The 57,671-nt window shown below is 41.8% G+C and carries 52 protein-coding genes, 2 tRNA genes and 1 riboswitch (2 of these 55 cut by a window edge); of the genes, 47 read left to right on the top strand and 7 right to left on the bottom strand.

Features of this window, described 5'->3' with window-relative positions:
• The 6 genes from G633_RS0115145 to G633_RS0115120 all read left to right on the top strand — a co-directional run.
• Positions 1–200, top strand: partial view of an ABC transporter substrate-binding protein gene (locus tag G633_RS0115145; RefSeq protein ID WP_026520439.1) — the end only. Its footprint begins 1,453 nt before the window's first position; the window shows 200 of its 1,653 coding nt (coding positions 1,454–1,653); its start codon lies beyond the left edge, outside the window; its stop codon occupies positions 198–200.
• A gap of 83 nt (positions 201–283) precedes the next feature.
• Positions 284–1,771, top strand: coding sequence for a glycoside hydrolase family 32 protein (locus G633_RS0115140; protein WP_026520438.1), 1,488 nt, complete (start codon positions 284–286; stop codon positions 1,769–1,771).
• Positions 1,768–2,733: a carbohydrate kinase family protein gene (locus G633_RS0115135; protein WP_026520437.1), complete on the top strand. Its 966-nt coding sequence runs from the start codon at positions 1,768–1,770 to the stop codon at positions 2,731–2,733. Before G633_RS0115140 ends, G633_RS0115135 begins: the two co-directional genes overlap by 4 nt.
• A 78-nt stretch (positions 2,734–2,811) precedes the next feature.
• A complete protein-coding gene (locus tag G633_RS0115130; protein ID WP_026520436.1) occupies positions 2,812–3,471 on the top strand; it encodes a hypothetical protein in 660 nt (219 codons plus the stop codon).
• Positions 3,472–3,530: 59 nt separating this feature from the next.
• Complete coding sequence (locus G633_RS18720; protein ID WP_051200290.1) at positions 3,531–5,198, top strand: putative bifunctional diguanylate cyclase/phosphodiesterase; 1,668 nt, start codon at positions 3,531–3,533, stop codon at positions 5,196–5,198.
• Entirely contained in the window at positions 5,195–6,166 is a 972-nt protein-coding gene (locus tag G633_RS0115120) for a tRNA dihydrouridine synthase (RefSeq protein ID WP_026520435.1), read from the top strand. The genes G633_RS18720 and G633_RS0115120 overlap by 4 nt, the downstream gene beginning before the upstream one ends.
• 1 nt (position 6,167) lies before the next feature.
• On the opposite strand, the gene epsC is transcribed toward G633_RS0115120, so the two are convergent.
• On the bottom strand, positions 6,168–7,067 hold the full coding sequence (epsC, locus tag G633_RS0115115; protein ID WP_051200287.1) for a serine O-acetyltransferase EpsC: 900 nt from the start codon (positions 7,065–7,067) through the stop codon (positions 6,168–6,170).
• 249 nt (positions 7,068–7,316) lie between these two features.
• On the opposite strand from epsC, the gene G633_RS19540 reads away from it, so the two are divergent.
• The 14 genes from G633_RS19540 to G633_RS0115045 all read left to right on the top strand — a co-directional run bounded on the left by G633_RS19540 (position 7,317) and on the right by G633_RS0115045 (position 23,829).
• The gene (locus tag G633_RS19540) at positions 7,317–8,699 is read left to right on the top strand and encodes a flagellar hook protein FlgE (RefSeq protein WP_022767491.1); all 1,383 of its coding nucleotides are present in this window, start codon (positions 7,317–7,319) and stop codon (positions 8,697–8,699) included.
• Between the two features lie 236 nt (positions 8,700–8,935).
• A riboswitch (cyclic di-GMP riboswitch) is annotated at positions 8,936–9,026 on the top strand.
• A 229-nt stretch (positions 9,027–9,255) separates the two neighbouring features.
• A complete protein-coding gene (locus G633_RS20185) occupies positions 9,256–9,711 on the top strand; it encodes a hypothetical protein (protein ID WP_196804279.1) in 456 nt (151 codons plus the stop codon).
• Positions 9,704–10,282, top strand: coding sequence for a signal peptidase I (gene lepB, locus G633_RS0115100; protein WP_026520432.1), 579 nt, complete (start codon positions 9,704–9,706; stop codon positions 10,280–10,282). Before G633_RS20185 ends, lepB begins: the two co-directional genes overlap by 8 nt.
• Positions 10,283–10,480: 198 nt before the next feature.
• Complete coding sequence (locus G633_RS0115095) at positions 10,481–15,415, top strand: LPXTG cell wall anchor domain-containing protein (protein ID WP_026520431.1); 4,935 nt, start codon at positions 10,481–10,483, stop codon at positions 15,413–15,415.
• A 90-nt stretch (positions 15,416–15,505) separates the two neighbouring features.
• Positions 15,506–16,939: an isopeptide-forming domain-containing fimbrial protein gene (locus tag G633_RS0115090; RefSeq protein ID WP_026520430.1), complete on the top strand. Its 1,434-nt coding sequence runs from the start codon at positions 15,506–15,508 to the stop codon at positions 16,937–16,939.
• A gap of 131 nt (positions 16,940–17,070) precedes the next feature.
• The gene (locus tag G633_RS0115085; protein ID WP_051200285.1) at positions 17,071–17,916 is read left to right on the top strand and encodes a class C sortase; all 846 of its coding nucleotides are present in this window, start codon (positions 17,071–17,073) and stop codon (positions 17,914–17,916) included.
• A gap of 25 nt (positions 17,917–17,941) precedes the next feature.
• A complete protein-coding gene (locus G633_RS0115080) occupies positions 17,942–19,060 on the top strand; it encodes a Cna B-type domain-containing protein (protein WP_026520428.1) in 1,119 nt (372 codons plus the stop codon).
• Positions 19,057–19,707, top strand: coding sequence for a sortase (locus tag G633_RS19535; RefSeq protein ID WP_022767484.1), 651 nt, complete (start codon positions 19,057–19,059; stop codon positions 19,705–19,707). The genes G633_RS0115080 and G633_RS19535 overlap by 4 nt, the downstream gene beginning before the upstream one ends.
• Before the next feature lie 148 nt (positions 19,708–19,855).
• On the top strand, positions 19,856–20,635 hold the full coding sequence (locus G633_RS0115070) for an adaptor protein MecA (protein ID WP_026520427.1): 780 nt from the start codon (positions 19,856–19,858) through the stop codon (positions 20,633–20,635).
• A gap of 1 nt (position 20,636) precedes the next feature.
• Positions 20,637–21,434: a hypothetical protein gene (locus tag G633_RS18705; protein ID WP_051200284.1), complete on the top strand. Its 798-nt coding sequence runs from the start codon at positions 20,637–20,639 to the stop codon at positions 21,432–21,434.
• Between the two features lie 52 nt (positions 21,435–21,486).
• A complete protein-coding gene (locus G633_RS0115060) occupies positions 21,487–21,819 on the top strand; it encodes a hypothetical protein (RefSeq protein WP_022767481.1) in 333 nt (110 codons plus the stop codon).
• A gap of 1 nt (position 21,820) precedes the next feature.
• Complete coding sequence (locus G633_RS18700; protein WP_051200282.1) at positions 21,821–22,948, top strand: CapA family protein; 1,128 nt, start codon at positions 21,821–21,823, stop codon at positions 22,946–22,948.
• The gene (locus tag G633_RS0115050; RefSeq protein WP_242826701.1) at positions 22,939–23,610 is read left to right on the top strand and encodes an HAD family hydrolase; all 672 of its coding nucleotides are present in this window, start codon (positions 22,939–22,941) and stop codon (positions 23,608–23,610) included. The genes G633_RS18700 and G633_RS0115050 overlap by 10 nt, the downstream gene beginning before the upstream one ends.
• 135 nt (positions 23,611–23,745) lie before the next feature.
• Positions 23,746–23,829 (top strand) — tRNA-Leu (locus G633_RS0115045).
• Between the two features lie 14 nt (positions 23,830–23,843).
• Here G633_RS0115045 and G633_RS0115040 read toward each other — a convergent pair.
• The 3 genes from G633_RS0115040 to G633_RS0115030 all read right to left on the bottom strand — a co-directional run bounded on the left by G633_RS0115040 (position 23,844) and on the right by G633_RS0115030 (position 27,408).
• Positions 23,844–25,346 carry a tyrosine-type recombinase/integrase gene (locus G633_RS0115040; RefSeq protein ID WP_026520426.1) on the bottom strand — a complete coding sequence of 501 codons (1,503 nt, stop codon included), beginning with the start codon at positions 25,344–25,346 and terminating at the stop codon, positions 23,844–23,846.
• 78 nt (positions 25,347–25,424) lie between these two features.
• On the bottom strand, positions 25,425–26,981 hold the full coding sequence (locus G633_RS0115035; protein ID WP_026520425.1) for a hypothetical protein: 1,557 nt from the start codon (positions 26,979–26,981) through the stop codon (positions 25,425–25,427).
• Complete coding sequence (locus tag G633_RS0115030) at positions 26,971–27,408, bottom strand: hypothetical protein (RefSeq protein WP_026520424.1); 438 nt, start codon at positions 27,406–27,408, stop codon at positions 26,971–26,973. Before G633_RS0115030 ends, G633_RS0115035 begins: the two co-directional genes overlap by 11 nt.
• A 66-nt stretch (positions 27,409–27,474) precedes the next feature.
• Between G633_RS0115030 and G633_RS0115025 the strand changes: the two genes are divergently transcribed.
• The 5 genes from G633_RS0115025 to G633_RS0115005 all read left to right on the top strand — a co-directional run bounded on the left by G633_RS0115025 (position 27,475) and on the right by G633_RS0115005 (position 31,976).
• Positions 27,475–28,680: a hypothetical protein gene (locus G633_RS0115025; protein ID WP_026520423.1), complete on the top strand. Its 1,206-nt coding sequence runs from the start codon at positions 27,475–27,477 to the stop codon at positions 28,678–28,680.
• Positions 28,681–28,968: 288 nt separating this feature from the next.
• Entirely contained in the window at positions 28,969–29,178 is a 210-nt protein-coding gene (locus G633_RS0115020; protein WP_026520422.1) for a hypothetical protein, read from the top strand.
• Positions 29,179–29,236: 58 nt separating this feature from the next.
• Positions 29,237–30,175 (top strand): YqaJ viral recombinase family nuclease, encoded by a 939-nt coding sequence (locus G633_RS0115015; RefSeq protein WP_081664819.1) that lies wholly within the window; start codon positions 29,237–29,239, stop codon positions 30,173–30,175.
• A 50-nt stretch (positions 30,176–30,225) separates the two neighbouring features.
• Positions 30,226–31,020, top strand: coding sequence for a recombinase RecT (locus tag G633_RS0115010; RefSeq protein ID WP_026520420.1), 795 nt, complete (start codon positions 30,226–30,228; stop codon positions 31,018–31,020).
• A 65-nt stretch (positions 31,021–31,085) separates the two neighbouring features.
• Positions 31,086–31,976, top strand: coding sequence for a DUF5688 family protein (locus tag G633_RS0115005; RefSeq protein WP_026520419.1), 891 nt, complete (start codon positions 31,086–31,088; stop codon positions 31,974–31,976).
• 23 nt (positions 31,977–31,999) lie between these two features.
• On the opposite strand, the gene G633_RS18695 is transcribed toward G633_RS0115005, so the two are convergent.
• Positions 32,000–32,314, bottom strand: a complete 315-nt coding sequence (locus G633_RS18695) for a helix-turn-helix domain-containing protein (RefSeq protein WP_051200278.1) — start codon at positions 32,312–32,314, stop codon at positions 32,000–32,002.
• Positions 32,315–32,505: 191 nt separating this feature from the next.
• Here G633_RS18695 and G633_RS20005 point away from each other — a divergent pair, with 191 nt between their 5' ends.
• The 11 genes from G633_RS20005 (at position 32,506) to G633_RS0114945 (ending at position 42,208) form a co-directional block, all read left to right on the top strand.
• Complete coding sequence (locus G633_RS20005) at positions 32,506–32,655, top strand: hypothetical protein (RefSeq protein WP_155834977.1); 150 nt, start codon at positions 32,506–32,508, stop codon at positions 32,653–32,655.
• Between the two features lie 126 nt (positions 32,656–32,781).
• Complete coding sequence (locus G633_RS0114990; RefSeq protein ID WP_026520418.1) at positions 32,782–33,072, top strand: hypothetical protein; 291 nt, start codon at positions 32,782–32,784, stop codon at positions 33,070–33,072.
• 129 nt (positions 33,073–33,201) lie between these two features.
• Positions 33,202–33,984: a hypothetical protein gene (locus G633_RS0114985; RefSeq protein ID WP_026520417.1), complete on the top strand. Its 783-nt coding sequence runs from the start codon at positions 33,202–33,204 to the stop codon at positions 33,982–33,984.
• A 125-nt stretch (positions 33,985–34,109) separates the two neighbouring features.
• A complete protein-coding gene (locus G633_RS0114980) occupies positions 34,110–34,604 on the top strand; it encodes a division/cell wall cluster transcriptional repressor MraZ (protein ID WP_026520416.1) in 495 nt (164 codons plus the stop codon).
• Between the two features lie 85 nt (positions 34,605–34,689).
• On the top strand, positions 34,690–35,388 hold the full coding sequence (locus G633_RS0114975; RefSeq protein ID WP_026520415.1) for a hypothetical protein: 699 nt from the start codon (positions 34,690–34,692) through the stop codon (positions 35,386–35,388).
• A gap of 27 nt (positions 35,389–35,415) precedes the next feature.
• Positions 35,416–36,423, top strand: a complete 1,008-nt coding sequence (locus G633_RS0114970) for a hypothetical protein (RefSeq protein ID WP_026520414.1) — start codon at positions 35,416–35,418, stop codon at positions 36,421–36,423.
• A 412-nt stretch (positions 36,424–36,835) separates the two neighbouring features.
• Positions 36,836–37,936: an RNA-splicing ligase RtcB gene (locus G633_RS0114965; RefSeq protein ID WP_035771717.1), complete on the top strand. Its 1,101-nt coding sequence runs from the start codon at positions 36,836–36,838 to the stop codon at positions 37,934–37,936.
• Complete coding sequence (gene prfH, locus G633_RS0114960) at positions 37,933–38,562, top strand: peptide chain release factor H (protein ID WP_026520412.1); 630 nt, start codon at positions 37,933–37,935, stop codon at positions 38,560–38,562. Before G633_RS0114965 ends, prfH begins: the two co-directional genes overlap by 4 nt.
• Complete coding sequence (locus tag G633_RS0114955; protein ID WP_026520411.1) at positions 38,559–39,644, top strand: AAA family ATPase; 1,086 nt, start codon at positions 38,559–38,561, stop codon at positions 39,642–39,644. The genes prfH and G633_RS0114955 overlap by 4 nt, the downstream gene beginning before the upstream one ends.
• On the top strand, positions 39,628–41,490 hold the full coding sequence (locus G633_RS0114950; RefSeq protein ID WP_026520410.1) for a vWA domain-containing protein: 1,863 nt from the start codon (positions 39,628–39,630) through the stop codon (positions 41,488–41,490). The genes G633_RS0114955 and G633_RS0114950 overlap by 17 nt, the downstream gene beginning before the upstream one ends.
• 148 nt (positions 41,491–41,638) lie before the next feature.
• A complete protein-coding gene (locus G633_RS0114945) occupies positions 41,639–42,208 on the top strand; it encodes a recombinase family protein (protein WP_035771664.1) in 570 nt (189 codons plus the stop codon).
• A 279-nt stretch (positions 42,209–42,487) separates the two neighbouring features.
• Here G633_RS0114945 and G633_RS0114940 read toward each other — a convergent pair whose 3' ends face one another.
• Both G633_RS0114940 and G633_RS19825 read right to left on the bottom strand, forming a co-directional pair.
• The gene (locus G633_RS0114940) at positions 42,488–43,006 is read right to left on the bottom strand and encodes a relaxase/mobilization nuclease domain-containing protein (RefSeq protein WP_026520408.1); all 519 of its coding nucleotides are present in this window, start codon (positions 43,004–43,006) and stop codon (positions 42,488–42,490) included.
• Between the two features lie 419 nt (positions 43,007–43,425).
• On the bottom strand, positions 43,426–43,602 hold the full coding sequence (locus G633_RS19825; RefSeq protein ID WP_081664817.1) for a helix-turn-helix domain-containing protein: 177 nt from the start codon (positions 43,600–43,602) through the stop codon (positions 43,426–43,428).
• Positions 43,603–44,211: 609 nt separating this feature from the next.
• On the opposite strand from G633_RS19825, the gene G633_RS0114920 reads away from it, so the two are divergent.
• From G633_RS0114920 to dnaG, 11 genes are all read left to right on the top strand, one after another.
• Positions 44,212–44,952 (top strand): transposase, encoded by a 741-nt coding sequence (locus tag G633_RS0114920; protein WP_026520405.1) that lies wholly within the window; start codon positions 44,212–44,214, stop codon positions 44,950–44,952.
• Positions 44,953–45,127: 175 nt separating this feature from the next.
• Entirely contained in the window at positions 45,128–46,000 is an 873-nt protein-coding gene (locus tag G633_RS0114915) for an AraC family transcriptional regulator (protein WP_022767477.1), read from the top strand.
• A gap of 183 nt (positions 46,001–46,183) precedes the next feature.
• Positions 46,184–47,824 carry a sensor domain-containing diguanylate cyclase gene (locus G633_RS0114910; RefSeq protein ID WP_026520404.1) on the top strand — a complete coding sequence of 547 codons (1,641 nt, stop codon included), beginning with the start codon at positions 46,184–46,186 and terminating at the stop codon, positions 47,822–47,824.
• Between the two features lie 104 nt (positions 47,825–47,928).
• On the top strand, positions 47,929–49,443 hold the full coding sequence (locus G633_RS19530; protein WP_026520403.1) for a GGDEF domain-containing protein: 1,515 nt from the start codon (positions 47,929–47,931) through the stop codon (positions 49,441–49,443).
• Between the two features lie 42 nt (positions 49,444–49,485).
• Positions 49,486–51,381 (top strand): diguanylate cyclase, encoded by a 1,896-nt coding sequence (locus tag G633_RS0114900; protein ID WP_026520402.1) that lies wholly within the window; start codon positions 49,486–49,488, stop codon positions 51,379–51,381.
• Between the two features lie 34 nt (positions 51,382–51,415).
• Positions 51,416–51,498, top strand: a tRNA-Leu gene (locus G633_RS0114895).
• 159 nt (positions 51,499–51,657) lie between these two features.
• Entirely contained in the window at positions 51,658–54,912 is a 3,255-nt protein-coding gene (gene carB / locus G633_RS0114890) for a carbamoyl-phosphate synthase large subunit (RefSeq protein WP_026520401.1), read from the top strand.
• Positions 54,913–54,968: 56 nt separating this feature from the next.
• Entirely contained in the window at positions 54,969–55,382 is a 414-nt protein-coding gene (locus G633_RS0114885; RefSeq protein ID WP_026520400.1) for a hypothetical protein, read from the top strand.
• Positions 55,383–55,406: 24 nt separating this feature from the next.
• Complete coding sequence (locus G633_RS0114880; protein WP_026520399.1) at positions 55,407–55,718, top strand: hypothetical protein; 312 nt, start codon at positions 55,407–55,409, stop codon at positions 55,716–55,718.
• Between the two features lie 128 nt (positions 55,719–55,846).
• Positions 55,847–56,857, top strand: coding sequence for a deoxyguanosinetriphosphate triphosphohydrolase (locus G633_RS0114875; protein ID WP_026520398.1), 1,011 nt, complete (start codon positions 55,847–55,849; stop codon positions 56,855–56,857).
• 19 nt (positions 56,858–56,876) lie between these two features.
• On the top strand, positions 56,877–57,671 hold the 5' portion of the coding sequence (gene dnaG / locus G633_RS0114870) for a DNA primase (protein WP_026520397.1). It continues 984 nt past the right edge of the window; 795 of the gene's 1,779 nt are visible here — the first part of the coding sequence; its start codon is at positions 56,877–56,879; the stop codon falls past the right edge of the window.

Raw genomic sequence — 57,671 nt, 5'->3', positions numbered from 1 at the left:
TCATGACAGCTGATGACACAGAGAAGCTTACAACAATCCAGCAGGATCTTATCAGCTACATCAACACAAGCAGAAGTAACTTCGTTATGAACGGACTTTCTGACAGCGATTGGGATGAGTACCTTAAGCAGGTAGATGCTTACGGACTTGAGAATTACCTCTCAATCTATCAGAAGTACCTCGATGAGTTCTACAAATAAGAATCAGTACCCGGGGAGGAGAAATCTCCTCCCCGATTTTTAGCTCTAAATTAAGTAATTGGTAAAAAGGATTAAGGATTAATATGAGTGGCAAATTAGATAAGGCAAGGGAATATGAAGTTAAGAAAGAGCTGGCTATCCCTGAGGAGCAAAGACCTAAGTTTCATTTGACTCCCAGATGCGGATGGATGAATGATCCCAACGGTTTTAGCAGCTATAAGGGAGAGTACCATCTCTTTTACCAGTATTACCCTTACGATACGGTTTGGGGACCGATGCATTGGGGGCATGCAAAGAGCTCTGATCTTATAACCTGGGAATATCTTCCGGCAGCAATGGCACCGGATGAAGAGTACGACAAGGACGGATGTTTTTCCGGAAGCGCCATCGAGATGGAAGATGGAAGACAGCTCCTTGTTTACACCGGAGTTAACAAGGTACAGGGAGAGAATGGAGAGATCTTAGAGTATCAGACGCAGTGTGTTGCAGTTGGGGATGGAACAGATTACAAGAAATATGAGGGAAATCCTGTTATCACAGCGGATGTACTTCCTGAAGGCGCAGGCAAATTCGACTTCAGAGACCCTAAGGTATGGAGAGAAAACGGCAAGTACTACATGGTAGTCGGAAACAAGACTGTGGACAAGGATGGCCAGATACTTCAGTTTGTCAGCGAGGACGGCTTTAAGTGGACCTATGATAAGCTGGTGATCAAGAACAACCACAGATTCGGCGTTATGTGGGAGTGCCCTGATTACTTTTCACTTGACGGTAAGCAGCTCCTTCTCACAAGCCCGCAGGACATGCTGCCCGAGGAGCTTGAGTTCCACAACGGAAACGGAACCCTATGTGTGATCGGTGCCTTCAACGAAAAAGGCGATTTTTGTGAGGAGAATTGCCAGGCAGTTGATTACGGAATCGATTTCTATGCACCTCAGACAATCCTTACAGATGACGGCAGAAGAGTGATGATCGGATGGATGCAGAACTGGGATACCTGTGGCATAAGGCGCGATGATTTCCCTTGGTTTGGTCAGATGAGTTTCCCGAGGGAGATCAGCCTTAGAGGTGGCAAGCTGATCCAGAAACCCGTCAGAGAGATTGAAAACTATTACGGCAAAAGAATAAGCAGACAAAATGTACTTGTATCTGACAGCGTATCACTCTCAAGTATTGAGGGCAGATGCATAGACATGACAATAAATGTCAGCAGCTTATCGGATGAGCTTTCCTACAAGAAGTTTGAAGTTCGCTTTGCAGATAATGGTAAGGCATACTCAACAGTTGAGTATGATCCCGAGCTTAACATTGTAAAGATAGACAGAAAGCATTCCGGCAGCAGAAGAGCCATCGTGCATCAGAGAAGATGCAGAGTGGCAAATAACAAAGGAAACATAAAGCTCAGACTCATCCTTGACCGTTACTCCATGGAGCTGTTCATAAATGACGGAGAGCAGGTTATGTCAATGGTTGTTCTCACTGACGTAAAGGCCGAAGGCATCAGCTTTAAAGCTGTTGGAGAGCTGAATATGGATGTAGAGATGTACGAGCTTGAAAGGAAAGACAAATGAGTAAATTTGACGTAGTTGCCCTTGGTGAGCTACTTATAGATTTTACCAACAATGCCGAAAGCGAGCAGGGAAATCCCATGTTCGAGGCTAATCCCGGAGGCGCACCCTGTAACGTGCTGTCCATGCTGGAGAATCTTGGAAACAAGACAGCGTTCATCGGTAAAGTCGGCGATGACTTCTTCGGAAGGATGCTGAAAGAGAGAGTTGAGAAGCAGGGAATTGATACGAGAGGTCTTTTCCTGGACAGCGAAGTGCACACAACCCTGGCCTTTGTAAATAAGCTTGCAAACGGTGATCGCGACTTTTCTTTCTACAGAAAGCCCGGCGCAGATATGATGCTGAGCGAAGGTGATGTGGACAGGGTAAAAGAGCTTTTGGAGGAAACAAAAGTTTTCCATTTCGGAACGCTTTCCATGACAGATGAACCGGCAGCTGCAGCAACAAAGCTTGCAATTGCTCATGCAAAGAAAAGCGGAGCTTTGATCTCTTTTGATCCCAATTACAGAGCACCTCTGTGGGAGTCGGAAGAAAAGGCTTTAGAGGCCATGAGATACGGGTTTGAGAACTGCGATATTCTAAAGATATCAGACAATGAAGTTGAGCTCTTTACAGGGATGAGTGATGTCCTTGATGGTGCCCGACAGATTAAAGAGGAATTCGATATACCATTAGTTTTTGCTACACTTGGTCCTGACGGAAGCATGGCCCTGTATAAAGACATGGTGGTTAAGAAAGATGGCTACAGAAATCCTGACACAATTGAGACAACAGGAGCAGGAGATACATTCTGTGCCTGTGCAATCGATTATGTCTGCAAAAACGGTCTTGAGGACTTAAGTGAGGATAAGCTCCTTTCGTGCCTTGATTTTGCAAATGCTGCAGCTTCTATAATCACCACCAGAAGAGGAGCGCTTTCGGTAATGCCAAAGAAAGAGGAAGTTCAAAATTTCCTGTCAAAATAACAGATAGTACAGGCCCGCTTTTTAGCGGGCTTTTTCTGTTGTATAATCAGATTAAGACGAATTTGTCCGGAGGGATAGATGCAGGAAACAACTCAGCTTACATATGGTACAGGAACCGTAACGATAATGGAGAGCTCTCAGAGCAAAATTGAAGTAGCTGCGCCCGAGATCAGGTTTGGCGACTATTACAAAGCTGTAGAGGCTTGCTTTACTGCCAGAGAATTGGAAGAGATCAGTGAGGGAAGCAATGCTGCTTTGGAATTCAGGTATTCCATGACCGATGAACTTGATGACGAAGATGAGGTTCAGCGCTTTGAGGAAGGAATAGAAAAGGCAGAGATGCTGACAGGCTCTTTAAACAGCGGAGTATATTTTGAAGTTGAGGCGGAAAAGAGTGTCAGCGGTGGAGAAAAAAGCGAAATAGATACTCTTTATGATGAAGTGGAGTTTCAGTATGAGATTCCCAGATATCTTGTGGCAGAAAAGCGTGTTTACTATGCCATGACCAATGTCATGGGTGTATGCGAGCTTGAAAAGGATGTGGATGAGGAGGCTGACACACTTTCAATCAGTACACGAGATGTCGGAACAACGCTTATCCTTTATCAGGATGGCAAGGAAAATGGCAGTCGTGAGCACTCGAGATTTGCCATAAAGACTCAGTATCTTTTTTTGCTTGCGATTGTAGCCCTTGTCCTTGTCTGGTGGGCACTTGAGAGGCACAACAGAAGAAGCTGAATTACAAAATAAATCAAAATAAGATAGATTTTATTTCGAAAAAACAGTAAAATTACATTATGGATGCAGATAAAACTTTTGGGGAAAATGCATACTATGTAGATGAAACTGTGGAGCCGGCAACTATTGCCAGACTTCTTAACTTTGGCGTGCAACAGATGGGCCTGGGCATAATCTTTCTTGATGTCAACAGAAAGTGTGTCTATGCCAATCGGCACGCCTTTAGTTTGCTCCATGCGGAGTTCAGTTTAGAGAGCGTATATAAAGCTTTTAAGGACTGGATGAACAGCCTTGGTATTGAGCAGAGCTCAGCTGCCTGGACAAGGCTTTTTGAGAGTCAGGAGAGGGAGCGCCTGTACAGGGTTCGTTACAGATATCTTCTGGATTCTAACAATAAGCCTATCGGTTATATGTACACGATCCAGAACCTGTCGGATATTGTTGAGAACGGAACCGGAGAGCAGTACAGGCTTACACATGATGAGCTGACAACACTCTATAACAGGGAAGGTTTTAAAGAGGCTGCCCAGAACAGGCTCAGAGAAACAGATAAAAGATATATTCTTTTGTATTCAAATATCAAGGATTTCAAGCTCTTTAACCAGCTCTTTGGTCTGGAGAAGGGTAATGATATCCTTATCAATATCGCCGATCTGATGATCCAGCATGTCAAAGAGGATGATATCTACGGAAGGATAAACGGCGATCACTTTGCTATTTGCATGCCGAAGGAAAGGTTCGTTGAGAAGGACTTTAAGAAGCTTGTAAGAGAGGTTACCAGTAAGGTTACCAGCAAGTCATATTCCCTTCACATGCAGATTGGAATCTATGAGATCACAGACCCTACAATGGACATAACCCTTATGTGTGACAGGGCTTATATGGCTTGCAAGTCCATCAAGAAAGATGGCGTATGCGAGATAGCCTGGTACAGCGATGAGATGATGGTCAATGCTCTTTTGGAAAAAGAGATCTTATCAAGCTTTGACTTTGCCATCATCAACAGGCAGTTTGGAATCTATCTGCAACCACAGGTTTATTCTGACGGAAGGATATTCGGAGCAGAAGCTCTTGCCAGGTGGATGCATCCGGATAACGGTCTGATCCAGCCCGGAGTATTCATTGATGTACTTGAGAGGGCTGACCTTATCTACAAGCTTGACAGGTATATATGGGAACTGGCGGCTCTTCAGCTTGCAAAGTGGAAGGACACTGAGAGGGATCGGATCCAGATCTCGGTAAATGTATCACCAAAAGATCTGTATTATCTCGATATCAAGAAGGAATTCACTGAGCTGATAAACCGATACCAGATTGACCCGGCACTTCTAAATATTGAGATTACGGAGACGGCGGTAACTTCTGATGTAACCAAGTGCGCAAAGCTCATACTTGAACTGCAAAAGGCAGGCTTTAAGGTTGAGATTGATGATTTTGGGTCTGGATATTCTTCTCTCAATATGTTAAAAGATATTAATGCCGATGTGCTCAAGATTGATATGGGGTTCCTGAGGAAAACCGAGAATCAGAACAGAGCACGGGTTATACTAAACTATACCATTGACATGGCGCATGAGCTTGGTATGAGTGTCGTCACCGAGGGCGTTGAGACCTTGGAGCAGCTGGAATTCCTGCAGGATATGGGGTGTAGGATGTTCCAGGGATACTATTTCGATAAGCCGATGCCGGTGGAAGAATTTGAGAAGAAATACGAGAGTCCGGAATGAAATTTTACTATGCACCTATGGAGGGGATAACTCTTTATCCCCTCCGCAATATACACAAAGAGATAATGGGCGATGGAGTAGACAAGTACTTCACGCCTTTTTTAACTGCAACAAGCGTACATCACTTTAAGAACAGGGAAAAGAAAGATGTGCTTCCCGACAAGAACTATTCCTTTAGTGACTATGGAAATCAGGTAGTTCCGCAGATAATGGCAGGAAATGCAGGGGACTTTCTATGGGCAGCAGGAGAGATGGAAAAGCTTGGATATGAAGAGGTCAATTTAAACCTTGGTTGTCCTGCTCCAACGGTTGTAAACAGGCATAAGGGAGCAGGTCTTTTGCAGGATATAGAGTACCTGGATGAGATGCTGTATGAGATATTTGAAGGGATAGAAAAAGATTCTTTTCCCAAGGTGTCATTAAAGACCAGGCTTGGATTTAAGGATGAGGCCGAGGCGGAAAATCTCATGAATATTTATGCAAAATATCCGGTAAAAGAGCTGACGATCCACGCAAGGGTAAGAGAAGATTTCTACAGCGGAAGTCCAAGATACGATGCATTTGAAAGAGCTGTTTCAGCTTATAAGTCAAATGGAGGAAAAGCTGATATTTGCTACAATGGAAACGTTTCTACTATTAATATAGAAGAAACGAAAAAACTTACCTTCGATAATGTGATGATTGGAAGAGGTCTTTTGACTGATCCATCCCTTGTAAGGCAGCTAAAAGGCGGAGAAGGACTAAAGCCCGGGGAGCTTAAGGAATATCTTGATAGGCTCTATGCTGCTTATGCTGAATATATCCCCGAAGATAGGAATGTCATCTTCAAGATGCTAGAGCATTGGGCGTTTCTGCATGTACATTTCAAAGACTGCGATAAGTGCCTTAAGACTATAAGAAAAAGCCGCAGCAAGGGTGAGTACCATGCTGCGGTCAATAATATCTTTGCAAGTTGTGAGTTTGTTTAAGTTACCTGTTCTGCATGCTGATCTTGCTGCCTGCGGGAACGGATGATGTGATGAAGGCGTTAGCTCCGATGACAGAGCCTTCTCCGATGACGGTCTCGCCTCCCAGGATTGAAGCTCCTGCGTAAATAGTTACGTTGTTTTCAATTGTGGGATGACGCTTAACTCCTTTGAGCTGCTGGCCACCTCTGGTTGAGAGACCACCGATTGTTACTCCCTGATATATCTTGACGTTGTCACCTATAATTGAAGTCTCACCGATAACGATTCCGGTTCCGTGATCGATCATCAGGTATTTGCCGATGGTTGCGCCGGGATGAATATCTATACCTGTTTTGGAATGAGCATACTCAGTCATCATTCTCGGGATGAGCGGCACTTTCAGAATATAGAGCTCATGGGCAATCCTGTTGATGGTAGATGCTGTGAGCCCGGGATAGGAGAGGATGATCTCACCCTTACTGTACGCTGCCGGATCTCCGTCATAGCAGGCCTGAAGGTCTGTGTCCACGTACTCTCTGATCTTGGGGAGCTGCTTGAAAAACTCATGAGTTATGCATCTTGCTCCGCAGTCGAGAGTACTGTCTGTTGCATTTAAATATTCGGAACTGTGGTGGAAGGCGATGGCAATCTGCTTCTGCAGGTTGTAGATAACGTCTTCGATTACAACGGCGATCCTGTTGTTGTCGTTGTAGCTCTTGTAAACCTTGTCCCTGTAATAGCCTGGGAAAATAATACGAATGAGCTTGATAACAATGTCTTTTACCGCGTCGCGATCGGGCTGATTGTAGACGTCCATCTTGTCGACGTCGCGTCCCTTCTCATAGTCGGAGAGAATAAGATCTACGATGTCTTTTATCTCATTCTTAAGTTCCGGTGAATTTTTATTCTGATTGAAATCCATAGATATTTGATCTCCCATGTTCATGGTCTTTTCACCAATTATACACTTAATATGCAATATGTGTATAAAAATAATATCAAAAAGTTTTGATTTTGCCCTAAAGTTATTGATACGAACGTTCGATAAAAACTATGACGGAATATCTCTGTCTATCTTTTGATATGCAAAAATCTTCGGAAAAGGGATTTCACTTAGGTACACGGATGTACGAATGAAGAGCCTTATAATAGTTTTGGAGGTACGTGTACTATGATGAGATCAATGTGGTCGGCTGTCGCCGGACTTAAAACCCATCAGCTTGAAATGGATGTCATTGGTAACAATATTGCCAATGTTAATACAACTGCATATAAATCACAGGCTACCGGCTTCCAGGATGTTCTTTATCAGACAGTAAAAGAGGGAACAGGAGCAGGCCAGAGAGTTGCAGCTACCAATATAGCTCAGGTCGGTCTTGGATCAAAGCTCGGTTCTGTATATACAAATATTGCAGCACAGGGTTCAGCCATCACAACCAACAATGTAATGGATCTGATGATCACAGGACCATCATTCTTTATCATCAGCCCTGACAGCCAGATCCTCAACTACGGCAGAGACGGTTCATTCTCAATCGATGCTGAGGGTGATCTTGTAACCCAGAACAACGGATACTATGTAATGGGTGTTATGGGAGATGGCGGAGTTGCTGACGGAGCAGCTGTTACAAAGCTCAGACTCATCGACAGAAAGCCAGTTACTGAGACAGATGAGGATGGAAACATCACAACCAAGATGGTTGACTATATGGACGGAGAGGGAACCAAGGCCACATACATGAAGGGCAATCTCGACAGCGAGGATGCTACTCTGGCTGAGGGAAAAGCTCTTTTACTTGAGGTGTACGGAGACGACGGCGGAAAGTATACTCTTAAGTTCAATATCACCGATAGCGGCGATGATGATATAAGCACCTTTAACATGAAGCTTGCATCGGTTGCTGATGAATACGGTAATCCTGTTGGCGGAAAAGACACTAACGAGATAGAGCTTGCTTATGATAAGCACACAGGTATCATCTCTTCAGCAACAAAGGATGGCTCAACAATTACTTATTCAAAGAATGAGAAGGGTAAGGTAGTGCCCAGCGGATCCCTGACCATGAATGTTGAGGGCGTTGGATCCTTTGAACTGGATCTTTCCAATACTACAAACTTTGCCGGTGGTTCAACAAGTCACGCATCTACTATCTATGCATACAAGGGTGATACCAAGGGACTTCAGAAGGGCTTCCCTCGCGGAGAGCTCACAGGTCTTTCCTTCGGAACCGACGGATCGGTTTACGGAACTTACTCAAACGGCCAGACCATCAAGAAGGCTCAGATAGCAGTAGCTGAGTTCTCAAATGCCATGGGCCTTGAGAAGGTTGGAGATAATCTCTACCAGGCATCTCTTAACTCAGGTGCAGCCATGATCCAGGATATCACCAAGGACGGCGGTTACATGAACAGCGGAGTACTGGAGGGAAGTAACATAGATCTTGCAAAAGAGTTCACTGACATGATCACAACACAGCGTGGATTCCAGGCAAACAGCAGAGTTATCACAACTTCTGATGAGATGCTGCAGATACTTAAAGGACTAAAGCGATAAAACGATAAAACGTCAAAAAAGAGGAAACCATAAAAAAGTTAAAATTTTTTGAAATTCTATATCAAAGAGCTGGAGCACATTCCAGCTCTTTGCTTTTGGAAACTGTGAACATTTTGTGAAAAAAATTATTGTCAATATTCAAAATATGTTATATATTGGATTCACGCGATAAGGGGAACGTGATTAAAAGTAATTGTGTGTAGGGTAGTTCTATTTTCTTGAGCTAAGTTTTTTTAGCAGGATAAAGGCAAAGCCATCGTGAGATGGTGACGCAAAGCTAAAGGGTCTTAACACATATAACATGTGACAAGACAGCCAGTTGCTGGTGCTGGAGGAAACGGTGCCATAGAAAATGACCAGGGCTGTTTAGGGGTAAACGGTTGGTCTATTTTTTTGGAATTTTAGTACTAGTAATGTCCTACGTACGATCGGACTATTTTGCGTATGCCTTATTTTTGCGCAATTTTTGCAATTATAGGTATCATGCGGATTAGTTCGGGCATGGTACCTTTTTTGTGCAGAGCACAAAAACAAATAACAGATTTGGAAGGCCAAGATGGCAGAAGTTAATCTTAAGAAACTTAGCAGAGCAGACCTACTTGAGATGATGATCAATTTCTCGGAGGAAGCCGAAGCAGCTAAGAGACACGAACAGGAATACAAGGAAGAACTCGAGCGTGAAAAGCTCGCAATGCAACAGCAGATGGCCGAAGAAAGAGCCGCACTTCTTAAGAACTTCGATGAAGAAAAGGCTGAGATGAGAGCTAAGTTTGCTGAACAAAAAGCTCAGCTGCAAGAGAAGTACGAGAAAGACATTGAAGGACTCAAGGCCAGACTTGAAGGAGAAAAAAATGAACTTCAGCTTCAGGTTGATGATTCATTATCCAAGATAAAGAAAGCCGGAAACCTCGCAGAGGCATCGCTCCTGATCGGAGGAATCCTGGAATCAGCTCAGAAGGCAGCAGATATCTACTTAAAGACGATTAAGGACAAGGCAAAAACGGATGAGTGAAGAACAGAACATTAAGCCTTCTGTTGAAGATCTGAGAAAAGAGCTTAAGAGGGTAAACAGCAAAAAAGAATACCGAAGGGTTCTGCGAAATACTCTGATCGTTGTAATAACGGTGGCAGCACTGTCGGTCCTGATTTCAAGTTTTTTTGTGACAGGACTTAAGGTTACGGGAGATTCCATGACACCGACCCTCCAGACCGGAGAGATAGTCATAGCTCAGAATCAAAGCTCTTTTGAACCGGGAGATCTGATGGCGTTCTACTACAACAACAAGGTTTTGGTTAAAAGAGTTTTAGGCTCCCCGGGAGACTGGATAAACATTGATGAAAACGGAGTAGTATCGGTCAACGGAGTTGAACTTCCCGAGGACTATGTTTCAGACAGGAGCCTTGAGCCAACGGACATCGAGTTTCCGTATCAGGTTCCGGAGAACAGATATTTTGTTTTAGGCGATCACAGAAGTGCATCCATAGATTCGAGATCAAGTGTTGTAGGATGTGTCACCAAAGAACAGCTCATAGGAAAGATATTTTTCAGGGTATATCCCTTTGATGTCTTTGGCGGAATGTAAGACTTCTGAGCTGCATATATTTTTTTGCCCTTTTGTGGGGTGACAACTTAAACGTTTTCGAAGCATCATATCAAATATTTAATTTTGTAAAATACAATTTGTTTCATGATTGAAACCACAGAGTTTATAAAGATTTAACGAGTTTCACACAAAATTCACAGAAAACCACAGGTTTTCAAGTAAACAGGGGTATGGAAGATGCGCAAAATTGATGAGTCTCGCGCGGCAAACTACATAAGAAAACATTCAAATTATAAAAAGTGGTTGGCATTCGTTCTTTGCCTGTCTCTTTTAACAGGAACAATCACACTTTATATTCTGAACAAGCCCGCTACTGCTATGACTGAGGAAGGAGCAGAGTCTGTCGGACTTATTCTGGAGACGGCAGATGCTGAATATGAGCAGCAGCTTATCGAAGAGACTATGAGCGGGGATGGTGAGAATACTGATGTAGTTGATGCTTCAGAGCCTGATGTTGCCACGTCAGAAGTACAGCAGGAGGTGGCTGAGGAAAATACACCTATTACTGAAGAGGCAAATAAGGAAGAAAAAGAAAATACAGAGAATACAGAGAAAACGGCTTCTGATCTTGGACTTGATATTCCGGACAGCGTTAACGTGGCAGATTATGTTACATCCACAGTTATAGAGAGAAGACTGGAGGATGGAACCTGGGAAGTAATTGCAAAGGAAGATGTTGTAAAAGGTGATTATATCAGGATCACATATAATTATGATCTTCCGGATGAAGCTAAGCTTAGTGATGATATCAAGCTGGAAATTCCCAAGGAGCTTGATTTTGTGGATATTGAAAAGACTACCATGCTGGATGGCTCGGGAAATGCTGAGCTTATCGGTGAGGGTGGCATAAAGATCGAGTTTAACGAAGAGGTCAAACAGGAAATCATTGATGAAGCAAAAGAGAGTGGTTTCCAGGCGTCAGCTTTTGACAGTTTTTTTAACCTGTTTGCTCCGCTGAAGGTTTATGCAGCAGACGGACAGATAGCTACTGAGGGAACAGCGAACAGTGGAACAGACACCAGTTCACCGGGTATGACTGTAACCTATGCAGAAATGATCGTAAACGGGGTTACATATAAAAGCACTGATTCAAATATTCAAAAAATTGAAGCCGATGAAAATGACGAGGTGAAATTTAATGCTGACTTCGTTCTTGGAGTAGGGACTATCAGCAGTACAAATAATACATTTAGTTATGACCTTTCACAATACGGTATAATTCCAAGCTGGTCACATCCCAATGGGAAAGTATACAGAGATGGAGTACAGATTGGAACTTTTGAGATTTCCAGAGATGCTGATGGCAGTAACGCAAAGGTTAATTTTACTATTAATCCTGAATTTGCAAAACTAAATGAAACTCTTCCTATGACAGGCGATTTTTCTTTTAACGCTTCTGTGAAGGATAACAAAAAGGAAAGCGAAGACGAGGTAGTGTATAAGCTTTCTGATGATGTAACCTTCAAGGTAAAAGTCATTACAGGAGACAATTCGGATATTTCTGTAGATAAGATCGTTGATGACAATAAAGGCGGATACAACGAGAGTAACGGAACGATTGCATACAGAATAAAAGTCAGTTCCAAAAATGGATCCGGTGGCATCATTACCCTAAATGATGTTATGTCTGTTCAGGGTGATAATGAATTGACAAGTGCCTTGAAAACCACAAACATAAACACGCTTACGGTCACAAAATATTCAAAAGATGGTACGGCAACAAGCAAGAATGGTTCTGTAACCAGGAATGACAATACCTTTACCATGTCCCTGGAGGAGCTTGACCAAGAAGAATATTACATTGTTGAGTATACATATAAACTTCCCGATACACTAAAGAATCAGAGCAAAAAAAAGATACTTGAAAATAAGGCGTCAGTTAAATCTGATGAAACAATAGAGAAGACATCTATTATAACGACTGATATAGAAGGGAATCAGCCTTATATCAGTAAAAAGGCAACTGTAGATGATGACAACCATGAAGTAACATGGACAATTATACTTAATGAAAATAAAAAGAATCTGAAGGGATATACACTAAAGGATATTATCTACACAAAAGCTTCGGATGGCTATAATGATGTATTGACTCCATTTTCAGGAGAGATGACATTTACTTCTCTTACTGATGGAACGAGTTTCAAAAAGAATATAACAGATGGCGTTTATAAGTTTGAGGAGGAGGATTACAACACCTACAAGATAACCTATAAATATAATTATTCTGATTTTGACCTTGTATACGGTAAATTGGTCAATGAGGCATCTATAAGATTAAATCCTGATAAGCCGGACAGTGGTAATACTGTAAAAGCAGAGTCCGACTATCTTGGACAAGATGTGACAGTTATAGATAAAAAGAATAATGGGTTGTCTGTTAATGGCGATGGAACTGTAACTGTTTCTTGGAAAGTGACCTTAAAAGCTCCAATAGTCAGGAATGAAGGTGCTGATAACAAAGAGTATTGGACATTTTATGATGAGATAGCCGACAGCAATGAAGTGATTGAAGAAAGTGAGTTGGAAAGGGTATATAACCTATTTGCTGCCAGGTTTGGAAAAGACAAAGTTGTTCTTACAAAAGGAGATCAATGTACCATCGGAGATTCTGCCACCGGCTACAAGAATTACAGTATAGTTGTCAAGGCAGATCTTAAAGATAATGATTTTGAGGTAGAGTATGACACAAAGGGGTATATCGGCGATGGCCTTTCACAAAAGACATTTGAGAATACTGCTTATGTCTTCTCCAAGAACTATAAAGCAACAGACAAGACCACATACGAGCCTATGCTCATGAAATATGATGGTCAGGGAAATGCTGGTGACTCAGAATATGAGTACTATACCGATACACTTTATCGGAGTGGAATTCTGACATGGAAGATAAAAGTTTCGGTTCCTGCTCTCACTGATTATGAAAACTTAAAGATAACTGAGATTCTCCCAAAAGACGTTGAACTTATAACAGAAACTGTTGTTAAGGGGGAGACGGTTTACGGACTTGAAGTGGCTGACAACGACAGTTTCAATAATGCTGAGAATCTTTCGGATGGAAGTGCATCCCTGGGCTCAGTGTCATTCACTAAAGCTTTTAACAGTGAGGGGAATATTGTCATAAGTTTTGACACACAGAATGCTCTTGGAAAGACCTACTACTTTAGAGTAAGAGCAAAGATTAAGTCTGATTATGACTGGGGTGCCAATAACAATACAGGTTATTTTAACAATACCGTTTATCTTCATGATGAGAAAGATAATAAATTGGGATTTGATACCCAGGGTCAGACAATAACAAAAACTGAGACTGCACTTTCCAAGAAAGGAAATACAGTCGAAGGGAAGATAAATACTCTTGAGTATGAACTTGATGTTAATCCGGGTGCAGCAAATCTTTTTGAAAAAGGTGATGAGATCACGCTTAGGGATTCTATGGAGACCAGATACACTGTGAAGGATGGCGCAAACCATGTCAGTGTCAAGCTGGTTGAAGGTTCTCTTAAGGTATACTACGTTCCTAAGGCTGAGGATGGCACTGATCTGGAGAGAGTTGAACTGGATTCTTCAAAGTATTCATATAAGCTCAGCAGTACAAATCCTGAGCTTCTTACTGAAAATGAATGGAATGGAGATCTATATAGCGTAATCAATAATTTGGAACTTACAATACCTGACAATATGCACATTGTCGTAGCATATGACTACTATTTCTCCGGTCAGAAGAACGCCAATATATACACAACAAATACAGCGACACTGGATGGAATTGCCATTGAAAAGAATACTGTAAGCGTTGATAAAGCACTTTGGCTGCAGGATGCTGAAGGTCATCTCAATGCCAAGGGAATTGAGTTATATAAGGTTGATGCAGATAACTACAATATTTATCTGAGCGGAGCAAGCTTTGCATTGTATAAATATGATGCGGACGCCGATGACTTCAAAGATACCAAGCTTACATTCACAACGGGCACGGGAACAGAGCTTGGAACAGCCATGGATGGTCATGTATCTATTTCGGATTTGGATTATAACACAGCTTATTATCTGGAAGAGATCAAAGAGCCGGAAGGATACATTAAGAGTAATAAAAAACTGTATTTCTGCATCATGAATGATGAAGGAGAACAAACAGCTTACTCAGTTCCAAAAAACTTCGAAGATCTGGGAGGAAAGTATTTATCCGGCGGATCTGATGTTCTCTTTGAGAATGAAAAAGAAGGGACATCAATTACTCTGCATAAGGACTGGGTATATGAAGACAATACTGACAACTCGGTTCAGCCTGACTCTGTAGAAGTTGTCCTTGGAAGACGATATGGTTCATTGGTGAACGATGACTCATCCAGATACTGGAATTTAAATATAGTCAGAAGAGATTCCAGCAACGGTGGCAAGAGTGTTCAGAGTATCGGACTTCCTTCAGTTGAGAATGGTTCAGTCCTTACATTTGAGTTTTCAGTATGGAATGGTCAATGGACAAAGCAAATTCCTGATCTCTATATAAATGGCGATGCAGTTAATTTTTCAGAAAAAATGGTTGTGGCTGATATGATTCAGAGAGTTTCATGGAGTACAACGATAACTGAAAACACTGAGATCAATCTGATATACAGCGTTGGAACCGGTGATGAATCAATGGTAACATATAGCATTTCATCGCCTGACGCGGCAAGTACTACCGGATCCTTAACAGGTAAAGAGGATGACAGTTTTTCTGAAGCAGTAACTCTTACAGGCCCGGATTGGACAAGGACAGTTGATACAATGGTGAACTCTGAGGGTAAGACTGTAGACCTTCCCAAGTATGAGTATGTGAAAAAAGATGATGGTACATATACGAAGTACAAATGGTTGTATTTTGCCAAGGAGGTAAGAAGTTATTACTATGATGACTCATACAGCGACGATCAGGGAGGAATAGCTTCAGGTACTATCACAATCACAAATACAAGGAATCATACAACACCTTATACTCTGCCTAAAACCGGTGGAATAGGTGAAGGACCAATAAAGACAGCAGGAATCGGATTTATTGGATTTGCTTTGGTAGGTGGAATATTTACCTACACAAGAAACAGGAAAAAGAAGGATAAAGTTCCTGTATAAGTAAGGTTTAAATGCAAAGGCATTAAAAAACAGGCGCTCATCTGCACCGGATATAAAAAACATAACAAGATTCAAAGGAGAGGAAACAAAATGAAAGGAATTAAGAAACTAATTATTTCACTTCTTGCGCTGGTAATGGTAATGGGCGCAAGCGTAACAGCTTTTGCAGCTGGAACAGGAAGCATTACTGTTAAGGATGCAAAAAAAGGGCAGGTATACAATGCATATAGGGTATTTGATTTCATTCCTGCAGATGAAGAAAATCCTGCAAAGGGAGGAACATATAAACTATCAGAAAAATGGTCAAATGCAGGATTCACGGACGCTTTCTTTACAGTAGACGATCAGGGATTTGTAGTTGTTTCTGAGGAAAATAATACTGACACTGCTGCAGCAGCATTTGGAAAAAATGTTATAGCTTTTGCAAAAGCAAAAGAAATTGCTGCTGATGCCACAGATACTGCATCAGGTGATGGAAATCTTTTATTAGGAAATCTTGTTTATGGATACTATGTAGTTGATTCGTCACTTGGTGCTGCTGTATCAGTAGATACAAATACACCAGACCAGGAGATAAGTGAAAAGAATGACGTTCCTGATCTTGACAAGAAGGTAGAAGAGGATTCTGATCCCGGTAATATTGATAAAACAGTATTTAGAGATGAAACTAACGGTAATGATGCAGAAATTGGTCAGATCATCAATTATGAAACTGTAGTAAATCTCAAAAAAGGTGGTACAAATTATAAAGTTGTAGATACGATGACAGAAGGACTTACTCTTGATCAGAGTAGTCTTACTTACACATATAGTGTCGAAGGTGCAACCACAGCAGGAACACCAAACTTTGTTAACAACGGTTTCGAAGTAACATTTTCAGATCCTACAGCTGATGTAACAGTTACAATTAAGTATTCAGCAAAGCTGAATAATAAGGCAGTTGTTTCAGCTGCAGTTAACAACAGCGCAGCAGGAGAGAATATAAACACAGCATATCTTGTGTATGGCAAAAATACAGAGACAACTCATAGAACTACAGAAACTAAGACATATCAGCTTTCAATTCTTAAGTATGCTGCAGAGGATAATACAAAGACACCTTTAGCCGATGCTGAGTTTACACTTATCAACAAGAATAATGCTGAGGCTGGTCCTCTTCACTTCACTGTCTCAAGCGATGGCCTTACATACACTGTGACAGAGGATGCAAATGCTACTACGTCTATAGTTACTAAGGCAGACGGTCAGATTGTTGTAAAGGGTCTTGACAATGACTCTTATTATCTTACAGAGACAGTTGCTCCTGAAGGACGTAATTTAATTTCTGATAAAGTGGATAATTATGAGCATACAAAACTTGTTAATGTATCAGATACAGTCCTTGTTGAAGTCCCTAACTCTGCAGGTACACTCCTTCCTTCAACCGGTGGAATCGGTACAACAATCTTCTACATCGTTGGCGGACTTCTCATCGTTGCCGGAGTTGCTTACTTCATCGTTCGCAGAAAGGCAGATGCTGAGTAATTTTTAAGGGTATGAAAAAGTTAAATATATAATTTGAATCTTGTTTCTTATATGAAACTTACTGTGTTTCCGGTCAGGGGCTGCAGCTTTTGACCGGAAATGCAGAATCGATTCAAAGGTAGCAAATGTATATGGCTAAAAAGGTTTTTAAAAAGCAGCTTCCCAACATAATATTCGGACTTATTTTTCTGGTTGGGCTTGGGATATTTCTTTATCCATCTGTGAGTAACTATATCAATTCCAAGCATCAGAGCAGGGCAGTGTCAAATTATGATGAGGCTGTTGCCAATCTGACCAAAGAAGATTACAGTAAGTTTTGGGAAGAGGCCTACAAATTTAATGAGGAGCTTGCGGATGCGCAGGCAAGTACATTTTTAAGGCTTGAGGGTGAGATGAAGGACAAGTATTATGATACCTTTGATCCCACCGGTACAGGAATTATAGGAACAATTGAGATTGAGAATATCGGAGTTAACCTTCCGATATATCATGGAACCGAGGAATCGGTTCTGCAGGTTGGAATAGGACATCTTGAAGGTTCTTCTTTTCCAACGGGAACTACTTCAACCCACACTATTTTGTCGGGGCACAGGGGACTTCCGTCTGCGAAGCTTTTTACTGACCTTGATCAGATGATAGTTGGGGATACATTTTTATTACATATACTGGACAAGACCTTTGCTTATCAGGTGGACAGCATCAATATTGTGCTTCCGGAAGATACAGGGGGACTTGGAATATTTGATGGAAAAGAATATGTCACGCTGGTAACGTGTACGCCTTACGGCGTAAACACCCACAGACTTTTGGTGCGGGCAAAGCGTGTTGATTATAACGAAGAGACGAGACTTTTGGTACCGGCAGATGCGACCAGGTACAATTCAATTTATATGGCGCCGTTTATAGGTGCGCCGATGCTTCTTTTAGCATTTATCATCTTCCTGATAAGAACCAGAAGACCCAGGAAGGAACGTTGAGCTTTTTAATTGAGGAAACCGATTTATGAATAAGTTTATGAACAGGATCAGCAGAATACTGGCTTTTGTTATGGCGATGCTCCTGGTGGTGGGCGGAATGTCTTTTACCTCCTATGCAAGAGAGCCGATAGACAAAGGCAAAAAGGGCAAGCTCACCATAACATACAGATTCAAAGAGGATGGAACAGATTCCTATCAGAACTTTAAGGGGATAGAAGTTTCAATATACAAGATCGCATCTGTTTTGGAGGATGGTTTTTCTTTTGAACTGGACTCTCCATATAATACGCTGACAGATATTGATCTTAGCACCATTACCGATAAAGACACTGCAGCTGATACATGGAGCAAGGTTTTAAGAGCTGTAGAGTCCGAGGCGATCACCAACCACTCTGCTGATGCAATTACCGGTGTGACAGATGAAGACGGAAAAGCTGTTTTTGAAAACCTGGACCTTGGTATATATCTGGTAAAGAGTGCAGTGGTAGAAGAGGATGACTGCACATATGTTTTCTCAAGCTTTTTAGTATCTGTTCCACAGCTTGATGAAGAGACTGACGAATGGATCTACGATGATACATATTATGTTGCAGAGGCTTTTGCCAAGTGTGAGAGATTCCTTGTTGAAAAAGCTAAGTTTTCTCTCTACAAGAGATGGGCTGATGCAGGAGGTGAACAGTACAGACCACAATCTATCACTGTTGTGATAAAGCGTGACGGAGAAGTGTATGATACTGTTACACTCAGCCAGGATACGGGATGGAGCTATTCCTGGGAGGACAAGCCGGGTTATACATGGTCATTTGAGGAGTCCTATACCGGAGATGTTTCATATAATGTAAGCATTTCAGGCCCTGTATTTGGAGACGGTGGAGTTGTGGTTTACACCATTACAAACAGCTATACGCCCTCCAATCCGCCGGGGGATAATCCGCCTCCGCCGGGTGACACCCCTCCGGGAGATAATCCCCCGGGAACACCGGATCTTCCTGACGTGCTTGGCGCAATAAGGAATCTTCCACAGGTTCTCGGAGCCAGAAGACTTCCTCAGACAGGCCAGCTTTGGTGGCCACTTCCTATTCTTGTTATCACCGGCGTATTTTTGATCATCAAAGGCATCAGGAAGAACAGTAAGAACGCATGAAAAAAATTCAAGGATATATCTACATCGCCATTGGCGTAATTCTAATATGTATTGCTGCTTACATCGTCAAACATAACTTTGACGAGAACGCCCAGGCAGGAGCCTCATCTGACAATCTCCTGCTTGGCGTTATACAGCAGATGCCTGACACGGTGCTTCCAAGTGATTTTAATGGGCCAATGCCCATTGTGGATGTGGAAGGCAGAAGTTTTATCGGAACAGTGCAGATTCCGTCATTAGGTCTTTTACTACCTATTCAGGATGAGTGGAGTAAGGACAATGCCAAGGTTTCTGTGTGCAGATACAAGGGCTCTGCTTACGATAACGACCTGATCGTCTGTGGCCACAATTACGTGGAACACTTCGGCACACTTCCCGAGCTTAAGACCGGTGAAGAGGTTATCGTGACGGATATGAACGGGATCAGCTTCCACTATAAGGTTGCCAACATCGAGACTTTAGGCGCTTATGATGTGGAGGAGATGGAAGCAGGAGAGTGGGATTTCACCATGTTTACCTGTACCGTGGGAGGTTCGAACCGTGTGACTGTAAGGTGCGAAGCTACCGGAGAAGTTAGCGAAACCGGAACTGAGCCCGACGTTATAAAAGCAGCAGAAGAGAGCAAGCACATCAGAAAACAGAATTAAGATTATTAGCATCTGCTATAGGAGAAAAAGTTCCGTGGCAGATGCTTTTTTAATAGAAATTTTACCCCTCTATTGTGGACTGTACCTGGGCGTAGTAATATAATTAACTTGAGGAAGAAGCCTTATTTCAGAAAGGAGATGATGCAAAGTGATCATAGTAAAAATGAATGAAACAACAGTAGAATGCAGTATCGCAGCATCAGAACTCCATGAGATCGGCCTGACTCCCGAAGCGGTTGTAAATGGTGCAGAGAACACCACATCCTTCTTTGCACAGCTCAACAAGGAAGTTGGGGCGCAGCTTGATTATGACCCTGAGACAGAGGTCATGATGATGAGCAAGAACATGATGATGGACGGAAGCGTCCGCATATTTGCAGTTAAGATGAGTAACGACGACATTCAGAAAGCAGCTGACAGAATCCGCGGAGCAGCTGAGACCATCCTTAAGACCCTGACTCAGGAGAGGGTGGATGAGGTCAAGAAGAAGACCGGAAGAGACAAGGGAGTTGCTCTCAACGAGGTCATTACCAACGTTACCGATACAATAAACAGGATTTATGCAAGAGACTTTGAAGGCGCATTACCGAAAGAACCTGAGGAGAGCGATTACAGCTACCAGCCTCTTTCCGAGTACGCTAAATATATGATGGAGTTTAAGAACCTTGAGGATATCGAGAGATTCTCCAAGGTGGTTCAGAAGCTTCCAATTGTTGATTCTACTCTTTACAAGCACAAAGATACGTTCTATCTCATTGCGGGACTTATGTCCTCTGAGGAGAGTGTGATCTACGATATGAGAAGAGCAGGAGTTGAGTACTCCGAGATGCTGACAGTGAATTCACCCGAGGCAATGTTCATCGAGGAGCACGGTGAATGCATCATGAAGGAAGATGCCATTATCCATTTGGCAGATCTGGCAAAGTGATATGAACAAAAATGTTACGATACTAAATTTTTCAGGAATCTATGATCATGAGAGCTTTTATCTTCAGGATAAAAGCTCTCGTTTTGTTGATATGAAGGATATTTCGGGGACAAATGCCTACTGCGATGATAGTGCGCGTGAGGAGATTCTGAGGCGCATTTCGGAAGACTATAGTGACGCCGAGAGGTCTTTTGCCCGGGGCATACATTTCATTGACAATGGCAATTACCATTACATCTCAGCGCTGTATACGAGCCTGGTAAAAGAGCCTTTCTCGCTGGTTGTGCTGGATCATCACCCTGATATGCAAAGACCCATGTTTGACATTCTTTCCTGCGGTGGATGGGTGCTGGATGTTATCCAAAATAATCCGTTTGTGAGGGATATTCATATCATTGGTGCCGACAAGGGGCTGATAGACGAGCTGGATGAAAATGGCGCTAAAAAGGCTAAATTTTATGATCTTGAAGATGTCTTTTTGGGGGATACGGGGATAAGCCTTCCTAAGACTGAGCATCCGGTTTATCTCTCGATTGATAAGGATGTCCTTAAGAGGGGCGAGATCGTGACCAACTGGGATCAGGGAGAGCTTTCAGTGGATGATCTGTTTGGGTTTGTGAGAGCTCTTTTTATCACTGAGAAGAAATGCTTTGACAGGGATATCATCGGGGTTGATATCTGCGGAGAGTGCACGCCGGACCAGGAGGGGTGCGATATTTCGAAGGCGATTGCGGGAAATGATGAGTTTAATTTGAAGATGATACAGTATTTGGACGATTTGGTGACGGAATTGCGATGAATGTGATATCATAGAAGTGTCTTTTACTATAAACTATGCGTTTGGAGGGGATATGGAAAAGAGATTCAGAGATTACTTAAGGCATCTTGAAAAGCTTGATTTTGACGTTATCTCAGAGGAAGAAATATGGGAAGAGCGCGAGGGGCTTGAGCTTAAGCTCACGGAGATCCATCAGGAGATGATGAGGCTCCTTATCCCAATGATGGCGCTTATTGTTTGTGCATGCATTTTCCTGGCTGCAGCTTTTGGAAATTTCTTTATCGGAAACTTTACCTGCGCGGCGGTTATGGCTCTTGCAGCAGCGTACATCGGGCTTAAATACAGGACACTGGTCAAGGTGGTAAAGCAGCTGTGTATCTATATCGACAAGCTGACTGTGAAGTGATATGAACGGTTTAAATCTTGTTCTTTCTTTAATTGCATCTATTGCTATTGTATCCGGCGTTTCGGCGCCGGATAATGTTTCTGTGGTGATGGTCGGCGACATACTCCTTCATACTCCCGTGGAGGAAAGTGCTGCGGATGTAGGCGGAAACTACAACTTCGACTTTATCTTTTCCAAAACTAAGGATTATATAGCGGCTGCCGATCTGGCAATGGTCAATCAGGAGGTCATTATCGGCGGTAAGGAGCTGGGCGTCTCGGGATACCCGGCTTTTAACGCGCCTTACGAGATAGGTGATGCGTTGTCGGAGGCGGGATTTGACGTGGTTTGTCACGCTACGAACCATGCTCTTGATAAGGGGAAACGTGGTGTGGTTAATACGCTAGGGTATTGGCAGAGCGCTCATCCGGAGATGACAGTGGTGGGGATAAACGGATCACAGGAGCAGAAGGATGCGGTTGATATTGTTGAGAAGAATGGCATCAGGATTGCGATTCTGAATTATACTTATGGGACTAACGGGATTTCGGCGCCGTCTGATATGTCTTTTGCAGTGGATATGCTGGACGAAGATAAGGTGAAAAGAGATCTCGAGTATGCGGAGGCTAACGCGGATTTTACCATTGTCTGCCCTCACTGGGGGACGGAGTATCTGCACGGCATTGATGGGAGCCAGAAGAAGTGGACGGAAGTTTTCAGGGCCGGCGGAGCTGACCTTGTGATAGGAACTCATCCGCATGTGATAGAGCCTGTGGAATTTATTGAAGATGATGTCCCGGGGCATGGCAATAACCATGGCGGCGGAGATATGCTTGTTTACTACTCCCTTGGGAATTTCGTGAACTGGACTTCAGGGACAGGAGCTGGGACTTGTGATCGCATGGTTGGCGGAATGGCGCAGGTCACTCTGGCAAAAGATATATTGGGTGAAGTCAGAATTGTTGATAGCGGCGTTAAGGCGCTTGTCTGTCATGTGACCCACGGGCATGACGGAGTTGCAGTTTATCCGCTATCGGACTATACTGATGAACTGGCGGATTTGAATGCCATAAGGGAGCAGGATAGCTCTTTTACCAGGCAGCAGTGCGTAGATATATGCAACAGCGTCTGGGGAAGTAATTGGAATTAGAGGTTAGGAAGATGAAGTACAAGGCAGTTATATTTGATATGGATGGAACCGTGCTCAATACCATCGAGGACATCACGGATTCGGTCAATTATATATTGGGGAAGTATGAGATTCCGCTGCGTTCGGTTGATGAGGTTAAGCACTTTGTCGGGAACGGCGCAAGAGTCTTGATGGACAAGGCGATTCCGGAGGGTGAAGCGCATCCGCTGTTTGAGCAGATCCTGGCGGAGTACGAGGCTTATTATGAGCAGCACTGCAACATCAAGACCGGGCCTTACAAGAATATTCCTGAGCTGCTAAAGGAACTTTCGGCGCGCGGCCATAAGCTGGCAATTGTTTCAAATAAGCCTATGGGAGCGGTTCGTGAGCTCAATAAGATTTATTTCGGCGAGTACGTGCCTGTTGCTATCGGAGTAACGGATAAGCTGCGCAGAAAGCCATATCCGGATGAGTGTCTTTTTGCCATGGATGAGCTTGGTGTTACGAAGGAAGAGTGCATCTATGTCGGCGATTCCGATGTTGATTTCAAGACGGCTGTTAATACAGGGCTGAAATGTATCTCATGTTTGTGGGGATTTAGAACAAAAGATGAATTAATTTCTGCCGGGGTTAAGGATAATTTTTTTGTAAATGATCCGTTGGAGATTCTAAATCTGGTGTGAGATGCGCATAAATACTGGGGTTGAGGCGCTGACAATAATCGTAAAAAAGTTTATAAATTTTTGTTGACGTTTTGGCCAGAACTTGTTATTATATAAAAGTCGTCGCGAGCGGTTAACGCTTCAGACGAACGGTTCGCGGAAGTGTCGGAATTGGCAGACGAGCAAGACTAAGGATCTTGTGATGCTTACATCGTGTGGGTTCAAGTCCCATCTTCCGCACTAGAGTAGTGAGCTCAGAAAGCTTGAGAAATCAAGTGTTCTGAGCTTTCTTTTTTTGAAAAAACAACCACATTTTGGTGAGACCTTGGTGAGACCTCCTGTGTTTTTGCGTGTTCCTGACAGTTTGAATCAAACAGATTTACCAGATCATCCATACTGTCTTTGGTGGCATAGGTGTAGTATCTGAGGTTTGTTTCAACGGAATGCCCTAAAAGCTCAGCCCTTTTAGCTGCAGGAAGCCCCAATTTTGCCGACAGGACATTGCTGTTCAGACTCATCCTGAAGGCATGGTTGTTTGTAACATTGTAGTTCAGGCTTCTTAATAAACGTCTCAGGCATGTGATATAAGCATCTGTTTTTATCCATTCACCATTTTCATGGCAGAATACAAACTCTGAAACAATGCCTTTTTCCTTCTGGAGCGAGCGTATTTCTGACAAAAGATCGTTAATCGCCTTGGATAAAGGGAATTTCCTGCCACCCATCGGGATCCCCTTCTCGTTTTTTGTCCAGTCAGCATAGTAATAGTCTTTACCGCCCTTTTGCCTTTTGGAAAGCTGCTGGGAGTGGATATGGATGTGGTTGCTCTTGATGTCAGTCCACTTAAGGGATGGAAGTTCTCCAGCACGCATACCAGTTTCTATGGCAAGGAGTATTGCATAACCGTTAATGAAATACCCTTTATGCCTCTTATCATTGATTCTGGAGCGTACTTCTTCCTTGATCCTAATAAGTTCTTCTTCTGAAAAGATTTTTTCAGAAGACAAGGCCTTAGCACAATCACATTCCTTGTAGAATACCTTGTTGCTGAACTTGCTCAACGGATTGACTGCGATATAGTCCTTAAGAAGAGCATACTGAAATATCACGTTTAAAACGCTTTTATAGTCCAAATAAGCCTTCTTTTTGACTTTATGCGTAACTCCCTGATCATCGACCCATTGAGCCCTTCTAAGCATTTTTAAGGTGTATTCTGACAGCATATCACAGGTAATGGAACGGATATCTGTGTTGCAGAGTTCTTCGTCAATGAATCTGCCAAAAGACGCTCTTAAGTGATAGAGTGTCTCTGCATCAACAGCCTCAGTTCTGTCCTTGTGATCTAACGCTTGTTCAAATACGGTCTTCATTTTGAAATCAAGCGTTGCCAGCCCATAGTACTCCATAAGTTTATCCAAAAGGATTTCCCTTGTTTTGCCATAAAGCTTGCGCTTATCAGGCATCATAGTGTACCAGAGACATTTGTTTTCCTTATATTCAATTTTTCTGGGTGTGCCATTATTTGTGACGTGCACTTCGTCAATCAGTTTTTGCTTGAGTTGATATTTGTTTCTTTTTAACATCAACAATTGTGGTGCAGCATCAGCATGACTAATTGTACCATACCTAAGGCAGGAATTGAGATTATCCTCTAAATTCATGATTTGCTTGAGCTGATCTAGAAATTGCTGTATATCCGGCTTCAAAAGGAGGGCAGAGGCCAGGCTTTTTTCAGCAATATTTATTTTTTTAACCATTGCCTGGCCTCCTTCCTACTTTTTGGGGATGCATGTTATTCTGTAGTGATGATTATATGAGCAATATTATTCCTGCTTTCAATCGATATCCGTGGTAAAACCGGTGGTGAAGGAAACATAGGCCTTAAGCTCCATAAGATTGATCACCAGGTATCGCTTGTTGTTTACGTTTGCTGTATTCCGGCCATCGCTGGCTGTTTTTATAACCCCTGCCTGCGCGAGCTTCTTATTGAGGCTGTTTTTGGTAATAAGCATGTTGTAAGCCTCTCTGAGTGCAGAACACAACACATCTGACCGAATAATGGACTCAGTTTGAAAACGGTCAATATAACAAGCTTTGGACCAAGAAGCATGCTTCTCATACTCAGCTTTATCATCGTATTTCTTGAGATAGTCGCTTTCAATCAGTTTTAGAGTCAAACAGACTGGGTCAGCGGGGGTGCCAAGCATTTTCGTCTCAAAAGCTTCTTGCTTGTTTATAACAAGTTGCAGGTGTTGAAGTATCTGTTTGGTGTACATTTCTGTGTCTGAACCCTGAAGTAATGTGGCTCTCAAAAGGTTCCATACAACATAGAGAACATGAGTGTGCCTTCCTATACGGAGAGTCACATTCGACCGTACGTGACTATAAAATCCATCAGATTTAAATATCCGGTCTATATCGTCGGGGGACATTTTCTGTATTGCCTGGTAAAAGTCAAGGTAGAATCCACAGACAGTTGATTTCTGAATCTGATCCAGAATATTCATCATATGATTAGCTCTCTCAGGCTCAGGCTTACTGTGTGACACGATCAAGAGCCTGGAATAGGTTGATAATCTTCCCAAACCATGATAATCTTCTGCACAGAGGATTATGTTTGAACGTTCATTACGGTCGGCATTAAAAGTGATGATGTTGTCCAAATCTTCCCGACGCCTCTCAATGGCGCTAGGTCTGAATAATCCCTTATTCCCTGCATCGTCGAGAATATAGTTGAGACCATAATACTCCTGAGAATTGAGGAGAAGAGCACCTGCATTGGAGTAGTCTGTGAAACTACGATTGAGAAGCTCATTGGATTGTGCAAAATTCGACAAGCAGTTCAGAAGAGTGGTCTTCAGCGAGCAGTACGGCAGCGATAAAAGGAAGGTGTAATTCGCGCTCCTGTGTAAAGCCCTCAAAGCTCTTTTGACAGGAAATGAAAGTGCCTCCAGAAAAACCAGATCAGAAACACCCGGCAATATATCGAATGCAAGTGAAACCAGCTTTTCGTAGTCGACATTCCGAGCCCGATATAAGATAAGGGAACCCTGTACCAGATTTCTGTCCTTCTGATCATCGTAAAGAATGCCACAGTAATCTGTAAGATCAGGAGTCTCATCCGATGCTGTGAACTCCAGAGCAGTTGCAATTACACTATTAAGGATGGTTATCCGTTCCTTAGCGCTGAGATACATTACAGGAATCTTCAATTTGTCGCAAAGGTTGAGTCCGCTAAGCTTGGTAACAAAGGTCTTAGCCAGAAAAGAGGACTCACGATAAGATTCCAGGTGGTAGATTTCCTGATCAGCCTTAATATTCATCCTCCTCACTACGCGGACTGAATACTCTGTGTCTTGAATCTTGAAACGTACAGTATGATCAGAGCTCATTAATGTCCTCCCGGCTTGATATCTGTGATATTGTGGGATAATAGGTCAAGCGAGAGCATATCTTCTTTAGAGAAGCCTTCTTTCCCAGAAGTATGCCTCGTTTTTGAAGCTGAAGACGCAAGAGTTTTGCAAGAGCGCTGAGGTCCTTCTTAATCTTGCGGTTTTTTCGCGTTTCCTTTTCAAGTAGTTGCTTGACTTCCTTGACTTCCTTGGATAAGCGTTTTATGTCCTTCTCGATGATATTCCGGTATATTTTTATTGACGCAATATCATTCACCTTTTTCTCAGTCTTTGAAAGGCGATGCTCAATAGGAATCAGCTGAGTCTGCGTTTTTGCCACAGCATCAGTTAGCGTTTCCAGCTTCTCTGAAAGTTCATCCATCCGAGCCTGCACCTCAGACATGAAGTTCAAAATTTCATCCGTCATTAGTTTTTCCTCCAATATTTTGATTGATTACAGCGCTTCTCAGTGAGATAATAAGCGCGAGAGAGTATGCGTTCAAAAGAAAAAAAATTAGTAAATAATGGCAAAATTATTCCATTGATTGCATTGAGACTATTTGAGTATAATAAAGGATTATGTATGACATTTTATGAGTTTACTACGCGGCTGATAGGAGAGAATTATAGTAATAATAAGAATTATGTAATTGCAAAAAGTGATACGTTAAGGAAAAAGCTTAAAAAGATCCTGAATATCGTTTTTGACACGAATTTCTACAGGTTTTATTTCAGTAAGTATGAATCGGATCCGTATTGGCTTCATCAAGAAATTCATGTAGAAAACGAGCAAGAAAGCGACCAGGAAGATATTCTTCCCCAAAACATAGAAAGTATGGTAAGCGAACGTGAGGAATGCATAAGAATCATCGAGAGCGAAATAGAGGAGAAAACCAACAGTTTAGCTGTTGAAAAAAGGATACTTGAACGTGAAACGCTCCAAAAAAGAAAAGATAACTTGAAACGCCAGAGAAAGCGAATACAAAAAGAAATAGACATACTGGTAAACTGGGATAATGAACCTCCAGAAAAAGTCATGAAGCTAATCGATAAGGACACTGTCTATTCTGCATTGGGCAAAATCGGAGACAATACTGCCGATTTATATACATTTATGTTGCATATAGAAGCTTTCGAGCGTGTCAGTACCAAAGTAGGTTCATGTGAAATCTTAGGGGAGATAAATCCAAACGACAGGGAAGAATTAGCCAAAAAAATCATAATTGCATATGATAAAGACGAGAGTTTTAAAAAATATATCAAGAAGATTATTTACCCTAAAGAGTTATCACATTTTTTTTCAGACATTGAAAGTTTAATTGGATTGAAACGCAACGAGTTAGTGTCATTTTTTCCCGAATTTGAAAGTTTAATCGAATTTAACTACATCGATGAAGACTTAAATCTGATACTATATCCTATTATGTATCCTCATAAATATATGCTTCTGCGAAGCGGATATTTAATCTTGCGTGGAGAAGGAGAGTATACGGATGAAGATGCACATAATATGCTTACCAATAACAGGGAACCTTATGCCAACTTACCTGAAGCGAAAAAATGGAAGAAAGAGGACACACAACTTAGTTGGATTACAAAACACATCACTGCGAGTATTGATTCTGCATTAGATAACGACGACGTTGATGTGGAAGAAGAATTGCACAAGATCATAGAACAACGTTTAAATGGCGAATAAATGTTGCATATCAAAAAACTCATGCAGAACGTGAAAAATGTGTAAACAATGCTACACTTTTTTCACGTTTTTTTGTTTTTATTTCTAATGAACGCAAAATACGATTTTTAAGATATATATCATCTTCTTGCACGATAACAACATATAAAACAAGGAGGGATTTCTATTGGAAAAAGCGATTTCAGTCATTGTAGGCATACTGGAAGTGATACGATGCCTCATAAAGAAAAAGAGATAGCAGTCGTTTCACAGCAGACAACAAAACATTAGAGAAGGGAGGCGCTAGCAGTGGTGCATATCATAGTGGATGACCTGCCGTATCATTTTGATGATTCCGGAAGAAAGAAAGTAAAAAGAGTAGTGGATAAGGCGGTTCTCCCCGCTGCGTTTGCTACAGGTGTTCAAATCGGAGTTGCCATAGTGAATTACGGCGGTAAAGTAGTATCCGTCATGGCAAATGCATGGAGCAAGATCCACGACAATTTGAAAAGAGGGTAATAGTAGCGGGTGATGCAAGTCGGATAGTTGGCTTGCTTTGTTGATCATAGGAGAGAGCATGATGAATATTGGTAATGTAGAAAAAGTATACGTCAAAGACAAAAATGAATGGTTGGAACAAAGAAAACACGGCATTGGAGGCAGTGATGCAGGAGCTATTTGCGGATTAAACCCATATACTTCTGCAATGAAAGTCTATCTGGATAAGACGACTGATGGGATTGATGAATACGATAACGAAGCTATGCGGCAGGGCCGCGATCTTGAAGAATATGTGGCTCAAAGGTTTTCTGAAGAGACGGGCAAAAAGGTAAGGCGTACTAGTTTCATGTATTTGAACAAGGATTACCCATTCATGTTTGCAAATGTTGACAGAATAATAGCGGGTGAGAATGCTGGATTGGAATGTAAAACAGCCTCCGCCTATTCGGCTAGCCAATGGGAAAACGGAAATGTCCCTGCTCACTATATAATTCAGTGTAACCACTACATGGCAGTGACAGGTGCAGACAGGTGGTATCTGGCTGTCGTAATCCTTGGAAAAGCATTCCGTTATGTATGTATTGAGCGAGACGAGAAAGTCATTGCAGATCTCATAAGCATTGAGGAGAGATTCTGGAAAAATAATGTATTACAGTGTATCCCACCGGATCCTGATGGGAGTGATGCCTCAGAGCAGTATCTGAAAACGATGTATAACAAGACAACTGCTGGGAAAGAACTTATACTATCTGGATATGATCAGGATCTAAAGCGTCATGACGAGCTGGAAGGACTTATAAACAAGCTCGAGAAAGAAAAGAAAACTATTGAGGAGAAAATCAAGATCTCTATGGATGATGCCGAAACGGCTTATGCGGACAAATATGTTATTAGCTGGAAACAGTATGACCAGGAGAGACTTGATACTAAGAAACTCAAAACAGAGCAGCCGGATGTATATGATAATTATCTTAAAAAGATATCTACCAGAAGATTCACAATCAAAGTGGCATAAGTGTAAAAGGATGGTCCTTTGCGCTTATGCCATATTTATTTGGAGGACAGATGAAAGAACAAGAGATCAAGAATCAACTTGCTGCTAAAGCAGTTGAAACAACAAATCCAAAGCTTTCTAAAAATATGAATATTGCAGATCTGATAAAAGCAATTGAACCGGAGATCAAAAAAGCGCTTCCAACAGTCATTACACCTGAAAGGTTTACACGTATAGCGTTGTCTGCATTGAATACTACCCCAAAGCTTGCCGAGTGTAGCCAGATGAGCTTTTTAGCAGCTTTGATGAATGCAGCTCAGTTGGGGCTTGAGGTCAATAGCCCACTTGGACAGGCCTATCTTATCCCTTATAACAACAAGGGCAAATTAGAATGTCAATTTCAGATTGGTTACAAAGGTATGCTGGGCCTTGCTTATAGGAATCCGGAGATTCAGACTATTCAAGCTCAGGTAGTATATGAGAACGACGACTTTAAATATGAGCTTGGACTTGATTCAAAACTGTATCACAAACCATCATTAAGCGATAGAGGAAAGGTTCGTTGTTATTATGCTTTGTACAAATTAAGAAATGGAGGTTATGGATTTGAAGTTATGAGCAGAAGGGATGTGGAAGAATATGCAAAAAGATATTCAAAAGTGACGGATTCGTTATACAGTCCCTGGGCTAATAATTTTGATTCAATGGCTAAAAAGACCGTGATTAAACAGCTTCTAAAGTACGCTCCATTAAGAACGGATTTAGAAAAGGCTATGAGCATGGATGAGTCAATTAAGACTCGAGTTTCAGTAGATATGTCAGAAGTGGAGAACGAAGAAACTTTTGATGCTGAAGTAGAGGTTTAAAAGGTGAGACGAAATATATTTGTAACACAACTGTATTTCGATATTCAGTAATTCGGAGGAAAAGAATGGAAAATAAATATGCTTTTGATGATTTTTGCAATACAGTTATGCAGATTATTGAAAAATTGGCAGCAGATTCAGGAAATGAAATCAGCTGCGTAATACAACCAGTTATAAAGAGAAATGATATTTCTAGAACTGCATTGCATATTGAAAGTGAAAGCAATAAAAGCTATCCTGTCGTATACTTGGAAGATTACTACGAGATGCTTCAAAAGAGCAGCGTAGAAGAAATTGCCATACAAATATATCAGACTCTTGGAGAAAATCTAGTGGTTTTATCAGAATTGGAAGTTCAGAAGCTTATTGAGCGCGGTAGCGTGGAAAAATTCCTTACTTACAGACTGATAAATAAAGAAATGAACACAGATTATCTTAAGGATAAAGTTTACAGAGACTTTTTGGATCTGGCAGTAGTATATGAGATTGGATGTTCGGTAGGCGACAATTGTGGAGCAATCATAGTCACGAAAAAGTTGGCAGAAATAATTGGTTATACAGAAAATGAGCTGTATAAAATAGCATCAGCCAATACACCACGCAAGAGACCAGCAAAATTTATGCGCTTGAACGAGGCAATTGGGATAGACAATGTAGAAAGAGATTTTAATGATCCTTTTATCGTGCTAAGTAATAACGAAAAAGTATTTGGTGCGTCTGTAATACTGTATCCGGGGCTGGATAAGGTGATTTATGATCTGTATGGAGAATCATTAATAATTCCATCGTCGGTGCATGAATTGCTGATTATAAATAGTGATATATGTGCTGATCAGCTAGCGACTATGGTTAATGAGGTTAATAATACAGTGGTTAATCGTGAAGATATACTAAGCTATTCCATATACAAAGTGTCGGAAGATGGCATAAGTCTTTTGGAAACTTGTGTGGCATAAGAGTAGGCAGAGGACTCCTCTGCCTACTTCTCTTTATTTGTTTCTATTATTGTATCTAAAAAATCAGTCAATGCCTTTCGCTGTGTCGGCGTTAGTTTATATATTCTTTCGTGTATGGGATCTGATGAAAAAGAAAAATCTTTCTCTTCATCAAAAAAATCTTTTAGTGATACCTCTAATTGTTCACATAATAGTGTTAACAACTGAATGGTTGGATTCTTTTCTTCAAATTCTACTGCACGTAGATAACTTTGAGAAATACCAGATAAATTGGCTAGTTTATTGATGGAATACCCTTTCAGTGTGCGAAAATGACGAATTCGTTGTCCTACATTCATGTGTATTTACCTCTATATAGATAAGTTAGCATGGCTTTATAGATAAGATTATTTTTATAGAGATATAATAGAAACTTTATAGATATAATCTTTAAAACGAATTATACTTATCGATATAGAGAATGGCTTGTTTAATCAGTAAATAAAACTGCTGTTACTTATCAAAGGAGGTTTAGTTATGGGAATTAGATATGGAAATGTTTGCATGTGGTGTGGTAAAAGCGGTGGTTCGAATTATGGGCCTGGACCTGGAGGTGGTGCACCAAGCAGTACTCCTCCAGCAATATCTGGAAAATGCCCTAGTAGCCCGGACGGGAAACATAAACCTAGGTGGGAAATGAAATAGCATTGTGCTTGTTTGAGCCCAAACCATAGAAATACATAGTGGTTCATTGGTTTAGCTATACGTCATCTTTTACATGAGTGTGGAGTTATTCAATAAAGTTTTGTTGCTAATGAGGCGATGAATGGTTGTTATTATTGTAATACTGATTATTATTATATTTTCGGCCTTACCGCTTCCGTTACAACTGATTTTATTTGCCGTCAATATGTTTCTTCCTGATCCAGTACCTATGTTGGATGAGGCAATTATGATTATTTCCATGGCAAATAAAGCAAAACTTTTCTCGAAGATATACGGTTTACTGCAGAAACATCGAGTAATAGGAATTATTGTAATTGGTGTGATTGTTGCAGCTGCTATAGTATGTGTGGTGTATTCATTTAATGCGTTGATTTCATATTTATATAATTGATTCTGTATTACATGAAGATGCATAAGGTGCTTCTAAATTCTGGGTTTAGAAGCGCCTTATTTGGTTGAGTTGATGATTGTATGAGTTGTATCTATACGATGTGCTTTTATAATTGCAGGGGTTAAGTATATGAGCATAATTACAATAATTGTTATTGTGGTAATACTTGGAATATTGGGATGTTTGCTTGAATGGATTCGTGATAACATAGTACCTATTCTTATAGTTGCTGCGATAATACTGGGATTGATCTTTTATAGAAAACCTACAATAGGGATAGTATGCGTGTCTGCAATAGGTATTGCTATATATATGTTTGTTAGGCGAGTGTTAGTTCCTTTATTTCAAAGAATTCGAAATGGTTTTGTAGAAAAGAAAAAGGTCAGGCTTCTTGCACGTGAAGCAAAAAATGAAGAAAAAAGGCTTAAACATGAATTACAGGAATCAATGAGAAGAGAAAATGAGACAATAGCAGCTTTGCCGGATGGCTCAAGAGAATTCATTAGACTCTCGAAGACTTTTTCCGATGAGTTAGAACAGGAGAAGAAAAGAATAAATGATCAGGAAATGGTTAGGCTAATAGTGGATTGCCAGAAAGTTGTTAATGAAATATGCAGTGAGATCAAGTTGTTTCCGGAAGCAAGTAGTAGACTCAATAAGCTCACTAGTTATTATTACCCAACAATAAGTAAGTTGGTTCAGAAATATTCTGTTTATGAACAACGTAGAAATGACGAGAATAATGTTAAAAGAGAAATCGTGTCTACTATGGAGGAAATAAATCAAGCACTTTCTCGTGTGGCAGATAATATAAAAGGATCTGATGACATTGACATACTCAGCGATATTTCAGTTATGAAGCAGATGATTGAGCGAGATGGATTAAAAAATGATTTTAATTCTCTAAAATAGGATTATTGTGAATTGAATGGAAGAGTGCTGTGTTGGAGGATGGAGCTTTTTATGGACATTGAAAAAATATTATAACGCTTATACAAGGCATGATGAGATGATTTTGGGGAAAGGATGTATATCTTATGAAGGAAAACACAACTCATCAACATGGGCTTAGCTTATGTTCAAATAATGGAATAATTGAAACACAGATAATCTGGGATCGATTATTAAAACCTGGTAATACGTTTGTGGTAACCAAAGGGTTTGGAAAATGCCTTTTTATGATGACTACTGATGAGTATAGTCAGTTGGTGGACATGATTCATTCTATCCCTATGGATACAACTGAGATGGAGACTCTGGAACAAATCTTTATATCAGATGCGGTTGATACATGGATTGACAATGAAGGGATTATGTTATTGCCAAGTAAATTGCTCAAATTTGCAGGGATTAGTGATAAGGCTGTCGTAAGAGGAAAAGCAGACTTTGCTCAAATTCTAAGCGCTAAAGAACTTGAAAACGTAGACAGTATAGGTGGAGTAGAAGAACTAAGAGCAAGATTGATGCTACAAGCTGCATTTATAGATGTTGGAAAGCTAGTAAATGCTGATGGTGGCGAGATACATAGTTAAATTGGCATAAGCATTTGCGATGAAAGAGTTCTATTTTTATGTGAGCAAAATGGTGAAAAGCAAGTAACAAGTAGCTTTTCCTTGCATGGCTGGTAATGAAAGGATTATCATTATGATTTCTTTACAAGAATACTATGAATTGAATAGTGACAACAGGGATAGAATTAAGCATGAGATTTTCTCAAACATGAAAACGTTAATTCTAGCGACAACGAACATGGATGCAATTCAGACCACATCGGTTCTGAACGCATATATGGATAATATAGTTTTCAAGTTAGAGGACAATATTAAAGAGAATGAAGCCCTTTTACAATGTTTAAAAAATGATAAATATGAACAGTTGATAAGAATTTTTAGTATCAAAAATGATTCTTGCCTTATAAGGAACATTGTTGAGAGTGTCGGATTGAAAAGTTATTATGATCTCTGTAGACTATGTGGATTGGTACATGGGACTAATGTTTGGAAAAATAACATGGAGTTACTGTTGAAAACAGGGCAAATATCCCAAAGTGATATCATTTGTTTTCGTGAGGATGTATTGAATCATCTTGTTTCATATGGGATTTCTAAAGAAAGGGCGATGTATTATTCGGAGATTATAAGAAAAGGAGCAGCTTATAAGTTATCAGATAAGGATTATCAGGAATTAGAAGAGCATAATGTTCCACATTGGTTCATTGAGGCATGTAAAAAGATTCTTTATCTACCGTCAAAGGAAATGAGTGATAAGTACGCTTGGATTATTTGGAGATTGCTATATATACATTACATTATCTGAAATGTGGATTATTATCGGAGGAATTGAATGATATGTAAAAGGTGTTATCCAGATTTAATTGATGAATTTATGCCTTCTGAAGAAATGCGACAGTATCTTAAGAATGTTAGACTAATATACTGGCAAATCGTTCATCTTGTCTATTTTTCTCCTACTACAATTGAAAAGAAAAAGAAGGCATTACAATACCTTTATGATATTGCTGAAAAAGAGCATGATGATGATCTTAAATCAGAAAGCAAGTTGTATTTAAGAAATATAGAAGATTCAGAAAAGGAAAGAGAAGGGGAGGGGGTATTCACTGTAGAATTAGGTAGATATAGTCCTGACGATAAGGATACAATAATTGATTTTGAGACTGTTTGCACAACATATGATGCTGCTTTATCAGTTGTCAATGAGTATCACAAAATAGAAGAATACTCTGATGATGATCCTGTCTGGTATGAAATAACAAAATGGAATAAAGCAAAAAATGGAAGAATGAAGAATGCATGTCATTATTTAATTGTCCAAGGGGAATTATGGTATATAGACTTGGATGATCATTATTATGACAATCATCTTGATTCAGTTATGCTGTACTATGGGATGGAAAACATAGATCTGCCTGTTCCATTTTTGCCGGGAGATTTTGTTGAAATAAATGGTTATCCTTTCGGGCCAATCCAACACATGTTGATAACCAGCATTGGCGATAATTCTGATTGCTGTTGTGTTCAAGCTCTTTCAGTTGATGAAGAAGGTAAATGGGATTGTGGAGCAGTTAAACATGGCATGGTAGGATATCATTATTTTCCGAAGCTTTCTCCACTATATTATGCAAAAACCTTTGATGGGGAATATGGTGGGGATGAAACTCTGTTCTCAAAGTTAAAAAGATATATATCAGGTGACAGAAGTAAAGCTCAAAGAATTTATGATTGCTTCTTTGATGATGCTACATATGATGAGATGGAACATTTTATTGACTTGGATTTTGATAGAAACCAAGTGGACAAGTACTTAAGGTCACGAAATATGATGAAACATTGAATTCCGAATCAGTGTTTCGCGGAGGAATTGTAGTACTGAAGAGTATTCAGCATTATTAAGAACGATCAAAAGGAAATATATTCCAATTAACTAATGCTTGCATGATAATTGAAAATCTGTAGAATATATTCATGGAGTTATTTATACAGAGAATAGGAAACTGTAGAAATAACCATGAACAGCAATTTACTCAAATTAGAAAGGAGGACAATCATGAAACATCTGATAAATAACGTAACTATTAACAACATAAATGACAGAGGCATGATTGTCCGCCGTCTTTTATTCTGATCAATCGATCAGATTGTATTTCCGGGCCAAAAGCAAGGTAGGACAAATGTAAGCCTCTGGTAAAGAAGAAAGAGGTTTTATTTTGATACCAGTAAAAGGAAAATACTCAGATGCCCTTATCATGTGCGTTGGGGATGTGACTGATGGAAATGTGGATCAGTATGCCATCGCCCAGGTACAGATGATATGTGACACTGAGGCTGCTAAGGGCAGCAATATTAGAATCATGCCGGATGTCCATCCGGGAAAAGTGGGCCCTATAGGCCTCACCATGACAGTAAAAGATGCTGTCATGCCATCTCTTCTAGGGATTGATTTGGCATGTGGAATGAGCATGGTCAAGATTGGGAAGGTTAGAAAGGATTTTCAGAAGCTTGATTCTATCATCAGAGAGAATGTGCCAGTGGGATTTAGCATTAGAAAGACTGTTCATAGTATTGCTTCCGACTTTGACCTTATGGGTCTCATCTGTGCAGAGCACATCAGGTATGACAAGGCAATGTTTAGTCTCGGAACTCTCGGTGGTGGTAATCATTTCATCGAGATTGATGTAGATGACGAAGGCGAGGGATACCTAATCGTCCACAGTGGCAGTCGTCATCTTGGGAAAGAGGTGGCTGAATACTATCTGGACAAGGGTCATAAGTTTCTGAAGAAGTCTGGAAAAGATGATGTTCCTTATGAGCTTACATATCTCACGGATGAGCTCCTTTCGGATTATCTACATGATGTAAAGATTGCGCAGGAATACGCTGCACTAAACCGCAGGATCATTGTTAGTGAGATTGTTAAGGGTATGAAATGGAAGCATGAGGAATTTTTTTCCTGTGTACACAACTATATTGATTATAGAGGGCAAGAACCAATCCTACGAAAAGGAGCAATTTCAGCAGGGAAGGATGAAGCGGTCATTATTCCTATAAACATGCGGGATGGAGTAATTTTGGGAAAAGGTCTTGGGAATCCTGATTGGAACATGTCAGCTCCTCACGGAGCAGGTAGGATTGCTTCAAGAGAAAAGGTTTTGTCTTCTCATACTGTTTCAGAGTTCAAGACTTCAATGAAGGGCATTTACTCCAGCTGTATTGGAAAGGGAACTCTTGATGAAGCTCCATCCGCTTATAGGGACGCTTCATACATCACAGGGGCTATCGCAGAAACAGTAAAGATCACCAAGGTACTAAAGCCTATCTATAACTACAAAGGAGGGAGCGAAAAATGATTTTACAGATTAGCTCTGGAATGGGGCCTGTTGAGTGCAGGGCTGCCGTAGGAGGAATTTTTAGAAGGCTAAAGCAAGAGAACCCTGATTTTGAGGTGATTACATCCGTTAAGGGAGAGGTTGAAGGTGCTTATTCATCAATAATATTTACTGCGGAAAGGGACCTTTCAGACCTTGCAGGCACCATGGAATGGATTAGTAAAAGCAGCTACAGACCAGGACACAAGAGAAAGAACTGGTTTGTGGATGTAAGCATTATCGATGAGCCTTTAGAAGTGGATGAGAGCATAAGTGAAAGCAACATAAGGATTGAAAAGTTTCATAGTGGAGGACCTGGTGGTCAGCATGTAAATAAAACAGAGTCCGGGGTAAGGATTATCCATATCCCTACAGGTATTACAGTGTCCTCTACCAAGGAGAGAAGCCAGTTTATGAATAAGCAGGATGCACTTAAAAAGCTTTCCGCTGTTCTTAAACAGACAAATGCAAATAGTAAAGATAAACAAAAGAACGATGCATGGAGTAAACACGCACAGATAGTACGTGGGAACCCGATACGCATCTATGAAGGAGAGAGCTTTAAACTCACCTTCGTAAAAGAGAAAGAGGAGAACGAAGATTTATGAATTTACCAGTAACAGTAAATCAGGAAGAGCTTCTGGACATATTACTAAATATAGCTCCTGCAAGACCTGTTTTTATCTGGGGAGCACCTGGAGTAGGAAAATCAGCCCTGGTAGAAAAATTTGCCATAGAAGTAGGGCTTGAGTGTGTTTCCCTTTTGGGAAGCCAGCTGGCACCTGAGGATATCATCGGAATTCCTCAGATAAAGGGAGATACATCCGAATTTCTGCCACCTAAGATGATCGCAAGAAAAGAGCCATACGTCCTTTTCCTAGATGAACTTAATGCCTGCTCACAGGAGGTACAGAAGGCCTTTTACAGCCTTATCTATGAGAGGAGGATTGGTGAATACCATCTTCCTGAGGGCAGTATTGTAATTGGCGCAGGAAATCGAACACAGGATGCAGCAATAGTTAAGACAATGTCCAGCGCACTAATTAACAGAATGTTTCATGTTCAGCTTAAGCCTGATGTAAAGAGCTGGCTCACATGGGCCTACGGAAATGGAATCCACAGCTGGGTAACTGATTATATCAGCCAAAGACCGGATCACCTTTTCTCAGAGCCTCCAAAGACAGAAGAGCCATTTTCTACACCAAGATCATGGCATATGCTGAGTGATGCACTTAAGGAATTTGGAGCTGGGGAAAAAGAAATCCCGATTGAGACAATCAGAATGCTTGCTTATGGCAGCATAACAGCCAGTCATGCTGGTATGTTTGCAGCATTCGTAAAGCAGCTTGATAATAAGTACCTTCTTGAAGACATCATCAAGGGAGACGCAAGATGGCCAGAGAAGCCTGAGGACAGGGATGTTCTCTACTTCCTCGCGCAGTCTTTCAGAGCAAGACTTCTCCATGACCTTCCTCAGAAGAAGGCTGAGATTGACAAGAAGAACCAGTACTTTGCGCACAGGGCAAAGTCTCTTTTAAAGGAACTTGCACAGCTCAATTACGAGCTTGCACAGATGGTAGTATCTGCTGATGACGGCAAGGTACTTCCTGAGTGGTTCATGATTGAGATTGTAAGAGATCTTCCCAGGCTTGTAGCACAGGAGAAGAAAAAGGATGGGAAAACAGCATAAGGAAAGAGAAGATCCAAACTATGTTCAGCTTAGAAAGGGAATGGATCTTGTATATGAACATGACGTATTCAGCCATTTTGCTCGTTATTACCTAAAAATAGCCGAAAGGGGTGAAATAGGCAAAAAGACACCTGCATGTTCAAAGTCAGATGGAACAATCCTTGTAAATAAGCAGGTTAGCCTTGCACCAAAGCAGTGGGCTTTTGCTATAGCTCACTGCATTCTTCACAACTGCTTTGGACACTATGACCTTGATAAGGTACCGGGATATATGGTGGAGGATGCCTCAGGAAAGAAGATTAAGAAAGCCAGTTTTAATCCTAAGCTTTGGAATATTGCCTGCGATATCTACGTAGACAGATTCCTTCATGACATTAAGCTCGGAGAACCGCTTAATCAATCCCCGGTAGGCACTATCCCTTTCAGCATCATGGAGGATGAATACAAGATATACGACTATCTTGTAAGGGAACACTGGGATGAAAATAATAATGCCTACGGAGTTGGGAATATTGATTCTATGGATATGATTGGCCTCGATAAGCCAATTGAGTATGGTATCGATAGATGGGGCAGACAGGAAAAGAATGAGTTTGCCAGCGATTTTGCATACTATCTTGCAAAATCCGTATCAAACGCAATCGACTATGTTTCTGACCATGAGGAAGAGAACTCATTTGGAAGAAGAATAGCCAGCTGGTTTATAAATGCATTCCCGCTTCTTGGAGCTATTGCAGCATCATTCAAGGTTGTTGATGACATTGAAGAGTGCAGAAAGTACGACATCAGCATAGCTGCTGTGGATGCCTATGAAGGAATCATCTATATCAACACTTCCAAGAATATGTCAGAGGAAGAGTGGAGATTTGTAATGGCGCATGAATTCCTTCATGCAGCACTTCTCCATCACAGAAGGTCTGCAGGTAGGGATCCATATCTTTGGAATATTGCTACCGACTATGTAATTAATGGATGGCTTTTTGAGATGCAGATAGGCGTTATGCCTGAGGGTGTACTGTATGATCCTGCACTTAAGAATAAGTCTGCTGAAGAGATCTACGATATGATCTGCCAGGATATGAGGACTTACATGAAGATGAACACCTTCAGAGGCAATGGCCAGGGTGACATCATGGGCAGAAGAGCTCCAAGTATGTTTGACGGCTCGGGAAGAGGTGTATCTCTCGATGAATTTTACAGGAATTCACTTACTCAGGGCCTTGAATATGAGACAGGCAGACGTGGCAGAGGTTTCATCCCAGCAGGACTTGTTGAGGAGATCAGAGCCCTTGCTGTACCGCCGGTGCCCTGGGATGTAAAGCTTTCAGAATGGTTCAATGCACATATCAGACCACTTGAGAAGCACAGAAGTTATGCGCATCCAAGTAGAAGACAGAGCTGCACACCTGATATCCCAAGAGCAAGATACGTTGTCACAGAGAGTAAGGAATCCTCAAGAACTTTTGGAGTCATCATAGATACTTCAGGTTCTATGGCACCTTCAGATATCGGTAAGGCCCTCGGAGCGGTGGCAAGCTATTCTGCAGCAAGAGATGTACCTGCGGCAAGAGTAATATTCTGCGATGCGAACGCCTATGATGCAGGATACATGACACCGGAAGACATTGCCGGAAGAGTAAAGGTTATTGGAAGAGGCGGCACCAGGCTTCAGCCTGCGGTTGATATGCTTCAGAACGCAAAGGACTTTCCAAAGGATGGCCCGATTCTCATTCTCACAGATGGAGAGATTGATCAGCATCTTGATATCAAGAGAGAACACGCATTTATCATGCCTATTGGGTGCAGGCTCCCGTTCAAGGCTAGAGGAGAAGTGTTCTATATGTAGTAGGGTGTATATCTTCTACGTATTCAAAACTTTTAAGTTATGAGTTCCTAAACAGTATGCATAATAATCTAAGTTTGAACAGGCTCAAAATATGTCCTCATAATTGGGACGTAGCTTGAGCCTGTTTTGTGTAAGGAGCGTGATGATAATGATATATGGATATGCAAGAGTAAGTACAAAGACTCAGGCTAAAGATGGTAATAGTCTTGAGTCACAAGAATTATCCTTGATAGAGGCTGGCGCAACGAAGATATTTAAGGATGCTTTTACTGGTACCACTACGAATAGACCTGAGTTTGATAAGCTTTTGAGTGTTATAGAAGCTGGAGATACCTTAACGGTTACAAAGCTCGATAGAATAGCAAGGAGTGCTTCAGAAGGATCTCGGCTTATTAAAGGCTTAATTGATAAAGGGATATCTGTAAATGTCTTGAATATGGGAAAGATGGACAATACTCCAACAGGCAAACTTATTTGTACAATCATGTTTGCTTTTGCTGAATTTGAAAGGGACATGATCGTTGAAAGGACCCAGGAAGGCAGAGCTATTGCAAGGAAAAATCCTGGCTTTCATGAAGGTCGTCCTAAGAAGTATACTTCCAAGCAAATAGATCATGCGATTCAGCTTCTGAGCAATTATAGTTATTCACAGGTTGCTGAGATGACGGGAATAAGCAAAGCAACGCTGGTAAGGGAAAAAAGTAAAATGAAGCGATAAGTATTTGTTTCATCCTCAGATTATGAAGAATGGAGAACTCAAGGAGATGCCCCGGTAAAGACTATATCATTATATGCATTCCGGGGCGACAAACTCTCCTATGAGGAAGACGTTTTTTTCTATAGTGGTCATTTATATGAGGTAATAATTGACTTTTATTTCATATTTTCCTTTTAGGATGAAATACAAGATGTAGTACAGTTTCTATCATAAATGTTTTGAGCAATTCTGCACCCCAGCAACAACAATTACTAATGGGTATTGTGTGCCATTTATGTCTTATGAATATTCCTCATATGTATAATAGCGGCTGTACTTTTTCCAATATTTCTCTGCTTGTTTTTTGAAAAGAGCCCAATCCTTTCCAGAGATATGAAGCCTCTTTCCGTTTATCCCTGTTGTATTAATTATCAAATGAACGTGGTAATTACCAGAATCATACTTGTGAAGAGCGTATGCAACTTGGTGTTTTTCTGAAAAGAAATCGCATAGTTTTGCGATATATTTCTCAAGTAGCTTTCTACTGCACTGAGAACTGTCATCCATTGAAACAACGATGTGCTTTACTAGACTACCTTCTGAAAAATATAACGCTTTTATTTTTTTGAAATCCTTCTCCACCATACTTGCATCTGTATAAGCTGATCCAATGACTCCATAAATGCGCTCCTTTTTTGGAAGCTTTTTTGCGCCTTCAAAAATATAATTTACGGTCTTTTTTATTGCATCATGGTTAGAGTAATTGTTCTTTGAATAGTTCTTATTTTGAGGTTCTGCAAATTTTACAATAAGGCCCATATTTTTTTTGCACTCTTTCGAATCTTTTTAGCTTGTGAGCTCTTATATAGATCAAGCTTTGACGCAATCTTACATAAGTTAAAATAAACTTCTGTAAGTGTCTCTTTCTGTAGGTGATCAAGACAAGCTTCATTATTTGAATCTTTCTGATAATAATCTTGAAGGTGGCGAATGATAATTTGGGTTGTTGTCCTATTGTTCGTCTTTGATTCTTCATCGATTATTTGCTTTAGTTGTAAAGGTATTCGTATAGAAACCTGTATTGTTTTCATATATTTCCTCCGGGTATGTTAGTACTTTTATATTTATTGATGATTTTAAAGAAGTATATTTCATATACGTTTATGTGTGTATATGTATTCTATGAGAATAATTATGTAGATTAATAGATATAGCAAGTAACGCCAAATGTAATACAATTAAGTTTCTGCAAAATATTCTGCTAGAAATTTGTCAATATTTTCCTTCTTTACATAGTATTTCCTTCCGAGCTTCTTCGCAGGAATCTTTCCTGAACGGATCAAAGAGTATGCTGAGTTTTTGCCAATGCTTAATGCTGTGGCTAATTGTTCAACCGTGAAAAGTTTTGCCTCCATAAAATCTCCTTTCCTTGAATTATAGTATTGTTTAGTACCAAATAATTTTTTATAAAGTTGTATAAAGGTGAGTGGTTTAAAAGAATGTTTATGAATTATAAAAAATTATATTGAGCAAGTTCGATGAAGATAAAAGGATGTCTTGATTACTTAATTAGCTCAAGCAATTTCAGATGATAATTGAAAGTATTATTTTCATAATGATTTTAGGTGAGACCAAAGGTGAGACTTGAAAAATGCTGATGCCGCAAACCTCCTTTTTATCAGTATTTGCGGATGTGGAAATTAGTTCAAGTCCCATCTTCCGCACTGAAAAAGAGGATCAACTCGAAAGAGTTGGTCCTTTTTCTTTTCCACAGGTGAGTCACCGGGGACGTTTCAGTTTGACTCATTTTGAGTCACCGGGGAGTCATTGGGGACGTTTCAGTTTGACTCATTTTGAGTCATTGGGGACGTTTCACTTTGACTCATTTTTGTTTTGGGCTTTACAACAAATTCTTTGGATGATAGAATCTCTTTTATCAAAAATCAGTCCTATATCAGGACAACAATCAGAAATACATCTGATTGATTTCCCTAATAAATATATTTAGTTACAGGAGGAGTACTATGGCACGTCGTGCGCGGAGCATGAGTGAATCCGGGTACATGCATATTGTTGTGCGCGGAATTGGAAAACAAATACTATTTGAAGACAGGCAGGACTTCAAACACTTTTTAAACAGACTTGAACGTTTTTGCCTTGAGACAGAAGTGAAAATCTGTGCGTATTGTCTCATGGATAATCACGTTCACTTATTGGTTCATGGTGAATCATCATCAACAATTCTTTTAATGAAAAAGATGGGGGTAAGTTATTCGGAATACTACAATAAAAAGTATGATCGAGTAGGGCACCTTTTTCAAAATAGGTACTTAAGTGAGAAAATTGAATCGGAAAAGTATTTTCTTGCAGTGTTTCGATATATTCTTCAAAACCCTGAGAGAGCGAAAATATGCAAGAGTTCAGAGTACCGATGGAGCAGTTACAGCTTGTATAACGATCCGCCGGAGTTTATAGATTTGTCCCTGATAAAGTTAATGCTGGGTGATTATGAACACTACCGGGAATTTGTCGCATGTGAAAGTGATGAGCAGTGCTTGGATTATGTTAAGGCCAAACATGATGATGAGTGGGCAAAAGAGGAATTGAAAAAGTGCCTGAGTATTTCTTCGGGGACAGTTTTACAGAAATATTGTAGGATAGATAGAGATAATGCTCTTAGCAGGCTTAAGGAACGGGGATTGTCAATTCGGCAGATTGAAAGGCTTACGGGTATAAATCGTAGTACTATACAGAGAGCTAAGTGAATGTGGATGAGTCAAAGTGAAACGTCCCCGTTGACTCAAAATGAGACAAAGTGAAACGTCCCCGGTGTCTCAAAATGAGTCAAAGTGAAACGTCCCCAGTGACTCAAAAGGGTAAAAATAGTCGAGAATTATGGCAGGCTTCTTAGCTATTCTTAATTCACAAGGAGTTAAGCCGATGGATCATCAATTACAAGTTGTACGCATGATGCAGGATTACATCAAAGACCATATCAATGAAGATATTTCAATTGATACTATTGCAAAAGAGATCTCGTATTCAGCATCATATGCCAGAAAAATCTTCATAAAGCATCTGGGAATGACACCGGCGGTTTATATAAGGCGCCTTAAACTGTCGAAGTCAGCGCTTAAGCTGCGCGATGAGAATTGTCAGATTCTGGATGTGGCAATGGAAATGGGCTTTGGAAGTGTGGATGGATATCAGCGTGCTTTCAGACGTGAGTTTGGCTGTAATCCAAAAGAGTATTCGAACAGTCCTGTACCGATCTGGCTATTCACTCCTTACCTTGTAGAAGTTAAAGAAAGGAAGAAAGATACTATGAGTGAAACAAGAAATGTCTTTATTCAGGTGATTGAAAAGCCTGCTAGAAAAGTAATTATCAAGCGCGGAATAAAGGCCGATGAATACTGGTCGTATTGCGAGGAAGTAGGCTGCGATGTTTGGGGCCTTTTAACAAGCATTAAGTCTATCAGTGGAGAACCGGTATGCTTGTGGTTGCCAAAACATTTAAGAAAGCCGGTAACGAACGAATATGTCCAGGGAGTAGAAGTAGAGCCTGATTACTCCGGCGTAATTCCCGAAGGGTTTGAAACTATTGATTTACCGGCATCCACATACCTTCTGTTTAGAGGTGAACCGTTTGATCCCGATAATTACGTAGAGGCAATTGGCGAAATATGGGACGCAGAGAAGAAATATAATCCGGAGTTCATCGGATATGAGTGGGACGATATGAATCCAAGAATTCAGCTTGAGCCTATTGGAGAGCGCGGCTACATAGAACTTGTACCGGTAAAGAAACTGTAAAAATGAGTCAAAGTGAAACGTCCCCGGTGACTCAAAATGAGTCAAAGTGAAACGTCCCCGGTGACTCACAAATGTTATATTTTTCTAAAATGAACGCAAAACCGTTTGTGTGATGTACAATTAATCTAGTATATTATACATGTTCGGCTATTCTGAGCAGGATATACCTGAGGAGATAGATTGATGCGTTCGCTTAGAACAAGAATTACAGTTACAATGCTCTGCGTGATATTTGTGGCTCTGCTTTTCACCACGCTCCTGAGTGCAATCTTCATAAGAAGGACTGAGAGTCGCAAGACTGATCAGCTCCTTCTTATGCTGTGCAAGAACGGGGAAAAGAGCCTTGATTATTATTTCGACAGTGTTCAGAATTCGGTTGAAAGTGTAGCTGCCTTTGTGGAAGAGGATCTGGAAGGCACGAGTGATGAAGAGTTAAGCGAGCACATGGAGCGTGCCAGAGATTATTTTGGAATGATGGCGTCCGAGACAAAAGGAGTTCTTACATATTACTATCGTATCGATCCGCCCATCTCCACCAAAGAGAAGGGCTTCTGGTACATCAATCTTACAGGCGACGGCTTTGAAGAGCACGAAGTTACCGATATCACCCAGTATGATGTGAATGATACGTCGAAGCTGGTGTGGTTTACTGTCCCCAAGCATGAAGGAAAATCCATCTGGCTTCCACCGTACATAACTGACAATCTGGATGTACGCGTTATTTCCTACGATGCCCCGGTTTATTATAAGGGAGAGTTTATCGGTGTTGTCGGCATAGAAGTTGACTACACAACGATGGCTGAGGAAGTCGACAGCATACAGTTTTACGATAACGGATACGCATATCTTTGTGGCGCAGACGGCAAGCTCTTTTACCATCCACGCATAAATGTTACAGATTCAGCCGGAGCGACCAAGTATGAGATACCCTTTGATATGTCAGGCGATAGCTCTTTTGTGCGATATAAATATAACGGCGAGGAAAAAGAGGCAGCCTGGGTTCCTTTAAGCAATGGCATGCGTCTTATTGTTTCCGTCCCTGAATCGGAGACGAAGGGAGAATGGATAGGTCTTATTCAGAACATCTCTTTGGGAGCTATATTAGTGCTGCTAATATCAAGCCTGTTTCTTATGGTATATACCAGGCGCATAACAAAGCCCCTTGAGGAGCTGACTGAGGCAACCGAGCGGATAGAGAAGGGAAACTACGACTCAGATCTTACCTATGACGCAGACGATGAGCTTGGCAGACTTACAAGGTCTTTTAAAAAGCTCTCGGACAACATGGAGGCTCACATCAGCGATCTGAATGAGCAGGTATTTGTTGATGCACTTACACATGTCAAGAACAAGGGTGCCTTCGAGAAGATGGCAAAAGAGCTACAGGACCAGATAGATGGCGGAGCAGTAAAGCCGGAGTTTGCAATCGGCGCTTTTGACTGTGACAGCCTTAAGATAATCAATGACAAGTACGGACATGATAAGGGAGATGCATATCTTAAAGCAGCCTGCAATACCATAAGTAATGTTTTCAAGCACAGTCCCGTGTTCAGAATAGGTGGAGATGAATTCGCTGTAATTCTGAGGAAGGATGATTATCTTAACCTGGATACGCTTAGTAAGCAGTTTGACATTGCTTCAGAGACTACCAATGCATCAGCAGCCGTGGAACCATGGGATTACGTATGTATATCAAAGGGTTTTGCTGTTTATGATCCGGAGAGGGACAGTACAGTTACCGATGTTATGAGGCGAGCGGATAAGCTCATGTATGAAAATAAGCGTGAAAGAAAAGAATCCGGATACCACCCTTTTGGGCCTTGAGCCTGAAAGGGTGATTTTTTACAGTTTGCTTATTAAACGTTTATAAATGTATAATATATTGATGATATCATATAAAGTGAGATAGAATACGAACAGGTGACGCTATGATAAAGGCGATTAAAAACTATTTCTTTCCCACGATTGATAAAGACGTCAGAGAACTGATGGATCAGACCTGCACAAGGAATATTAAAAACGTATCACTTGTAGTGGCCGTTTTTGAAACCTTGACGCTGCTTCTCTTTGTGCTGTCCAGAAAGAGCTTTGGGCACCAAGAGTGGCTTAGTATCGGGAGCGTTATGTTCTGTATCATCACATGCTTAAGCGTATTTTTTGTCACAAGATATATGCTTTCAAAAGATGAGCTCGATCATTTAAAGGTTGAGCTTATGCAGATTATCTACTATATACTAATGTCTTTGTGGTCTATGTGGGGGTCGTATCGCAGGTATGAGCGCGGCGAGCAGATACTCACTTTCTACGCCTGTGAAGTGATGCTGGTATGTTTTATAGTCCTGAAACCCTGGACAAGCACCTTGATGACTCTCTATACCTATGTTGTCCTTTATTCTGTCATTCTCAAGGCAGACGGAGGTACCGGGATCAATACCATAAACTATTCAATACTGGTTCTGGTTTCAGCCATCGGAATGGGAATGCGCTTTCATTCCTTGAGAAATACCTCTGAAGCTACTATCAAGCTTGAAAAGTCCAAGAACTCTGAAATACAGGACAAGATGAACATCCTTCAGTCTATAGCTGATATTTACGATAAGGTAAATCTTATTGATTTTATCGAGAATACTGAGATGTCGGTAAGAGACAAGGATCACGTCAAATACAATCTCGACCTTAGCGTTCATAAACATACTGTTATGAGCACGAAGATAAGAGAGAAGGTCATGCCTGATCAGCTCGATGACTTCATAGCTTTTACGGATATCAGTACCGTCAGAGAAAGACTTGTTGGAAAAAGACTTCTCAGTGAAGATTTCATTGATGTGGTAGACGGATGGTTCAGAGCCCAGTACATCCCGGTGGAAGTTGACGATGAAGGCATGCCGACGCAGGTTGTATTCACTACAAGAAATGTTGATGACGAGAGACAGCGTGAAGAACGTCTTGTCAGAATTGCTATGACGGATGAACTGACAAGGCTCTTCAATCGCCGAAGCTATGAAGAGGACCTTGACGAGTGCGAGAAAAACGGTCTTGATAAAGACTTTGTCATTTTATCAGCGGACGTTAACGGCCTGAAGAGAGTAAACGACACCATGGGACATGCCGGTGGCGATGAGCTCCTTAAGGGGGCTGCGGAATGTCTTTTACTGGGGATTGCAAGTAAGGGCAAGGTTTACCGAATAGGTGGTGACGAATTTGCAGCAATCCTGCATACCGGGGATCCTGAAGCAGTTAAAAGAGATATTGAAAGCTATGTTGATAAGTGGTCCGGACAGTATTCGGAAAAGCTTTCTATATCCATTGGATATGCAACACATGCAGATAACGAGAGCCTTGATATTGTAGGGCTTGAGAAGAAGGCTGATGATGAGATGTACCGGGCTAAGGCCAGGTATTATGCAACAAGCGGTATAGACAGAAGGACAAGCAACAGATGAGTCAAACTGAAACGTCCCCAATGACTCATCAAGCGGTAAATTATGGAAAATTCCAAAAAGCTTATCGCCTTTATGGGCGGAATGATCGATGAAGAAAAGAACTGCTACTTTATCCGTTCAATGGAAGAAGAATGCAGAAAGCACGGCTATCTGATGATCGTCTTCGGTTTTTCTGAGACCACATTCAGTGATCAGGACAGAAACAACTGCGAGATGAAACTTACTCAGATGGCTGGTTTTCTTGACCTTAAAGCAATCATCGTACAGCTTGAGTTTATAAAGAATGACTATCTTATAGATGCCTTCAAGAGGCTTGCAGCCAGGAAAAAGATCCCTTTCATTGCAATGGAGCGCACGCTTCCTGACTGCATGAATATTTCCATGAATTATAAAAACGGCTTTGCAGAGATGGTAAGGCACGTTGTACAGGTTCATGGTTGCAGAGATATCTACATGATGGCTGGAATTGAGGGCGATCATTTTTCTGAGGAGAGAATAGAGGCTTACAAGCAGGTCCTTACAGAGAACGGAATTACCATCAATGAAAAGAGAATTGGCTATGGACAGTTCTGGGATAAGCCTGCAAGAGAAGTAACAAAAGAGCTTATAAAGGAAGGTAATCTCCCTGAGGCAATTGTATGCGCCAATGACAATATGGCCGTTGCAGTAAGTGATGAGCTTCAAAAAGCCGGATACAGGATTCCGGAGGATGTGATCGTTACAGGCTTTGACGGGGAGAGAAAATGTCTTTTCAAATCTCCGTCTATTTCCACGGTTGAGCCTGACTATCAGAGCGAAGCAAGACAGATAGTCGAGATGATAATGAATAATGAAGGAAAACCTTTGGCTAGGGCTGATGAAAAGGTTGGCTTTAACCTGAGGCTCAGAGGATCCTGTGGCTGCAACAGGTCAGAGGATACTCTTTCTATTGACGATGTCAGTTCGCTTTCTGAGTACTACGATGATGTCAACTGGGCTGTAACCAATATAAATAGCCTGTTCGCACAGGCAGCGATGCTTGAGACGCTCACGGACCTTTCAAGAGTTACGCAGGAGACGCTCTGGCTCTGGAAAAGAGATTTTCAGTTCGTTGCGCTTAACTCCGACCTTCTTCGCGAAGAGAACTGCGTCTTTGGAAAGGGAAAATACACGACGTTCTTTAGCTTTATGGACGGCGACTCATCAGGAATAGGGGATACTTTTAGCGAGGATATTCTGTTTCCTGATTTTGATACCATCGCAGCAAAGAGCAATATCAGCATAATGTTTGTAAAACTCCTTCATTCCGGTGGCAGGATCTTTGGCTATCTGGTTGAAGGAATGGAAAATGTAAATGACAGGGCAGTGAGAAGGTGCGAAGAATTCGGAATGCTCCTCTCGACAGCTATTAATGTTGTGGATGTAAACAGAAACCTCATCCGTATGCATAAAGAGATTGAGAAGGTTTCCGTCAGGGATTATCTGACCGGAATCTTTAACAGGCGAGGGTTCTTTGGCGAGCTTGATATGCTCACTAATATGCCGTACAACCAGGGCAAGTTCCTCACAATCTTTTCCGTTGATATGGATGGGCTTAAGCACATCAACGATTACTACGGTCATGCAGAGGGTGACTTTGCGATACAATGCATCGCAGAGGCTGTGCAGCACATAGCTTCGCGCAATGGAATCAGTGCGCGCTTTGGCGGCGATGAATTTGCGTGCGCAATGATATCCGAGATGCCTGTCAATTTATCGGCGGACACCTTCAGAAGTCGCATCGCAAGCTTCCTTGCACAGAGAAAAGACATTTCGAAAAAGGAGTATGCAATAACCGCCAGCGTAGGCAGCGCATCTACGATTATTGATGACAACATCAAAATTGAGAAGCTGATAATTGAGGCCGATGATGCCATGTATGCCGACAAAAAGCTCAAGAATGAGAGACTCTTGACATAAAGCTTTAAAATGGGTATCATTATTTTTGTCGCTTGCGGAAGTGGCGGAATGGCAGACGCGCATGGTTCAGGTCCATGTGTTGGCAACAACATGAGGGTTCAAGTCCCTTCTTCCGCATTTGAAACGAAGCACCCCCGATGCCTGTGGCATCGGGGGTTTTTCGTTTCAAAGGGGGAGAGTCCTCTCCCCCTTAAAAAAACATAAATTTACATCTTGTGCAAACCCCCTTTGGAATATAGAATGTATAAGAATGAAATCGAATAGGGGAGGAAGATCATGGCACAGAGAACTGATATACACAAAGTACTGATAATCGGCTCGGGACCGATTGTTATTGGACAGGCGTGTGAGTTTGACTATTCCGGAACGCAGGCATGCAAGGCACTTAGGAGCCTGGGGTACGAAATAGTCCTCGTTAATTCAAATCCCGCAACTATCATGACGGATCCGGAGATGGCTGATAAGACTTATATTGAGCCTCTTAATGTGGACCGTGTTGCTGCAGTTATTGAAAAAGAAAGGCCGGATGCTCTTCTACCTAATCTTGGTGGTCAGTCAGGCCTTAATCTATGTTCTGAGTTATATAAGGCCGGTATTCTCGACAAATTCAACGTAAAAGTTATAGGTGTTCAGGTTGACGCTATTGAGCGTGGCGAAGACAGAACAGAATTTAAAAAGACAATGGACATGCTTGGTATTGAGATGGCAAGATCCAAGGCATGCTATAGCATAGAAGAAGCTCTCGCAGAAGCCGATGAGCTTGGATATCCGGTTGTACTTCGTCCTGCGTATACCATGGGCGGAGCAGGCGGCGGACTTGTCTATAATAAAGAAGAGCTTCAGACAGTCTGCTCACGTGGCCTTCAGGCATCCATCATCCATCAGGTTCTTGTTGAGGAATCAATCCTTGGCTGGGAGGAACTTGAGCTTGAGGTTGTCCGCGACAAAGATAACAACATGATCACGGTATGTTTTATTGAAAACGTAGATCCTGTCGGCGTTCACACAGGTGATTCCTTCTGTACGGCGCCAATGCTCACAATTTCCGAGGACCTTCAGAAGGAGCTCCAGAGACAGGCTTACAAGATTGTAGAACACATCGGAGTTATCGGTGGTACCAACGTACAGTTTGCCCATGATCCCAAGACCGGAAGAATCGTTGTTATCGAGATCAACCCCAGAACCTCCCGTTCATCAGCCCTTGCCAGCAAGGCTACAGGCTTCCCTATCGCCCTTGTTTCAGCCAAGCTCGCAACAGGACTTACATTATCGGAACTCCCTGATTCCAAGTTCGGAACACTTGATAAATACGTGCCAAACGGCGACTATGTTGTTGTTAAGTTCGCCCGCTGGGCATTTGAGAAATTCCACGGCGTAGAGGACAAGCTGGGAACCCAGATGAGAGCCGTTGGAGAAGTAATGAGTATTGGCAAGAACTTCAAGGAAGCCTTCCAGAAGGCCATCAGATCCCTTGAGAAGGACCGCTTCGGTCTTGGCTGCATAGAGAAGTTTGAAGAGATGCCGGTAAAAGAGCTTTTAAGACGCCTTAAGGATGCTTCCTCAGAGAGATACTTCCTTATGTATGAAGCTATGAAGAAGGGCGTTACTGTAGAGGAACTCTGCGACATTACAAAAGTTAAAGAGTACTTCGTAAGCCAGATGAAAGAGCTTGTTGATGAGGAGACAGCTCTTTTGACCAAATATAATGGTAAGGTTCCGGAAAGCGCAGACCTTATTAAAGCCAAGGAAGACGGCTTCTCAGATAAGTACCTGGCTAAGGTTCTCTCAGTATCCGAGGATGACATCAGAGCAGGAAGAGAAGGCGCAGGCCTTACAGAGAACTGGGATGGCGTTCACGTATACGGCACCGACGGAAGTGCTTATTACTACTCAACCTATCAGAAAGAAAGCGCACTTGAGAATCCTATGAAGCTCTCAGAGGGCGCTGAGAATAAGAAGATCATGATCCTGGGCGGAGGTCCCAACAGGATCGGTCAGGGTATTGAGTTTGACTACTGCTGCGTACATGCAAGCCTTGCACTTAAGAAGCTCGGCTTTGAGACAATCATCGTAAACTGCAACCCTGAGACAGTATCAACCGACTACGATACATCAGATAAGCTCTATTTTGAGCCACTTACTCTTGAGGATGTACTTCAGATCTATCGCAAGGAAAAGCCTCTTGGCGTAATCGCTCAGTTCGGCGGACAGACACCTCTTAACCTTGCAGCCAAGCTCAAGGAAGAGGGCGTAAATATCCTCGGAACAACACCTGAAGTAATCGACCTTGCTGAGGACAGAGACCAGTTCCGCATGATGATGGACAAGCTTGGAATCCCTATGGCAGAGTCGGGAATGGCTTCAAACGTAGAAGAGGCCAAGGCAATAGCAGCAAGGATCGGGTATCCTGTTATGGTTCGTCCTTCCTTCGTTCTTGGCGGACGCGGAATGGAGATCGTAAGGGATGAGGATTCCATGGAAGGCTACATGAAAGCCGCTGTAGGCGTTACACCTGACAGACCTATCCTTATCGACAGATTCCTTCACAACGCACTTGAGTGCGAGGCAGATGCTATAAGCGATGGCAAGGCAGCCTTTGTTCCTGCGGTTATGGAGCACATTGAGCTTGCGGGAATCCACTCCGGTGATTCAGCCTGCATCATACCTTCCAAGCACATTTCGGAAAAGAACCTTAAGACCATCGAGGAGTACACAAGAAAGATCGCTGTTGAGATGAATGTTGTAGGTCTTATGAACATGCAGTACGCCATCGAGGATGACACTGTATATGTTCTTGAGGCTAACCCCAGAGCATCCCGTACAGTTCCGCTGGTTTCAAAGGTTTGCGGAATCAAGATGGTTCCTGTTGCAACAGATATCATCACATCACAGCTCACCGGCAGACCTTCACCTGTTCAGGGACTTATCGATGGCAAGAAGAAGGATGAGCCTCCATACTACGGAGTAAAAGAGGCTGTATTCCCGTTCAATATGTTCCCTGAGGTTGACCCTGTTCTCGGACCTGAGATGAGATCAACCGGAGAAGTTCTCGGACTTGCGAAGACTCCCGGAGAAGCTTTCTTTAAGGCATACGAGGCAGCAGGCGGAGCACTTCCTCTTAGCGGAGCAGTACTTATCTCACTGAACAGAGAGGATAAGCCTGAGGCAGCAAGCATTGCAAAGAGCTTTGCAGAGGAAGGCTTTAAGATATACGCAACAGGCAAGACCTACGAGACAATCATAGAAGCCGGAATTGAGGCTACAAGGATAAACAAGAACTTCGAGGGCGGAAGACCAAACGTAGAGGACATCATCAAGAACGGCGATGTTCAGCTGGTAATCAACTCTCCGATCGGCAAGTACACTCAGCACGACGACGGATACCTTAGAAGAGCAGCCATCAAGGCAAGGATTCCTTATATCACTACCGTTGCTGCTGCTAAGGCCGCTGCAGAGGGCGTTCGCCAGGTAAAAGAGAACGGCGCCGGCAATATCAGTTCACTCCAGGAGTATCACAAATCCCTTGACTAAAAGGGAGCAAAAAAGGTGTATACTTAGGGTAGATTTCTTTTGACAAGGAGGGGATTATGGAAGGAACAGGTGAGAACACAAACATTACTGTAAACGGCAATGCTGAGATGCTAAAGGTCGACAAAAAACATCTCTTCTGGCAGAGGCTGTCGGCTCTGGCGGTAGTGGCTACATTCCTTGTAGTTCTTGTGGTGGCAATGATCCTGGTACCACAGGTTACGACTACTCTTGGCAATATCAACAAGGTTGCAAAGGATGCAGAAGAGGCGATTGCCAATGTTGATACCATGGTCCTTGAGATGACCGATGCCAGCAAGAATCTTAACCAGCTTGTGGGGGACAATTCCGAAGCTCTTACCGAGGCAGTCACCAACATGTCAAACGTTGATTTTGACGGCCTTAATAAGGCAATAAAGGACCTCCAGGATACAGTCGGCCCTATGGCAAATTTCTTTAATAAATTCAGGTAAGCCGGGATTTTGGAGATATGTAACATGGAAATAGAAGTTTCATCATTTTTTAACCTGAGCCACTACGAGTACGGAGAGGCATATTTTGGAAGCCACAAGGGCATGAGATATCGCCTTGCGAGAGAGCCTCTTGAAAACGTTAAGTTTACTCCCGTTGATCAGAGAGGACCGGCTACACTTATGGCAACCGTATGGCCTGAGCCAAATGCTTACGGCAAGACGGATCCGTCACTTATGACCAGCGAGCACTTTGAAGTTTCTCAGGAAGGGCTTGAAGAGGCTGTTAAGTGGATAAATGACCAGTATACAAGCCGTCTTGGAGAGTGGAACAGGTAAATGTACTAAATTTTAAAAAATTTAATTTAGAAAAAAAGGATTTTAAGATCCCACGTCGAATATTTATGATGTGGGGTCTTTTTTTCTGACAGGCCCGCATAAATCCAATACTCAGAAAGAAGAAAACATTGAAAATTCGCGAAAAACTTGAAGACAGAGAGACTAGAATCTTAAGCAAGCATGCTACTCTCAGCATGAATTCCAAGGGACGTGAAAAAGAAGAAAAGGATTGTGATATCAGGCCTTGCTTCCAAAGAGACCGTGACAGGATTCTTTATTCCAAGTCATTCAGAAGGCTCAAGGACAAGACCCAGGTCTTTTTGTCGCCTGATGGGGATCACTACAGGACCAGAATGACCCACACCCTTGAGGTATCTCAGAATGCAAGGACCATTGCCAAGGCGCTTATGCTCAATGAGGACCTGGCAGAGGCTATAGCCCTGGGGCACGACCTCGGTCATACACCTTTCGGCCATGCGGGCGAGAGGGCTCTTAATGCTGTGAGTCCCGAAGGGTTTAAGCACAATGAACAGAGCCTTCGCATAGTTGAGAAGCTTGAGAACTATGGCAAGGGACTCAATCTTACCTGGGAAGTCAGGGACGGTATCGTGAATCATGAGATGGATCTTACTCCGGGAACACTTGAGGGCAAGGTGGTCCGTCTTTCTGACAAGATCGCTTATATGCATCACGATATGGACGATGCTATAAGAGGAGGTATCATCACCGAGAAGGATGTTCCGGAGGATCTGGCAAAAGTGATCGGCCATACCAACGGAGAATGGCTGGATACCTTCATCCACGACATAATAGCTACAAGTATGGATAAAGACGACATCAGGATGTCTGATGAGGTATATGATGCTTTCCACAAGCTCCGCAGATTCATGTTTGACAGGGTTTATACCAACCCGATAGCCAAGGGGCAGGAAGGTAAGGTAGAGGACATGATCAAATTCCTCTATCAGTATTATATTGATCATCAGGATCTTTTACCTAAGTATCTACAAAATATGAAAGACAGGGGAGAGGCTACCGGGGAGAGAATAGTCTGCGACTACGTCAGCTCCATGACTGACAGATACGCAGTTGCAGTATTTGAGGAGGTATTCGTACCGCACTCCTGGGCAGTACTTTGACAACAGTGGGGAGAAACAATTGCGATATTCAGATGACATCATAGAAGAAGTCAGATCGCGAAACGACATTGTGGATGTGGTCGGACAGTACGTCCACCTGCAGAAAAAGGGAGCCAATTACTTTGGCCTTTGTCCCTTCCACAATGAGAAATCCGGCTCTTTTTCCGTATCACAGAGTAAGCAGATATTTCACTGCTTCGGCTGCGGAGCCGGTGGTAACGTGATCAGCTTTTTGATGAAATATGACAACTTAACATTTACAGAAGCTCTGCAGCAGCTGGCAGAGAGAGCGGGAGTGAGGCTCCCGGAAGCGGACGATTCACCGCAGGCAAGGGCCATGAGAGATAAGAGGCAGATGCTTCTTGATATCAACAGAGAAGCTGCCAAGTACTACTACAGAAACCTAAGGGCCAAGAGCGGCGAAAAGGGCATGCAGTACTTTAAGCAGAGGCAGCTTACCGATGAAACCATGAAGCACTTTGGCCTTGGATTTGCCAATATGACTTCGGATGATCTGGTCAAGTACCTCAGACAGATGGGCTTTGAGGACAAGCTGATAATCGAGGCCGGACTTGCATCCTTTGATGAGCAGAGAGGAACTCATGATAAGTTCTGGAACAGAGTAATGTTCCCGATATCAGATGCTCAGGGCAAGGTCATAGGCTTTGGCGGACGAGTAATGGGAGATGGCAAGCCCAAGTACCTTAACTCTCCGGAGACTCCGATATTTGACAAGAGCCGAAATCTCTTTGGACTTAATTATGCCAAGAGTTCAAAGGCAGGTTACATGATAATCTGCGAGGGATATATGGAC

Origin of the sequence: Butyrivibrio sp. FCS006, assembly GCF_000424525.1 — a bacterium.
Taxonomy (GTDB): Bacteria; Bacillota; Clostridia; order Lachnospirales; family Lachnospiraceae; genus Butyrivibrio.
This window is presented reverse-complemented; position numbering and strand designations above follow the sequence as displayed.

Coding starts and splice junctions, on each gene's coding strand:
- G633_RS19530 (WP_026520403.1), top strand. CDS start 47,929: ATGATAAAGGCGATTAAAAACTATTTCTTTCCCACGATTGATAAAGAC.
- G633_RS19825 (WP_081664817.1), bottom strand. CDS start 43,602: ATGGAGGCAAAACTTTTCACGGTTGAACAATTAGCCACAGCATTAAGC.
- G633_RS0115090 (WP_026520430.1), top strand. CDS start 15,506: ATGAAAGGAATTAAGAAACTAATTATTTCACTTCTTGCGCTGGTAATG.
- G633_RS0115010 (WP_026520420.1), top strand. CDS start 30,226: ATGAAAGAACAAGAGATCAAGAATCAACTTGCTGCTAAAGCAGTTGAA.
- G633_RS19535 (WP_022767484.1), top strand. CDS start 19,057: ATGAAAAAAATTCAAGGATATATCTACATCGCCATTGGCGTAATTCTA.
- G633_RS0115095 (WP_026520431.1), top strand. CDS start 10,481: ATGCGCAAAATTGATGAGTCTCGCGCGGCAAACTACATAAGAAAACAT.
- G633_RS0114985 (WP_026520417.1), top strand. CDS start 33,202: ATGAGCATAATTACAATAATTGTTATTGTGGTAATACTTGGAATATTG.
- G633_RS0115120 (WP_026520435.1), top strand. CDS start 5,195: ATGAAATTTTACTATGCACCTATGGAGGGGATAACTCTTTATCCCCTC.
- G633_RS0114975 (WP_026520415.1), top strand. CDS start 34,690: ATGGCTGGTAATGAAAGGATTATCATTATGATTTCTTTACAAGAATAC.
- G633_RS0114990 (WP_026520418.1), top strand. CDS start 32,782: ATGGTTGTTATTATTGTAATACTGATTATTATTATATTTTCGGCCTTA.
- G633_RS20185 (WP_196804279.1), top strand. CDS start 9,256: ATGGCAGAAGTTAATCTTAAGAAACTTAGCAGAGCAGACCTACTTGAG.
- G633_RS0115030 (WP_026520424.1), bottom strand. CDS start 27,408: ATGACGGATGAAATTTTGAACTTCATGTCTGAGGTGCAGGCTCGGATG.
- G633_RS0115015 (WP_081664819.1), top strand. CDS start 29,237: ATGATGAATATTGGTAATGTAGAAAAAGTATACGTCAAAGACAAAAAT.
- G633_RS0114900 (WP_026520402.1), top strand. CDS start 49,486: ATGGAAAATTCCAAAAAGCTTATCGCCTTTATGGGCGGAATGATCGAT.
- G633_RS18720 (WP_051200290.1), top strand. CDS start 3,531: ATGGATGCAGATAAAACTTTTGGGGAAAATGCATACTATGTAGATGAA.
- G633_RS18695 (WP_051200278.1), bottom strand. CDS start 32,314: ATGAATGTAGGACAACGAATTCGTCATTTTCGCACACTGAAAGGGTAT.
- G633_RS0115060 (WP_022767481.1), top strand. CDS start 21,487: ATGGAAAAGAGATTCAGAGATTACTTAAGGCATCTTGAAAAGCTTGAT.
- G633_RS18700 (WP_051200282.1), top strand. CDS start 21,821: ATGAACGGTTTAAATCTTGTTCTTTCTTTAATTGCATCTATTGCTATT.
- carB (WP_026520401.1), top strand. CDS start 51,658: ATGGCACAGAGAACTGATATACACAAAGTACTGATAATCGGCTCGGGA.
- G633_RS0115130 (WP_026520436.1), top strand. CDS start 2,812: ATGCAGGAAACAACTCAGCTTACATATGGTACAGGAACCGTAACGATA.
- prfH (WP_026520412.1), top strand. CDS start 37,933: ATGATTTTACAGATTAGCTCTGGAATGGGGCCTGTTGAGTGCAGGGCT.
- G633_RS0114940 (WP_026520408.1), bottom strand. CDS start 43,006: ATGGGCCTTATTGTAAAATTTGCAGAACCTCAAAATAAGAACTATTCA.
- G633_RS0115040 (WP_026520426.1), bottom strand. CDS start 25,346: ATGGTTAAAAAAATAAATATTGCTGAAAAAAGCCTGGCCTCTGCCCTC.
- G633_RS0114980 (WP_026520416.1), top strand. CDS start 34,110: ATGAAGGAAAACACAACTCATCAACATGGGCTTAGCTTATGTTCAAAT.
- G633_RS0115025 (WP_026520423.1), top strand. CDS start 27,475: ATGCGTTCAAAAGAAAAAAAATTAGTAAATAATGGCAAAATTATTCCA.
- epsC (WP_051200287.1), bottom strand. CDS start 7,067: ATGGATTTCAATCAGAATAAAAATTCACCGGAACTTAAGAATGAGATA.
- G633_RS0114950 (WP_026520410.1), top strand. CDS start 39,628: ATGGGAAAACAGCATAAGGAAAGAGAAGATCCAAACTATGTTCAGCTT.
- G633_RS0114880 (WP_026520399.1), top strand. CDS start 55,407: ATGGAAATAGAAGTTTCATCATTTTTTAACCTGAGCCACTACGAGTAC.
- G633_RS0114945 (WP_035771664.1), top strand. CDS start 41,639: ATGATATATGGATATGCAAGAGTAAGTACAAAGACTCAGGCTAAAGAT.
- G633_RS0115080 (WP_026520428.1), top strand. CDS start 17,942: ATGAATAAGTTTATGAACAGGATCAGCAGAATACTGGCTTTTGTTATG.
- G633_RS0114920 (WP_026520405.1), top strand. CDS start 44,212: ATGGCACGTCGTGCGCGGAGCATGAGTGAATCCGGGTACATGCATATT.
- G633_RS0115035 (WP_026520425.1), bottom strand. CDS start 26,981: ATGAGCTCTGATCATACTGTACGTTTCAAGATTCAAGACACAGAGTAT.
- G633_RS0114885 (WP_026520400.1), top strand. CDS start 54,969: ATGGAAGGAACAGGTGAGAACACAAACATTACTGTAAACGGCAATGCT.
- lepB (WP_026520432.1), top strand. CDS start 9,704: ATGAGTGAAGAACAGAACATTAAGCCTTCTGTTGAAGATCTGAGAAAA.
- G633_RS0115135 (WP_026520437.1), top strand. CDS start 1,768: ATGAGTAAATTTGACGTAGTTGCCCTTGGTGAGCTACTTATAGATTTT.
- G633_RS19540 (WP_022767491.1), top strand. CDS start 7,317: ATGATGAGATCAATGTGGTCGGCTGTCGCCGGACTTAAAACCCATCAG.
- G633_RS0114910 (WP_026520404.1), top strand. CDS start 46,184: ATGCGTTCGCTTAGAACAAGAATTACAGTTACAATGCTCTGCGTGATA.
- G633_RS0115005 (WP_026520419.1), top strand. CDS start 31,086: ATGGAAAATAAATATGCTTTTGATGATTTTTGCAATACAGTTATGCAG.
- G633_RS0114955 (WP_026520411.1), top strand. CDS start 38,559: ATGAATTTACCAGTAACAGTAAATCAGGAAGAGCTTCTGGACATATTA.
- G633_RS18705 (WP_051200284.1), top strand. CDS start 20,637: ATGAACAAAAATGTTACGATACTAAATTTTTCAGGAATCTATGATCAT.
- G633_RS0114970 (WP_026520414.1), top strand. CDS start 35,416: ATGATATGTAAAAGGTGTTATCCAGATTTAATTGATGAATTTATGCCT.
- G633_RS0115140 (WP_026520438.1), top strand. CDS start 284: ATGAGTGGCAAATTAGATAAGGCAAGGGAATATGAAGTTAAGAAAGAG.
- G633_RS0114915 (WP_022767477.1), top strand. CDS start 45,128: ATGGATCATCAATTACAAGTTGTACGCATGATGCAGGATTACATCAAA.
- G633_RS20005 (WP_155834977.1), top strand. CDS start 32,506: ATGGAAATGTTTGCATGTGGTGTGGTAAAAGCGGTGGTTCGAATTATG.
- G633_RS0115085 (WP_051200285.1), top strand. CDS start 17,071: ATGGCTAAAAAGGTTTTTAAAAAGCAGCTTCCCAACATAATATTCGGA.
- G633_RS0114965 (WP_035771717.1), top strand. CDS start 36,836: ATGTGCGTTGGGGATGTGACTGATGGAAATGTGGATCAGTATGCCATC.